The sequence below is a fragment of the Cohnella herbarum genome, from assembly GCF_012849095.1.
GTDB classification, from domain to species: domain Bacteria; phylum Bacillota; class Bacilli; order Paenibacillales; family Paenibacillaceae; genus Cohnella; species Cohnella herbarum.
The window spans coordinates 3771652-3829322 of sequence record NZ_CP051680.1 but is presented as its reverse complement, the minus strand read 5'-3'; the positions used below and the strand labels follow the sequence as shown (position 1 = coordinate 3829322).

40 protein-coding genes (2 of these 40 only partly in view) are annotated in these 57671 nt (G+C 53.6%); 29 read left to right on the top strand and 11 right to left on the bottom strand.

The genetic code is table 11. The annotated features are described in order from the left end of the window. Positions 1–78 carry the 5' portion of a sensor histidine kinase gene (locus HH215_RS16710; RefSeq protein WP_169280942.1) on the bottom strand. It extends 1653 nt beyond the left edge of the window, so 78 of the gene's 1731 nt are visible here — the first part of the coding sequence; it begins with the start codon at positions 76–78; its stop codon lies off the left edge, out of view. Between the two features lie 228 nt (positions 79–306). On the opposite strand from HH215_RS16710, the gene HH215_RS16705 reads away from it, so the two are divergent. The 13 genes from HH215_RS16705 to HH215_RS16645 all read left to right on the top strand — a co-directional run bounded on the left by HH215_RS16705 (position 307) and on the right by HH215_RS16645 (position 22815). Next, on the top strand, positions 307–1818 hold the full coding sequence (locus tag HH215_RS16705; RefSeq protein WP_169280941.1) for an extracellular solute-binding protein: 1512 nt from the start codon (positions 307–309) through the stop codon (positions 1816–1818). A gap of 134 nt (positions 1819–1952) precedes the next feature. Beyond that, entirely contained in the window at positions 1953–3068 is a 1116-nt protein-coding gene (locus HH215_RS16700) for an ABC transporter ATP-binding protein (protein ID WP_169280940.1), read from the top strand. Between the two features lie 23 nt (positions 3069–3091). Then, positions 3092–6085, top strand: coding sequence for an extracellular solute-binding protein (locus tag HH215_RS16695; RefSeq protein ID WP_169280939.1), 2994 nt, complete (start codon positions 3092–3094; stop codon positions 6083–6085). Next, a complete protein-coding gene (locus HH215_RS16690; protein ID WP_169280938.1) occupies positions 6082–6993 on the top strand; it encodes a carbohydrate ABC transporter permease in 912 nt (303 codons plus the stop codon). The genes HH215_RS16695 and HH215_RS16690 overlap by 4 nt, the downstream gene beginning before the upstream one ends. Before the next feature lie 2 nt (positions 6994–6995). Then, positions 6996–7862 carry a carbohydrate ABC transporter permease gene (locus tag HH215_RS16685; RefSeq protein WP_169280937.1) on the top strand — a complete coding sequence of 289 codons (867 nt, stop codon included), beginning with the start codon at positions 6996–6998 and terminating at the stop codon, positions 7860–7862. Positions 7863–7881: 19 nt separating this feature from the next. After that, positions 7882–9945, top strand: a complete 2064-nt coding sequence (locus HH215_RS16680) for a YIP1 family protein (RefSeq protein WP_169280936.1) — start codon at positions 7882–7884, stop codon at positions 9943–9945. A gap of 1 nt (position 9946) precedes the next feature. Beyond that, positions 9947–12121 (top strand): DUF5696 domain-containing protein, encoded by a 2175-nt coding sequence (locus HH215_RS16675; protein ID WP_254450582.1) that lies wholly within the window; start codon positions 9947–9949, stop codon positions 12119–12121. Further along, positions 12118–13017 carry a carbohydrate ABC transporter permease gene (locus HH215_RS16670; protein ID WP_169280934.1) on the top strand — a complete coding sequence of 300 codons (900 nt, stop codon included), beginning with the start codon at positions 12118–12120 and terminating at the stop codon, positions 13015–13017. The genes HH215_RS16675 and HH215_RS16670 overlap by 4 nt, the downstream gene beginning before the upstream one ends. Continuing rightward, positions 13014–13991, top strand: a complete 978-nt coding sequence (locus HH215_RS16665) for a carbohydrate ABC transporter permease (RefSeq protein ID WP_169280933.1) — start codon at positions 13014–13016, stop codon at positions 13989–13991. The genes HH215_RS16670 and HH215_RS16665 overlap by 4 nt, the downstream gene beginning before the upstream one ends. A 121-nt stretch (positions 13992–14112) precedes the next feature. After that, positions 14113–15501, top strand: coding sequence for an ABC transporter substrate-binding protein (locus HH215_RS16660; RefSeq protein WP_169280932.1), 1389 nt, complete (start codon positions 14113–14115; stop codon positions 15499–15501). A gap of 91 nt (positions 15502–15592) precedes the next feature. Next, the gene (locus HH215_RS16655) at positions 15593–16837 is read left to right on the top strand and encodes an alpha-L-fucosidase (protein WP_169280931.1); all 1245 of its coding nucleotides are present in this window, start codon (positions 15593–15595) and stop codon (positions 16835–16837) included. A 72-nt stretch (positions 16838–16909) separates the two neighbouring features. Further along, the gene (locus HH215_RS16650; protein WP_169280930.1) at positions 16910–21439 is read left to right on the top strand and encodes a LamG-like jellyroll fold domain-containing protein; all 4530 of its coding nucleotides are present in this window, start codon (positions 16910–16912) and stop codon (positions 21437–21439) included. Further along, the gene (locus tag HH215_RS16645) at positions 21436–22815 is read left to right on the top strand and encodes an alpha-L-fucosidase (protein WP_169280929.1); all 1380 of its coding nucleotides are present in this window, start codon (positions 21436–21438) and stop codon (positions 22813–22815) included. Before HH215_RS16650 ends, HH215_RS16645 begins: the two co-directional genes overlap by 4 nt. Positions 22816–22917: 102 nt before the next feature. Here the strand turns inward: HH215_RS16645 and HH215_RS16640 are convergent, their stop codons facing one another. Then, a complete protein-coding gene (locus HH215_RS16640; protein ID WP_169280928.1) occupies positions 22918–23256 on the bottom strand; it encodes a hypothetical protein in 339 nt (112 codons plus the stop codon). A gap of 217 nt (positions 23257–23473) precedes the next feature. Between HH215_RS16640 and HH215_RS16635 the strand changes: the two genes are divergently transcribed. Beyond that, positions 23474–24664 (top strand): glycine C-acetyltransferase, encoded by a 1191-nt coding sequence (locus tag HH215_RS16635; protein WP_169280927.1) that lies wholly within the window; start codon positions 23474–23476, stop codon positions 24662–24664. Positions 24665–24686: 22 nt separating this feature from the next. Further along, entirely contained in the window at positions 24687–25631 is a 945-nt protein-coding gene (locus tag HH215_RS16630; RefSeq protein ID WP_169280926.1) for an NAD-dependent epimerase/dehydratase family protein, read from the top strand. Here the strand turns inward: HH215_RS16630 and HH215_RS16625 are convergent. After that, complete coding sequence (locus HH215_RS16625; protein WP_169280925.1) at positions 25615–26166, bottom strand: helix-turn-helix domain-containing protein; 552 nt, start codon at positions 26164–26166, stop codon at positions 25615–25617. The genes HH215_RS16630 and HH215_RS16625 overlap by 17 nt on opposite strands. Before the next feature lie 189 nt (positions 26167–26355). On the opposite strand from HH215_RS16625, the gene HH215_RS16620 reads away from it, so the two are divergent. Next, positions 26356–26667, top strand: coding sequence for a DUF1806 family protein (locus tag HH215_RS16620; RefSeq protein WP_169280924.1), 312 nt, complete (start codon positions 26356–26358; stop codon positions 26665–26667). Further along, positions 26664–27374: a PIG-L family deacetylase gene (locus HH215_RS16615; protein ID WP_169280923.1), complete on the top strand. Its 711-nt coding sequence runs from the start codon at positions 26664–26666 to the stop codon at positions 27372–27374. Before HH215_RS16620 ends, HH215_RS16615 begins: the two co-directional genes overlap by 4 nt. Before the next feature lie 16 nt (positions 27375–27390). On the opposite strand, the gene HH215_RS16610 is transcribed toward HH215_RS16615, so the two are convergent. Then, entirely contained in the window at positions 27391–28548 is a 1158-nt protein-coding gene (locus tag HH215_RS16610; protein ID WP_169280922.1) for an acyl-CoA dehydrogenase family protein, read from the bottom strand. Positions 28549–28765: 217 nt separating this feature from the next. Here HH215_RS16610 and HH215_RS16605 point away from each other — a divergent pair, with 217 nt between their 5' ends. After that, positions 28766–30955, top strand: coding sequence for an RCC1 domain-containing protein (locus tag HH215_RS16605; RefSeq protein WP_169280921.1), 2190 nt, complete (start codon positions 28766–28768; stop codon positions 30953–30955). Positions 30956–31264: 309 nt separating this feature from the next. After that, a complete protein-coding gene (locus tag HH215_RS16600) occupies positions 31265–31972 on the top strand; it encodes a DNA alkylation repair protein (protein WP_169280920.1) in 708 nt (235 codons plus the stop codon). A 116-nt stretch (positions 31973–32088) separates the two neighbouring features. On the opposite strand, the gene HH215_RS16595 is transcribed toward HH215_RS16600, so the two are convergent. The 4 genes from HH215_RS16595 to HH215_RS16580 all read right to left on the bottom strand — a co-directional run bounded on the left by HH215_RS16595 (position 32089) and on the right by HH215_RS16580 (position 35973). Further along, on the bottom strand, positions 32089–32895 hold the full coding sequence (locus HH215_RS16595) for a sugar phosphate isomerase/epimerase family protein (RefSeq protein WP_254450581.1): 807 nt from the start codon (positions 32893–32895) through the stop codon (positions 32089–32091). Positions 32896–32901: 6 nt separating this feature from the next. Beyond that, positions 32902–33975 (bottom strand): Gfo/Idh/MocA family protein, encoded by a 1074-nt coding sequence (locus HH215_RS16590; RefSeq protein WP_169280918.1) that lies wholly within the window; start codon positions 33973–33975, stop codon positions 32902–32904. Next, on the bottom strand, positions 33968–34885 hold the full coding sequence (locus tag HH215_RS16585) for a DMT family transporter (protein ID WP_169280917.1): 918 nt from the start codon (positions 34883–34885) through the stop codon (positions 33968–33970). Before HH215_RS16585 ends, HH215_RS16590 begins: the two co-directional genes overlap by 8 nt. Positions 34886–35091: 206 nt before the next feature. Beyond that, positions 35092–35973: an AraC family transcriptional regulator gene (locus HH215_RS16580; protein WP_169280916.1), complete on the bottom strand. Its 882-nt coding sequence runs from the start codon at positions 35971–35973 to the stop codon at positions 35092–35094. Between the two features lie 315 nt (positions 35974–36288). Here HH215_RS16580 and HH215_RS16575 point away from each other — a divergent pair, with 315 nt between their 5' ends. From HH215_RS16575 to HH215_RS16535, 9 genes are all read left to right on the top strand, one after another. After that, on the top strand, positions 36289–38532 hold the full coding sequence (locus tag HH215_RS16575) for a hypothetical protein (RefSeq protein ID WP_169280915.1): 2244 nt from the start codon (positions 36289–36291) through the stop codon (positions 38530–38532). A gap of 22 nt (positions 38533–38554) precedes the next feature. Next, a complete protein-coding gene (locus HH215_RS16570) occupies positions 38555–39724 on the top strand; it encodes a hypothetical protein (protein WP_169280914.1) in 1170 nt (389 codons plus the stop codon). Between the two features lie 69 nt (positions 39725–39793). Next, positions 39794–41194, top strand: coding sequence for a glycosyltransferase family 2 protein (locus HH215_RS16565; RefSeq protein ID WP_169284431.1), 1401 nt, complete (start codon positions 39794–39796; stop codon positions 41192–41194). 31 nt (positions 41195–41225) lie between these two features. Continuing rightward, positions 41226–42029 carry a response regulator transcription factor gene (locus HH215_RS16560; protein WP_169280913.1) on the top strand — a complete coding sequence of 268 codons (804 nt, stop codon included), beginning with the start codon at positions 41226–41228 and terminating at the stop codon, positions 42027–42029. A gap of 28 nt (positions 42030–42057) precedes the next feature. Further along, positions 42058–43410: a nucleotide sugar dehydrogenase gene (locus HH215_RS16555; RefSeq protein WP_169280912.1), complete on the top strand. Its 1353-nt coding sequence runs from the start codon at positions 42058–42060 to the stop codon at positions 43408–43410. Next, positions 43397–44329 carry a hypothetical protein gene (locus HH215_RS16550; protein ID WP_169280911.1) on the top strand — a complete coding sequence of 311 codons (933 nt, stop codon included), beginning with the start codon at positions 43397–43399 and terminating at the stop codon, positions 44327–44329. The genes HH215_RS16555 and HH215_RS16550 overlap by 14 nt, the downstream gene beginning before the upstream one ends. An 18-nt stretch (positions 44330–44347) precedes the next feature. After that, positions 44348–45700, top strand: a complete 1353-nt coding sequence (gene glmM / locus HH215_RS16545) for a phosphoglucosamine mutase (protein ID WP_169280910.1) — start codon at positions 44348–44350, stop codon at positions 45698–45700. Between the two features lie 6 nt (positions 45701–45706). Further along, positions 45707–46945 carry a copper amine oxidase N-terminal domain-containing protein gene (locus HH215_RS16540; protein ID WP_169280909.1) on the top strand — a complete coding sequence of 413 codons (1239 nt, stop codon included), beginning with the start codon at positions 45707–45709 and terminating at the stop codon, positions 46943–46945. Positions 46946–47124: 179 nt separating this feature from the next. Beyond that, positions 47125–49260, top strand: a complete 2136-nt coding sequence (locus HH215_RS16535; RefSeq protein WP_217362298.1) for a transglycosylase domain-containing protein — start codon at positions 47125–47127, stop codon at positions 49258–49260. 64 nt (positions 49261–49324) lie between these two features. On the opposite strand, the gene HH215_RS16530 is transcribed toward HH215_RS16535, so the two are convergent. The 3 genes from HH215_RS16530 to HH215_RS16520 all read right to left on the bottom strand — a co-directional run bounded on the left by HH215_RS16530 (position 49325) and on the right by HH215_RS16520 (position 52862). Beyond that, positions 49325–51631, bottom strand: a complete 2307-nt coding sequence (locus HH215_RS16530; RefSeq protein WP_169280908.1) for an MMPL family transporter — start codon at positions 51629–51631, stop codon at positions 49325–49327. 39 nt (positions 51632–51670) lie between these two features. After that, entirely contained in the window at positions 51671–52288 is a 618-nt protein-coding gene (locus HH215_RS16525; RefSeq protein WP_254450512.1) for a TetR/AcrR family transcriptional regulator, read from the bottom strand. 205 nt (positions 52289–52493) lie between these two features. Beyond that, a complete protein-coding gene (locus HH215_RS16520; protein ID WP_169280907.1) occupies positions 52494–52862 on the bottom strand; it encodes a hypothetical protein in 369 nt (122 codons plus the stop codon). Positions 52863–53584: 722 nt separating this feature from the next. On the opposite strand from HH215_RS16520, the gene HH215_RS16515 reads away from it, so the two are divergent. Continuing rightward, positions 53585–57671: the 5' portion of a cadherin-like beta sandwich domain-containing protein gene (locus HH215_RS16515; protein WP_169280906.1), read on the top strand. The gene runs 4637 nt beyond the window's last position; only the first 4087 of its 8724 coding nucleotides appear in the window; it begins with the start codon at positions 53585–53587; its stop codon lies off the right edge, out of view.

Here is a 57671-nt window from a genome sequence, read left to right as displayed (position 1 = left end):
ATACAGCCCCAGAATCGGCAGAATGAGCAGAATCAGCATCAGAATCAGTCTGCGGAAAATCGTCATTTTAACCGGCATTCCGGGTCCTCCTAATCGGGGAAAGCGATTTCATGGCTCGTATCCATTATACTATGGAGGAAGGCGGCCGAGGCCGAAATCTCGTCAAGTGGTGTTCAAAACGGCATGAAAGTAAGCAAACCGCCATAGCGCCGTTCGCCTTCGCGATTTACGATACTATCAAGACGAGATCGCCGGAAGCCGCCGTGTCGGACGGACGCGCGGCGGTCGAATCCCGGGAGGTTACCTATGAGACGTGTCCGCGTTTTCCGGAAATCCGTCGTACTGTTGCTTATCTCCGCCACTGCCGTTTTGAGCGCTTGTTCGACTTCGTCCGAATCTTCGGAAGGGAGCAGCGCCAACGCGAGCCCTCCGCTCGAAGTCTCGTGGATGAACATCGCTTACGGCGCTCCCCCGCCGGGAGGAGATGCCGTCGGTCAACGCATCGAGGCGGAGACGAACACGAAGATCAGTTGGCAATGGGTGCCGCTTAACGGGTATAAGGAGCGATTGAACGTGGCGCTCAATACCGGGGACTTAGCGGACATCACCCAAGTGCCGACCAGCAATCCGATCTATGAGACGGCAACGAACGAAGCGATCCAAGCCGGCGTATTCCACGACTTGACCCCTTATCTGACCGGGGACAATCTGAAGAAATACCCGAATCTCGCGGCGTATCCGTCCGCGATCTGGGACAACATGACGTATAACGGGAAGATATGGGGCATACCCCGGCATCCGAATCCGCCGATTTTCACGACGGTGCATATCCGCAAAGATTTGCTGGACCGGGCGGGACTGCCCGCGCCGACGACTTGGGAAGAATTGACGGAAGTGCTCTTGGAGCTAAGCGATCCTCCCGGTTTGTACGGATTGGCGATGAAATCGACGTCGAGCGCCGACGTGATCGCGAACGCGATTACCGGCATCCAGAATTGGGAAGTCGACGGCGAAGGAAATTTCAAGTATCGCGACTTTATGCCGGCCTTCAAAATTTATATGCGATGGCTCAAACAGCTGTACGACGCGGGCGCGATTCACCCCGAGTTCCCGATCGTCGAAGGCAGCGAGACGGATCTGTTCAAAACGGGCAAATACGTGGCGGTGGCTGCCAATACGCACATGTTCACGATTCCGGATTGGCTGGCGAGGCTTAAGGAGAACGCGCCGGGAGCGGACGTGCTGACGCTTAAAGTGCTGAAGGGGCCGCAAGGCTACGCAACCAGCATGGCGACGGGCTCGTGGACGAACCTGATGATCGGCTCGCGCGTGCCGGAATCCGACATTCCGCGCCTGCTGAAGCTCATTGACTTCACCTCGTCGCCCGTCTACCAGCGATTGGCGCTGTACGGCATCGAAGGCGTTCATTACGCGACGAAGAACGGCGCCGTGGAACGTAACGACAAGTATAGAAACGAAGGCATCGAAGCGTACACGTGGAACGACGGTACCTACACGGGGGCGGACAATTACCTGCTCTGGGATGCCGATCCCGACAGGCTGCGATGGTATAAGGAAGTATTCGACGATTCGCAGTTGAAATCGACCTACTCGAATCCGGCATTTAATCTGTATTCGCCTTCGCTGGTCAACAAGTGGGGGGATCTGACCCGGGATCTCGAGCGCAACAAGGTAAAGTTCGTCATGGGCGTGCTGTCCGAAGAGGACTGGGATCAGTACGTGAATCGACTGGTCTCGTCGGCGGACTACGTCCAGATCGCCGAAGAACTGAAGACCGCGCACCTCAAATACAAATAACGGGCGGGATAATCCGCCGGCACCAAGCATCATTCGCCAAGATAAGGAGTAGGTTTGCGGTCTCGCAAGCCTCTTCGGCAAGCCCGATTATAAGGCTGCCCGATATCAAATTCGACCGGGAAGAGGAGATTAGCATGGCGAACGTCTCGTTCCATCACGTCAGCAAGCAGTATCGCGCCGAGAAGAAACCTTCCGTCGTCGACTTTCACCTCGAGATCGCAGACGGAGAGTTCGTCGTGCTGGTCGGCCCTTCCGGCTGCGGCAAAACGACGACGCTGCGCATGCTGTCTGGATTGGAGGACATCACGGAAGGCGAGATCTATATCGGGGACCGGTTCATCAACTATGTGTCGCCGAAGGATCGGGACATCGCCATGGTGTTCCAGAACTATGCGCTGTATCCGAACCTGTCGGTTTACGAGAACATGGCGCTCGGCTTGAAGCTGCGGAAGACGGCCAAACACGAGGTCGAGCTACGGGTGAAAAAAGCGGCCAAAACGCTCGAGATCGCCGGCTTGCTGCACAAGAAGCCGAGTCAACTGTCGGGCGGACAGAAGCAGCGCGTCGCCCTCGGCCGGGCGATCGTTCGCGAGCCCGAGGTGTTCCTGATGGACGAACCGCTGTCCAATCTCGACGCCAAGCTGAGGACGCAGACGCGGGCGGAGCTCATCCGGCTCCACAGGGAGCTTCGCACGACGACCGTCTATGTCACGCACGACCAGACCGAGGCGATGACGATGGGATCTCGTATCGTCGTGATGAAGGACGGCGTCATTCAACAGGCGGATACGCCGGAAAGAATATACGGCTACCCGGCCAATTTGTTCGTAGCCGGTTTCATCGGCTCGCCGGCGATGAATCTGATCGAAGGGGCGATTACGGAAGAGGAGGGCAAGTATTACTTCCGGAACAAGCGTCTGCGCCTGCGGTTGCCCGACCAATATCGGGCGTTCGTCACCTCGGCGAAGTTCGGCAAGATCGTCATGGGAATTCGGCCGGAGCATGTGGAGATGGAGCCTCGTCAAGCGTCGGATAGGACGGACGAGACGGTGGAAGCCCAGATCGACATCATCGAGATGATGGGCGCCGATTCCTACTTATATATGAGCCTTGGCGACATTCGGCTGATCTCCAGGGTCGTGGAGTCGGGTTCCCGATATCACGCGGCGGACAAAATAGACATCGGCTTCCGGATGGAGAAAGCGCACTTCTTCGACGGGGAAACCGGTCGAAATCTCGGAATCTTTTAACTGGCGGAAGGCGGGAAGACGGAATGAGGCTACGTAAATGGATCCTATATACGATTCTGCTCGCCGCCGTCGCGGCCGGATACGCCATCCGGTCCTGGGGGCAAGACGAGTCGTTCTACCCGGCCGTCGCCGCATCGGCGATCGATGCCGTCGCGGGAGACGAGAACGGCGTGCCGTATTATGCCGCCGCGGCTAATCGCCTGGAGGCGGAAGGCCCGCCCTTCTTCGCGGGAGAAGCGATCGAGATCGATCCGTCCGGCTATGCCGCCGCTTCTCCCGATGCGGTCCTTTCTACGGGGCCGGATGCGGAATTGGGTAGCCGCGCGCTCTTCTGGGAGAACGGCTCCGGCTGGACGGAATGGAAGGTGGAGGTGCCGGCGGACGGTGTCTACGAGCTTGAATTCACCTATAAGTCGATGAAACAAGACAGCAGCAGCTCGATCTTCTACGCGCTGGAGATCGACGGACAATCGCCGTTCTCGGAGGCGGGCAACCTGGAATTCGTCAAGCGGTGGCGCGACAAGGACGTCCCTTACCGCAAAGACGCGATCGGCAACGAAATCCGCTCGATGCAAGCGGAGTCCTCCGCATGGCTGACCGCCCGGATGACGAACTACGCCGTCTCGTCGGAGCCCTTGAAGTTCCGGCTGACCGCAGGCGTTCATACGCTGCGTTTCACGGCCCGGAACGAGCCGATGGCATGGGGAGCGATCCGTCTGCGCGCGCCGGATCCGATACCGGATTATGCCGAATATTCGGCTGCCGTGGAAACGGGAAATACCGCGACCGGCGGCGCATCGGAACCTTCGGCGACCGTCGTCTCCGCTTCCGCGGGGGACGAGGCGTGGTTCTCGCTGATCGAAGGGGAGCGGTATTCGCTGAAGTCCCATCCGTCCGTGCAGACGGGCACGCAGAACGAGCCTTACGTGTCCCCGGACGGCGAAGGCCGGTTCGTTTACAACATTTTGGACGGCTTGCGCTGGAAAAGGGCGGGCGAATGGGCGGAGTGGACGTTCGAAGTGCCGTCCGAAGGCTGGTACGAGATCGACGTGAAATATTTCCAGCGTTTCGTCGGGAAAGCGAACGCCTATCGCACCGTGCTGATCGACGGCGGGACGCCGTTCCGCGAGTTGCTGCATTATCCGTTCGCGTACAACGATCGGCTGGAGGTTCATACGTTGGGCGGCTTAGGCGGCGCTCCTTTTAAGTTCCGCCTTGCGGCGGGCGAGCATACGATCCGGTTCGTGGCCGATACTTCGCCTCAATATCCGGCGCTTCTATCGTTGCAAGACACCGTTCGGGAATTGTACGGCCTCGAGCAGAAGCTGCGCAAGCTGACGGGGGACTACGGAGCCAATTCGGGCGACGCTTTCCGTACATGGGACATCGAGGGTTTCATGCCCGATATCGGCGAACGGCTGGAAGCCATTCGCGATAGGCTGCAGACCGCGATGAACTATCTGGACGGCCTGAGCGGAAGCAAGACGGACGCGACCCAATCTCTGCGAATCGGCATCTCGATTCTGGACGATCTGCTCCGGGACGTCGACGCCGTTCCGAACAAGCTGGGACGGTTCCCCGATCTTCAGATGCGGATCGGCACCTGGATGGATACGCTCGCCAACGGCGGCATGTCGATCGACTTTCTCGTCGTTCGCGAGCCCGGTGCCCATCCTTCCCTGAAGGAATCGACGACGTTGAACAAGATCCCGTATACGGCGGTCAATTTCGCGAGGACGTTCTATTTGAATTACAACGCCAGATCCCTGAACGACGACAATGCGCTCGAGGTGTGGGTCGGCAGGGGCCGGGACTACGCTTCCTTGCTGCAGGAAATGATCGATCAGAGCTTTACGCCGGAGACGGGGGTCGCGGTAAACGTCAATTTCATGCCGGATGCCGGCGCGCTCACGCTCAGCAATGCCGGGGGCGATCAACCGGACGTGGCGCTGGGGCTGGCTCAGGATACGCCGGTCGATTACGCGATGAGGGAGGCATCGGCAGATTTGTCGGAATTTTCCGACTTCAAAGACGTCGCATCGCGATTCCACCCGGGCGTTATGCGTTCGTTCGGGTATGGGGAAGGGGTGTACGCGCTGCCGGAAACCCAGTCCTACCCTTTGCTGTTTTATCGCAAGAGCATCCTGAACGAGTTGGGGTTGACCGTGCCCGACACCTGGGAGGATTTGCGGAAGCTGCTGCCGACGCTGCAGGAGAGCGGGATGAAGTTTTATTTCAATGCCAAAGATTTCGTGCCGTTCTTCTATCAGCGGGGCGCGGAGTTTTATACGCCGGACGGCGCCCGTCCCGCGTTCGACACGGATAGAGCTTACGAAGCGTTCGCCCAATGGACGGAGTTGTTCGGCAAATACGACTTGCCTCAGGAGGTGCCGGCTTTTTTCCAGCATTTCAAGCTGGGGACGATGCCGATCGGCGTAGCGGATTTCAACACGTACGTTCAACTGCTCACGTCCGCGCCGGAAATACGCGGCGACTGGGGAATCGCGCCGATGCCGGGTACCCTTCAAGACGGCGGAGAGGTGGCGCGCTGGGCAATGAATACGATGACGGCGGCGATGATTCTGAACAAAAGCGACAAGAAAGAGCAGGCCTGGCGATTCCTTGAATGGTGGACGCGAGACGACGTCCAACTGCAATACGGCAATGCGATGGAATCGTTCTACGGCCCGGAGTACCGCTGGAACACCGCGAATATGAAAGCGATGGCGCTCGCGCCTTGGCCGGCCGACGACATGGCGGCGATCAAAGAACAGAACCGCTGGGTACGCAACGTGCCGTTCCTGCCGGGCGGTTATTTGCTGGCGCGGGAAATGGAATTCGCTTGGAACCGGACGGTCGTTCAGAGAGTTCCGGCGAAAGATTCGCTGGATCGTTCGTTCACGGCGTTGGAACGGGAGATGGCGAGGAAGAGGAAGGACCTCGGGCTTCGCGATGACGATCGGTTGGCTTTTCCCGTCATCGTTCGGCCCTACGATTGGGGGGAGGCGAGGCCATGAAGCTGTCTCTGTTGCGCAGAATGTGGAGCGAGCGGATCGCTTACGCGTTCATGGCGCCGTTCCTGCTCTGCTTCGCGTCGTTCATCCTGCTGCCGGTATTCATGGCGATTCTGATGAGCTTCACGTCTTACGACGCGTTCCGGTCCCCGCACATGATCGGTTTCAAAAACTACGCGGCGCTCCTGACCCAAGACACGATCTTCATGAAATACGCGTTGCCCAACACGTTGAAGTTCGCTTTTTTTGTCGGTCCGATCGGGTATTTGCTCACGTTTTTCCTTGCCTGGCTTATTTACCAGCTGCCCAAAAGCGTGCGGGATATCGTCACGCTCGCGATGTACGCCCCGTCGATGGCAGGGGGCGTCGCGCTCGTCGTCGTGTGGCAGGCCGCCTTCAGCGGCGATTACGTCGGCTATCTCAACAATTTCCTGATGCGAATGGATTGGATTCAGACGCCGGTGCTGTGGCTGCAGGATCCGAAGTATCTGCTGAACGTCATGATCCTGGTCACGATCTGGATGAGCTTCGGCGTCGGGTTTCTGGCGATGCTCGCCGGCTTCGACACGGTCAATCGGGAGCTTTACGAAGCGGGACGCATCGACGGCATCGCGAACCGGCTTCAGGAAGTGTTCTACATTACCGTTCCGTCGATGAAACCGCAAATGCTGTTCAGCGCCGTGATGGCGATCGTCGGAACGCTTAAGGCGGGAGCCATCTCCGTTCAGTTGACGGGGCTGCCGATTACGAAGCAATATGCCGGACATTTAATGCTGAATCATATCGACGATTATGCCTTTATCCGGTTCGAGCTCGGTTACGCGTCGATGCTCTCGGTCGTGCTGCTTCTGTTCTCCTATGCCGCCATGAGGTTTAGCTATCGGCTGTTCGGCCCGAAGGAGGGGGACTGAAGATGGGAACGATCGCGAAGCAACTGCGAAAGATGACGCCGTTCGAAACGCTGCTGCTGATGGGCTTGCTGCTGCTGGCCGCCTTCATGTCGCTGCCGATCGTCTTCATCGCGAACCATGCTTTCAAGCCTTTTCACGAGCTGTTCTTGTTCCCGCCGACGTTCCTCGCGAAGGAGCCGACGCTGACGAATTTTTACGACCTGTTCCTGCGTCCGGGGGCGACGATCGTGCCGTTCTCGCGCTATCTGTACAACAGCGTGCTCGTGTCCGCGCTGGCGATGGCCGCCGTCATCCTGTCCAGTTGCATGGCCGCGTACGTGCTGTCCAAGCTGAAGTTCGGACCGAAGCGGATCGTGATGGGCGCGATCATGCTGGCGCTCATGTACGCGGCCGAGACCGTGGCGATCCCCCGCTATCTGATCATCGGTTGGCTGAACTTGAACAATACTTATTTCGGTCACGTTCTGCCGGTCGTCGCCTCTCCGGTCGCGGTGTTCCTGATCAAGCAGTTCATCGACCAAATTCCGAACGAACTGCTGGAGGCGGCCAAAATCGACGGAGCGTCGGAATTCCGGGTATTCGCCCGCATCATCGTTCCGTTGGCGATGCCCGCCATCGCCACGATCTCGATCATCACGTTCCAGGGCGTGTGGGGCGATACGTCCGCATCGACGCTGTTCATGCAGGACGAGACGATGAAGACGCTGCCGTACTATATGATGACGCTTACGAGCGGCGCGGCGAATACGGTTGCGGGCCAGGGAATGGCGGCGGCCGCCGGGTTGCTGCTGTTTCTGCCGAATCTGATCATCTTCCTGCTGGCGCAAAGAAGGATCATGGAGACGATGGTCCATTCGGGCGTGAAGTAGAACGAAACGAGGCGAATGTATGATGATGCGAACGATGGCGAGATCCGTCCCGGTGCTGCTGGCCGTCCTTCTTTTGTTCCCGATGCAAGCTTCCGCTTGGCAGCCCTACGATACGTTCTACGTCTCCCACGGAACCGGGGGAGCAAGCACGAGAACGTATGGGATGCAGGACGTATACACCGTCGGAATGACGATCGTCGGGAAAGGCGAGCAGGCGATGAAGCAGCCGAGCGACTTGTTCGTCGCGGCGGACGACCGGCTGTTCGTCGCGGACAAAGGCAACGACCGGGTGATCGAATACGACAGCGGGGGAAAGTGGACGAGAAGCATCGGCGATGCCGAAGGAGACGGCGCGCTGAAGGCACCGGAAGGGGTATTCGTTCGGTCGGACGGCACGATCTACGTCGCCGATACGGGTCATCAGCGCATTGCCGTGTTCGACCCGGACGGGACCTTTCTTCGGGCGTTCGGGAAGCCGGCGGAAGGGCTGATGCCGCCGTCCTACTTTTTCATGCCGACGAAGGTGAGCGTGGACGCTAGAGGCGTCATGTATATCGTCTCCAAAGGCTCCTACCAGGGGCTCGTGCGAATGGACGGGAAGGGCGAATTCACCGGCTTCTTCGGCGGCAACCGAACGGCGGGGACGTGGCTGGATCGGCTGAAAAGGACCGTGTTTACGAAGGAGCAACTGGCGAAGGAGGAGATCAAGCGTCCTCCCGAGCTGACCAACGCGACGATAGACGGAAGCGGGTACGTGTACGCGACGACGACCGGAGTGACCGCGGGGGCGGTGAAGAAGCTGACGGCCGGCGGCGTGAACCGGTTTACGAGCCTGAAGACGGCCAAATTCGCCGAATCCGACCAGATCGCGGATGTCGCGACGGACGGGCGGGATTTCTTCTACGTCCTCGACAGGAAGGAGAACAAATGGGACGCGATGATCTCCATCTACAGTCCCGGAGGAACCCAGTTGTTCGCGTTCGGCCGCATTCGCAAGGAGCCGCAGCAGCGGGGCGTGCTTTCCTATCCGGTCGGGATCGGCATCGATACCCGGTATCGCTTGTGGGTGCTCGATTCCGATCAGGGGCTGTTGCAGGCCTTCGACCGAACCGAATTCGGCGATGCGGTGCTGACGGCCGCGGCCGATTACTACGTCGGCGATTACGAGAAAAGCGAACGGAACTGGAACAAGGTGATATCGTACAACGAGATCATCGGCCTGGCCTATTCGGGATTGGGAGAAATCGCGGCCAAGCAGGGGCGGCCGAAGGACGCGATGGAGAATTTCCGTATCTCCTACGACAACGAAAGGTATTCCGATGCCTATTGGACTTATCGGCTGGAGTGGATCCAGAACGATCTTGGCTACATGGCGGGCGCCATCGCGTTTGCCTGGGCGCTCTATAGGTTCGTCCTTCGGCGATTGGCGGGAAGGGCGCGCAAAGTCGTTCCGGCTTCCGTCGGCCGCATCGGCAGGGAACTGCGGGATGCTTGGCGCACGATGTTTCATCCGTTCGACGGCTTTTACCGAATCAAAGGGCGGAAGCTGTCGGCCGTCACCCTGCTGCTGATCGTCCTGCTGCTCGTCGGGGTGAAGATCGCTTCCTTGTACTGGACCGGATTTATATTCCATCCGTACAACCTGGACACAATCAAGCCGGCGTCGGAAATCGCCCGTTTCCTGGCTCCGCTCGCCGCATGGGTCGTCGCCAACTATCTGGTCAGCACGGTCAAGGACGGGGAAGGGAAGTTCCGGGACGTGCTGCAGTCGAGCTTATTCGCGCTGATGCCCTATATCGCCCTCATGCCGCTGTCGATCGCGCTATCGCGCCTTCTGGTGCTGGAAGAAGGCATTCTCGTTTCATCGCTGGCGTCGCTGACGTGGCTGTGGAGCGGTGCCCTGCTTCTCGTCAGCTCTCAGGTCGTCCATAATTTCGAATTCGTGGAAAATTTGAAGAACAGCGCCATCACGGTCGTGGCGATCTGCATTCTGTTCCTGTTCGTCGCGGTTACGACCGGCCTGACTTACAACGTGTCGGACTTTATCTATCAACTGTACAAGGAGGCGACAGTCTTTGGCTAACGTGACCAGACGCAAGAGACTGTGGCTTGCCGCGGCGATCTGCGCGGCCGCGGTCTGCGCGGGACTAGCGGTTCGCGGCCTGCTGACGCCTCCCTCGGCGGAATCGTTCGATACCGCCGCTTACGCGCCAGCGGCGATCGCCATGCCGCAAGGCGCTGCCTGGCAGCCGTCGGACCTCGACGCGCAGGGCTTTGCGGTGGCGGCGCGTACGCAGCGATACGAGCTGCTCGTGCAGCCTGCCACGGGCCAGGTCATCGTCAAGAATGCAAGCAGCGGCGAACGGTGGCGGAGCAATCCCGATCCGGCCGCGCTGGAGAACGAAACGGTCGGCGGCGCCTTGCGAAAGAACCTGGAATCGCCGTTCATTCTGGAATATTACGAGCAATCCAAGGTGCAGCGCCTGGTGACGAACGTCCTGGAGCCAAGCGTAACGCCGACCTTCACCGCCATGGACGACGGCGTGGCCGTGCGGTTCGACATCGGAAAGCTGGATATTGCGTTCAGCATGCTGTATCAGTTGACGGCGGACGGCTTCCGCGTGTCGATCCCCGCCGCGGGCATCGAGGAGAACGGCAAGTTCCGCATCCTGTCGATCGATCCGCTGCCGTTCTTCGGAGCGGCCGACGATGCCGTGCCCGGCTACATTTTCGTGCCGGACGGCCCCGGCGGACTTATCCGTTTTCCCCGGGAACGGGAGATCGTCGGGGACGGCTACGATCAATACGTCTACGGGCCGGAAATGACGAACAAGACGTTCGGACCGGTTACCGCGTCGATGCCGGTATTCGGATTGAAACGCGGGGACCGCGCTTTTGTCGCCGTCATTGCCGCGGGAGAGAAGGCCTCAGCCGTGCGCGGGCTGCCTTCGGGTCTGGTCAGCACGCTGAATTCCGTCAATGCCCGTTTTCTGTACCGCGAAGAATACAACCGGCGGCTCAATCTGAGCGGCCGATCGCTCCGGGTGTTCCAGGAGGAACCCCTGCGGGAGGACCGGGCCATTCTGTACGCGTTTCTGGAGGGGGAGGAAGCCGATTACGCCGGCATGGCCAAGCGCTATCGGCAGCATCTGCTCGACGCCGGGCAGCTCGGTCCGCCGATGGATCCGCAGACGGACGTCCCGCTGCATCTGACTCTCGTCGGAGGCGATACGATTCCCTACGGCAGCCGCCGTTACGAGACGGCGACGACTTTCGGCCAGGCGGAAGAAATGCTGGAGCAGCTCAAGGAGGCGGGTCTGAACAATGTCCGGGTTACCTTGCTGAATTGGCAGCGCGAAGGCAGTCTGGCGCCGACGTTAAAGTTGGAAGCAGAGAAGAAACTGGGCGGAGAAGCGGGATTGAAGACGCTTATCGATACGGCGCACGATCTTGGATACCGGCTATATTTGGCGGCCGATCTCGTGCAGGGCGATTCGCAGGCGCTTAAGCTGTCGCCCAAGACGAATGGCATTCGTTCGGCGGAGGGCGACGTTCTGTTCGCGGACGAATACTTCTTCCTCAATCCGAACGTCACCTACGATCTGGCCCGGGATTTGATCCGCGACGCAGGCAAGCTCGGCGCGGACGGTATTCTTTACGATTGGCTCGGCGACGCGTTATTCCGGGACTACAACCCGAACCGTCGCTATACGAGAAACGATACCGCCGTCGTGTTCGATCGGATTCTGAAGCAGACGAGGCTCGAATTGGGCGGAGCCGGCGCTTATCTGGGCAACGCTTACGCGCTTCGTTCGCTGACGGACATTCAGCGGCTGACGTCCGAATCCCATAAATACTATGCGATCGACGAAACCGTCCCTTTTTATCCCATGGTCCTTCACGGCAGCATCGCTTATTCGATGACCGACGGGAACCTGCGCGACAATAACGAGGAAGAATTTCTGAAAGCGATCGAATACGGGGCGGTTCCCGCCTTCACCTTAACGGCGGAGAGCAGCCGAACGCTAATGGACACGAAAACGTGGGGATTGTTCGCAAGCCGATTCTCGCAGTGGAAGGAAAAGCTTGTCCGGGAATACGAGGAGTTTAACCGCTTGGCCGATATCTCCGACCAGCCGATGATCGGGCACGCCAAGCGCGCGGAAGGCATCTTCGCCACGAAGTATGCGAACGGGATTACGGTCGTCGTCGATTATAACGCCAAATCTTTCCGCGTGGAGAAAGGAGGAGCAGGATGAATCCGGCCCGCTTGCGCCGACAGGCCAAAATTCGGTACCGATGGAGAAGTCGAGGGCAGGCTTATCTGTTCATGCTGCCTTGGATGATCGGGTTCTGCGTCTTCATGGCGTTTCCGATCGGCTGGTCGTTGTACTTGGCTTTCCAGAAAGTGAATCTGACCGGGTCCGGTTCTTTCGCTTATCGCTTCGTCGGCCTGCAGAATTTCAAGGACGCGCTGCTCAAGGACAACGAGTACCCGATCCAGCTCCTGACCTTCTTCCAGCAAATGATCCTGATGCTCCCGATCATCATCGTCTTCTCGCTGCTCGTCTCGCTGATGCTGAATCAGAAATTCAAAGGGAGGTTCGTCTACCGGGCGATTTTTTTCCTGCCGGTCGTCTTCTCGACGGGTCAGGTGCTTACGGAGCTGTTCCAGCAGGGCGCAGGCAATGTGCCTTTCCTGACGCAGTACGGCGTTGACGGTTATATCAAGGATAATTTCAGTCCGTCTACGGCGGCAATGATGACGCAGCTGCTGGGCATGATGATTCTCATTCTGTGGTCCTCCGGCGTGCAGATCCTGATCTTCATCGCCGGATTCCAGACGATTCCCAAGGCCATCTACGAAGCGGTCCGGATCGACGGGGCCTCTCCGTGGGCGAGCTTCTGGAAAATCACGCTCCCCGGCATCAAGCCGTTCATCGGTTTGAACCTGCTGTATACGATGGTGGATTTATTTACTTTCCCGTTCAATCCGGTCATGGAGCAGATCAGACGCAACATGTTTAACGTCTCGACGGGGTATGGCTACGCCAGCGCGCTCGCCTGGTTCTATTTTCTGCTTATCGTCGTTATGATCGCGCTGATTCTGTGGTTTCTGAACCGCACGGGCCGGAACAAGGAGGAGTGGGCATGAAGACGGCGATGATCGTGAAGCAATATTCGCAAAGAGCGCGCCTCGCGCTCGTAAACCGGAAAGCCCAGAAGGTCAAATTGCTGCTTCTCGGTCAGCACATGAACGATGGGCTCGTCGCCAAGCTGATCTTGATTTTCCTGCTATCGATCGTTGCGTACCTGTACCTTCAGCCTCTCTTCTATATGATCTCGACGATGCTGAAATCGCTGGCGGACTTGCTCGACCCGACGGTGCAATGGATTCCGAGGAAGGTCGACTGGGGGAATCTGGACAATGCGTACGCGGGTCTCCATTACGCCAGCTCTCTCGTCCATACGCTGACGCTGGCGGTCGTTCCGTCGCTCATCTCGATTCTCGTCTGCTCGTTGACGGGATACGCGCTCGCGAGACTTCAGTTCCCGGGGAAAACCGTTTTTTTCGCGCTCATTTTCATGACGTTTCTGATTCCTCCCCAGATTATCATCATTCCGCTGTACGTTATTTACAGCAAATTGGGGTGGCTGGATACGCCGCTTGTGTTCATCGTGCCGGCTCTGTTCGGTCAGGGGCTCAAGAGCGCGTTGTTCATCCTTATCTTTCGGCAATTTTTCCTCTCGCTGCCCAAGGCGTTGGAGGAAGCGGCCATGCTCGACGGCGCGAGTCTGTTTCGGCTGTTCTTCCGGATCATCTTGCCTTTGTCGGTTCCCGCTTGCCTGGTCGTCTTTCTGTTCTCGTTCGTCTGGCACTGGAACGAAGGTTACTTGTCGTCCATGTTTTTATCGCATGATTTTATGCCGCTGTCCCTGCGGTTGTCCAATCTGGAGACGGAAATCTTCGGCCAAGCGCCGACGATGGAGATGCTTGCCGTTAATCCGGTAACCGAAGGGACGAAAATGGCCGGCGCTTTCCTGATCGTGTTTCCTCCGCTGCTTGTCTATATGATCGCGCAGAGATGGTTCGTCGAAGGCGTGGAACGCACCGGAATCGTAGATTAAGAGGCGAGATTACGTTCGGGAGGGATGCCATTGCCGTTAACGCAAACGTAATCCGAAGTCGCAAGAGATGAAGTTAGGGGTTAGTTGTACGCAATGCCAATACCAATCGGGAGATGAGAAGATGTTAAAAAAACGCAAGCACGTCATGGCCTTCGTATGGATTCTGCTGGTCGCGATGGTCGCAAGCGGCTGCTCGGGCGGCAACGGTAAAGCGAGTCCGTCGCCGTCGGCGAGCCAGCCGTCCGCAACGGCCTCGGACAGTCCGTCGCCGTCGCCGGAACAGCCGGAGGAGTCGGAGGAGCCGGTTACGATCCGACTGCTCGTCTGGGGTCCGGAGCTGTGGACCAAGACGATTCCGGAGAAATTCAAAGAGAAGTATCCGAACCTCACGTTGCAGGTCGAGAAAATCGACGGAGGCGACAACGCCTCCGTACTCGAGAAGCTGACCGCTCTGAGCGCTGCGGGCACGCCGGCCGATCTGACCTGGGTGCCCGGCATCCCGGGCTTTATGAAGGACGATCTGCTGCTCGATCTCACGCCTTACATGGATAGCGATCCGGTGCTGTCCGCGGCGCAGCTGTCCGACCCGGTCAAAGACGCGCTCTCTTGGAAAGGAAACCTGGTAGCCTTGCCCCGCGCGGTCGACGCGCACGTCCTTTTCGTCAACAAAGACTTGCTTGCCAAGCACGGCATGGATATGCCGACGAAGGATTGGACATGGGACGATTTCCGCGAAATGGCCAAAAAAGCGACGGATGCGAAAGCCGGAGAGTTCGGACTCGCTTCCGGGCCGTTCAACTTTATGACAACGCCGCAGGTGTACGCGGTATCCAACGGACTTGCGCCGAATTTGAATTTCATGAACGCCGATTGGACCCAGAGCCTGATTACCGATCCGAAAGTTCTGCAGGCCGTTCAATGGTACGGCGATCTGGGCTGGGTCGACGGCTCCCGTCCGAGCGAAGCGCAATCGGGGGAGGCCGGTCTCGACGCCAACGGCTGGGGAAGCTGGCTGTCCGGCAAAATCGCCTTCGACGTCATGGGGACGTGGGAAGGCAATGCCCGCAAGCAGGGCGCGCAGTTCGAATGGGACGTCGTGCCGTTCCCGAACGGCTCGAACGGTTCGGTCGGCTACAACTCGATATCGCCGATCGGCATCCTGAAGGGCTCGAAGCATGCGAACGAAGCGGCCAGATTTCTCTCCTGGCTCCTATCCGAGGACGGTCAACGGGTACTCATGTCCGACGGCAATATTCCGCTCACGTCGGATTCGAAGCTGTGGGACGAAGTCGCGCAGACCGGAAGCTGGGAAGGCAAGAACATCCGGGAAGCGGTCCAAGCCGACGGCTGGATGCGGACGGTCGTCGGCGAAGAGAAATATATTCCGTGGTGGGGGGAGGAAACGGGAGCTCTATTCAAGAACGGAGGAGACGTAAGCGTCTTCCAGAAGTGGGGAGAAGAGTTCAATAAAGCGGCGCCCGCGCTCCGTCAGGAGATGGGCTTGGAGTAGGTACGGCGGCAGCCGCCGGATAAACGGGTGAAGCACGGGACGGATCGTTTGCCGTCCCGTCTCCCGAACGGGATTGGGAAGGGGATGAATCATGAAGGCAACGGGGGCAAGACCGACGGTTCAGCAGCTTCGATGGCAGGACTACGAGCTAGGCATGTTCTGCCATTTCGGACTGAATACGTTTTGCGACAGGGAATGGGGGGACGGGACCGACGATCCCGCGCTGTTCGATCCGAAGGCGTTCGACCCGAGACAATGGGTGAACACGGCGCAGGCGGCAGGGTTCCGTTACTTGATTCTGACCGCCAAACATCATGACGGCTTCTGTCTGTGGCCGACGCAGACGACCGATTATTCGGTGCGGTCCAGTCCGTGGCGGGACGGCAAAGGGGACGTCGTGCGGGAGGTGGCAGACGCTTGCGCCGAGGCTGGCTTGCCCTTCGGCCTGTACTTGTCGCCTTGGGACCGTCATGAGCCGCGTTATGCCGATAAGGAGGCTTACGACGATTTCTATTGCCGTCAGTTGACCGAGCTGCTTACCGGTTACGGCCCGCTCGTCGAGGTATGGTTCGACGGCGCCGGATCCGAAGGGCGGGAATACGATTGGCGGCGGATTATGAATGTAGTGGAGAGGCATCAGCCGGATGCCATGATCTTTAACCTCGGGCGTCCGACGATCCGATGGGTCGGCAACGAGGACGGCGTGGCGCCATATCCATGCTGGAATACGGCGGAGACGGCCAAAGCAAGCCTGTTTACCAAAGACATGCTCACCTGGCTGCCGGATACGTCGGCTTGGGTGCCGGCGGAATGCGACGTGCCGATCCGCAAGCTGCAATGGTTCTGGCATCCCGGCGCGGAGGAGCGCTTGTTGTCGCTAGAACGGCTGCTCGATATTTATTATCGTTCCGTCGGCCACGGCGCGAATCTGCTGCTGAATATTGCCCCGGACGATCGCGGATTGCTGCCCGACGCGGACGTGAACCGCGTCGCGGAGTTCGGCGAGGAACTCCGGCGCAGGTTCGACTGCCCGCTCGGGGAGACGGCGGGATCCGGTTATGAACTGACCGTGGAATGGCCGCTCCCGCAGACGTTCGACCATGCGGTCGTTCAGGAGCGGATCGAGGAAGGCGAACGCGTGCGGGCCTACCTGATCGAGGCCAGAGTGGACGGACGATGGCGGACGGTAGCCGAGGGCTCCGCGATCGGGCATAAAAAAATCGATCGGTTCGATCCGGTAACCGCCGACGGCATGCGGCTGACCATCCGGCAAGCCGACGCGGAGCCGCTCATCCGCCGAATGGCGTGCTACCTCGCGGGCGAAGTCCGCGTATAAGGCTTTGTCGAGCTCTCGGCCGTTGGCGGGAAGAGGAGGCCCCGGCCGTGCGAGTCCAATAAGGAGAGGGGTATGAACATGTATCGTTCGGTAACGCCCATGTCCGCTTTATTATCCTTTGTGATGTGTCTTTCATTGCTCTTCGGAGCGACGTCGAGACCGGTGCCCGCCGTCGCGTCCTATTCGAATCCGGCCCAGGCTTTCGCGTTCGACGAAGGGCAGGGCAGCGGCGCCGCGAACAGCGTAAGCGGCGTCCCCCACGCCATCTCGGGCACGCCGGCCTGGGTTCCGGGCAAGGTCGGCCAGGCGCTCGACTTCGACGGACAGACGACGTCCGTCGTGATGGACGCTTTCGACAAGACGGCTTTCACGATGACGGCTTGGATCAAGCCCCGGTCGTACGCGTACAACCATTTTATCGTAGGCCAAGGCGTATCCAGCACGCAGCAAAATATGTTCAACTGGTGGGTCAACGACGGAAAGCTGTTTTTTCTGCCGAGCGACTCTGCGGGCAACGGATTCGGGCTATGGCCGTTCTCCACGGCCGAAGATTCCGTTCCGCTTGACGAATGGACGCATGTGGCCGTGTCGCGCAACGGCAACGTATTCAAGCTATACGTGAACGGAGCTCCGGCGGCGAGCAAGAGCGCCTCGGGCGCGATCGATCTGTCCGGCAATCCCAATCCGCTTCGGATCGGCGCCCAGAATACGTCCGCAGGGGAGCCGATGGGCGTGTTCGACGGAGCGATCGACGAATTAACGATATACTCGGAAGCGCTTACAGACATGCAGATCGCGGCCATCGCAACGGAAGGAGGCGGGACATTGACGGAGACGACCTATTACGTAGATTCGGCCGCCGGAAACGATATCAACGCCGGAACCCTCGAAGACGCTCCCTGGCGTACGCTGGACAAGGTGAACGCCACGACGTTCCAGCCCGGCGATCGAATATTGCTGAAGGCGGGGTCGTCGTGGACCGGGCAGCTCTGGCCCAAGGGCTCCGGCACGGAGGCCAAGCCGATCGTCGTCGACCAGTACGGCCAAGGGGCCAAACCCGCTATTCACGGCGCGGGTCTGTACCAAGAGACGGTGAAGCTGTTCAATCAGCAGTATTGGGAAATCAACAATCTGGAGATCACGAATGTCGGCGAGGCGCGCCAGACGCGCCGGGCGGTATGGATCGAGGCGCAGGACATCGGCACGGCGCGGCACATCCATCTGAAAAATCTGAACATTCACGACGTGAACGGGCAAACGGAGGTTCAGGATCTCGAGTCGGGGGGCATCATCGTCCGGGTGACGGGCAGCGCGACGCCGACCAAGTTCGACGACGTACTCATCGCCGACAACACGTTCACGGACGTCGACAGCACCGGCATCTTCGTGCGCAGCAACTGGCGCAACCGGGACACGCGAACCGACGGGGTCGGGCCTTGGCTCGGGATGACGAACGTCGTCATTCGCGGCAACGATCTGAACCGCACGGGCGGGGACGCGATCGTCGTGTGCGAGGGAGCGGCGCCGCTGATCGAGCATAACGTGGCGGCCCACAGCTATTACGATTCGGTCGGGTACCACGCGGCGATCTGGGCGATCAATTCGGACGACGCGTTGTTCCAGTACAACGAAGCGTACAAGACGCACAACACGCTGGACGGGATGGCCTTCGACATCGACGAGCTGTGCAACAACTGCGTGATGCAGTACAACTACAGCCACGACAACGAAGGCGGATTCATGCTGCTGGTCGGGCAGCGGGGAGAGGGAACCGGGTACGACCGCGGAGGGATCGTGCGGTACAACGTCAGCGAGAACGACGGGACGGCGCTTATCCAAGCGGTCGGTCGGTTGGACGATTACCAGGTGTATAACAACACGTTCTATACGGGCCCGGGATCGAACGCGAGGTTCCTGATGGCGCCGGACGGGAACAACCTGCCGGAGGGGACGCTGAGCTTCCGGAACAACATCGTCTACAATCTGGGGACGAACATGACGTACTATTGCGGGAACGCGACGTGCACGTTCGATTCCAATACGTTCTACGGCAACCACGATCCGAGCGAACCGGCGGACGCGAACAAGCTGACGACGGATCCGGGTCTGGTCGCTCCGGGCTTCGGGGGCATCGGCCGAAAGACGACCGACGGCTACAAGCTGGCGGGGGGTTCGCCGTCGCTTGGCAGCGGTACGTCGATAGCGGGTAACGGAGGCCAGGATTATTGGGGCAACGCCGTGTCCGCATCGGCGACCCCGAATCGCGGCGCTTACAACGGTTCGGGCATGCCGGACGAGAACGTAGGTGGAGGAATTCTCAGCTACGTGATCAACGAGGGCAGGACGGAAACCCGACTCGTTCGGTCGGCTGAACCGACGACGGCCACGGTGAAAGCGAATAAGCCGATCACGGTCTCCGACGCGGAAGGGCTGTCGAAAACCTATTATCCGGGTCAGGGCAACCTGATCTATCTCACGATCTCGCCAGACGCGTTGAAGCTGACCGGTAACGTCAAAGACCTAAAACCGGGCGGAAAATATTCGTTGCTCGGAGGAGACGCGTATCGTAACGACGAGCTGCCGCTCAGGCTTAAAGTCGACAATACGGCCGCTCCGCGCGCCCGTATCGACGCGCAGTTCGTTCTCGGCGACCGAACGGTTCCGGTTCGGGTCGCGCCGGGTCAAACGGTTGAAATCGCCTTATCGGTTCCAGGCTTCGAGACGGCCGGCAACTACCGCGTGATCGGGGAGATCCTCGATGGAGGCAAGCCGGTTGCCCGGCTGACGAAGGACCTTGCCGTGAAGGAGCCGCTATGGATGCAGGCTAGGCATCTAGCGGTCGCGGAGTCGGAGATGTTGCGGGTGACCGTTCGTAATGAATCCGACCGCGCGAGAACGGTAGAGGAGCTCGCGTGGGCGATCGGCGGCGCGGAGGGAACCGAGAGGCCGAATGCCGAGATCGCGGCAGGGGCCGAACTGACGATCGACTTGCCGCTTTCCGGTCTGGAGCCGTCTCAGCGTTATCCGGTTACGCTTGCTCTTCGCGCTGCAGGCGGCTTGACGTTGCAATATGAAGGGAGCATTATCGCCGTCACGTCTTTAGCACGTCAAAGTCTCGTCGTTGATGGAGAACCGGACGACTTGACGCCGATACCGGGCATAGAACTGCCTCGCCAAGGACGAATCGAGATCCCCGGCTACGGAGGCGCACGGGATCTTGGCGGAGACGTTCGGGTCACATGGGATGAGGAGCATCTATATATCGCGGCGGCGATCAGCGATAATCGGTTCTCGCAAAACCAGTCTCAAGGCCAAATCTGGCTCGGGGATTCCATCCAGTTCGCCCTCTCGCCGGGCATGCCCGGGGATAGCGGAGATTGGCATGAATTCGGCATGGCGCTGACGCCCGAGGGGCCGCAGTTGTATCGCTGGACGGGAATCGGCCAACCGGCGGGGCTCGTCGCCAACGCCCCTTTATCGGTCGTCCGGAATGAAGTCCGAAGCGAGACCCGCTACGAGCTTGCGCTTCCTTGGGTGGAGCTGGCTCCGATCGCGCCGACCGACGGCGCGTTTGCGTTCTCGCTGTTGGTCAACGACGATGACGGCGAAGGACGGAGAGGCTGGATCGAATGGGGCGGCGGCATCGGCGGCGGCAAAAACCCCGAGCAGTACTTGCCGGTGCGTCCGAGCGGCCCGATTGAGCGCGAACTGGTCGGCATCGCAATACCGGAGACGCTGGCTTACAGCGCGATTCCGGTCTCATTGACGGCGGTAGCGACTTACGCCGACGGGTTCAAGGCGAGAGCCGCCCATGCGCATTGGTCGACATCCGATCCCGATATCGCAACCGTCGCCGAAGGGGTCGTTACGTTCACGGGTCATACAGGACCGGTATCCATTACCGCTTCCTATTCCGGTTTTGAGGCAACCGTCAGCGCGGTCGTGGAGGAGTTGGGACAATATTATCCGTTCGACGAAGGGCAAGGCACCCGTACGAGAGAAGCGAACGGCGGCTTGAACTACGATATCGAAGGCACGCCGGTCTGGGTGGACGGGAAAGTCGGCAAAGCGCTGCTGTTCTACGGCAATTCGATCCGAATCCCTCCGATCGCCAAGACGGACTTCGCCTTTACGGCCTGGATCAAGCCGGAGTCGGATACGTATAACCATCATATTTTGGGCCAAGGAACGAGCGGTAGCCAGGAAAATATGTTTAACTGGTGGATTTCCAACGGTCGGATGTATTTCCTCGTCAGCGACGCGCAAGGCCAAGGGCACGGGATGTGGCCGTTCAATACGGATGCCGGGTCCATTCCGCCCGGACAATGGACGCATGTCGCCGCGGCCCGGGAAGGAAATGAATTCCGGTTGTACATTAACGGGACTCGCGTTCTCAGCAAGACGGTCGACCCCATCCAGAACCAACTGGACAACCCGAATGCCTTCCGGATCGGAGCGCAGAACGGTCCGGACGGCAATGTTTCTGAGGGCTTCCACGGCGCGATCGACGAACTGAGGCTGTACCCCGAAGCGCTCGGGGACGAACGAATCCGGCAAATCTGGCTGGATACGATAGCAGAGAGCGAAGGAGCGATTCCATGACGGAACGAAAGCAGATCGTGCACGAGGGGGTTCATGGCTACAGCGGCGGCAAGGAATGGATATGGCCGGACGATCCGCTGCTGCTGGAACGGCTCGAGTGGTTTCAGGACCAGAAGCTTGGGCTGATGATGCACTGGGGGCCGTATTCACAGATCGGGGTAGTGGAATCTTGGGCGCTCAGCGACGAAGACGCGGCGTGGTCCAGAAGCGAGATCGAATGGGGCGTTGACGGAGAGGAATTGAAGCGGCACTATTTCGGACTGAACCATTCGTTTAATCCGGTGCGCTTCGAACCTCGAGTATGGGCGGATTTGGCGGCCGAAGGCGGCTTCAAGTATTTCGTTTTTACGACGAAGCACCATGACGGCTTCTGCATGTGGGATACCGACACGACGGACTACCGGATAACGGGGCCGGATTGTCCGTTCCGTTCCCACCGTTACGCCGATGCGTGCAAGCACCTGTTCGACGCTTTCCGGGAGAAAGGAATGGCCATTGCGGCTTATTACTCCAAAGCGGACTGGCATACGCCGGATTATTGGAAGCCGGGGATCGCGGGAGGCAGCCGAAGAGGACCGAATTACGATCCGCAAGAAGATCCCGGCGCATGGGAACGATTTGTGGCTTTCACCCATGCGCAGATCGACGAGCTAATGACCCGTTACGGGCGAATCGATGCGTTATGGCTGGATGCCGGCTGGGTTCGCCGCGAGGAAGGGCAAGACATCCGGCTTGGGGAAGCGGTGGAACGCGCGCGGAAGACTCAGCCGTGGCTTCTGGCGGTCGACCGGACCGTCGGCGGCCTTTACGAGAATTACGTGACCCCCGAACAGACGGTACCCGAAGCTCCGTTATTCGTCCCGTGGGAGAGCTGCATCACGATCGGAGACGCTTTCTCCTATCGCTTCGACGAGCGTTACAAGCCGACGCGCGACATCGTGATGCTGCTGCTTGAAGTCGTGGCGAAGGGCGGTAATCTGGCGCTGAACGTCGCTCCGCAGCCGGACGGAAGGCTGCCGCGCCAGGCGGCGGAACGGATCAGGGAATTGGGCGCATGGCTTGCCGTTCATGCCGAGGGCATCTATCGGACCCGCGTTTGCGAGCCGTATTTCGCGGACGAGTGCGCATTTACGCGGAGGGAGGATCAGGTATACGTCTACCGTCTCTACAGAGACGGGAAGGAACGGGTACCTGAACATATTACGGTGCCGTATCGCGGTCCGGTAAGCCGGGTCGAGTTGATGGGAACGAACGAACCGCTTCCCTTTGATGTCGTGGATCGGGGGCTAACGGTTAGTCTGCCCCCGTCCGAGACCGGACAGGGTAAAATGGCTCCGTATGCGCACGGATTCCGCCTGTTCGTTGAATCTGTTTAATCGGGCTATCGGGACTCCCTCGCGCATAATGAACCGCTCCTTTCATTCGGAAAGGAGCGGTTTTTTCGTCTTATATTCGTACTCCGAATAAGCATGATAAACCTAGCGATTTCTCATAGCATCTACATAATCTTTGGCAGCTTTTAATGAGAGGCCGGTGGCATCCTTTAACTCTTTGACGGCTTCGATTTTCTTGCCGCTCGCCAGCAGATGTTGGAGGCGCTGCTCCAACTCCGGGGCAATTTCCAACGCAAATAGGGGCTTTGCGTTATAGGAAGCAGCTACATCCTGCCGGGGTGATCGATAGGCTTCCGGCCGACCCTCCAAACGTTCGATATCGTATTTCATTTCATTAATGCGCGCTTGCATACTTTTTACCTTAAGAATAAGAAAGATGGATACTACTAAAGCAATAAGCGCCAAAATCTCTGCTCTTTCCATACGGTAACCCCCTCTTTTATTTGATGTATTAACCCGTTAGGCAAATCAACGACCGGTCTTCCTTCATATTCTATTTGAATTCTACTTTGTCATCCATAGCAAAATATGAAATAATAATGTACAATATAAAATACATTCGTATAATATAATATACAACAACAAAGTGTCTTGATGCATAAAATAGTATTCCGGGGTTTACGATCTGAGGAGGATGACCATGTCAAGTTTAGAGCTGGAGCATTTCTTAACGGACAATCTAAACGAACTGAAAAGCAAGGGTTTATACAATACGATCGATCCCCTGCAGGGGGCTAACGATTTTATGATCACGATCGCGGGGAAACGATTGATTAATCTGTCTTCGAATAACTATCTTGGATTGGCGACGGATCCGCGATTGATTCATTCGGCGGTCGAGGCGACCAAAATCTACGGCGTAGGCGCCGGCGCAGTGAGAACCATTAACGGTACGTTGGAACTTCACGAGCAATTAGAGGAAAAGCTGGCCGAATTCAAGAAGACGGAAGCGGCGATCGCCTACCAATCCGGCTTTAACTGCAATATGGCCGCCATATCCGCAGTGATGGACAAGAATGATGCGATATTGTCGGATGAACTGAATCATGCCTCGATCATCGAAGGCTGCAGACTTTCGAAAGCCGCGATTATTCGGTATAACCACTCGGATATGACCGATCTACGAAACAAGGCCATAGCCGCCAAACAATCCGGATTATATAAGAAAATCATGGTCATAACCGACGGGGTATTTTCCATGGATGGAGATATCGCCAAGCTTCCGGAAATCGTTCTTATCGCCGAAGAACTCGATTTGATTACTTATGTGGACGACGCTCATGGTTCGGGCGTTCTAGGCAAAGGAGCGGGCACGGTAAAGCATTTCGGGTTATCGGAGCGAATCGATTTTCAAATCGGTACGCTCTCCAAAGCCATTGGCGTCGTAGGGGGATATGTAGCTGGAAAAAGGAACCTCATCGATTGGCTTAAAGCGAGAAGCAAGCCATTCCTATTCTCGACGGCCCTGCCGCCCGCGGCCTTATCCCCATGTATAACGGCGATCGATATTATTAGGAATACTCCGGAATTAATAGATCGATTGTGGAAGAATGGTCGTTATCTTAAGAAGGGTCTTCAGGAATTAGGCTTTAATACCGGAAATAGCGAAACGCCGATTACGCCCTGCATCATCGGGGATGAGCGGCAAACGCAGCTATTCAGCAAAAGGTTGTACGAGGAAGGCGTGTATGCAAAGGCGGTCGTATTCCCGACAGTGCCTAGAGGGACGGGGAGAATCAGGAACATGCCGACTGCCGGGCACTCCGAAGCTTCTTTGGACCAGGCTTTGAACGCTTACTCGAGGATAGGGGAAGAGTTGAACTTGATTTAGATCACGGGGGAGGGTGCGCGCGATGAAGAAAATAATGGTTACGGGTGCGTTAGGCCAAATCGGATCCGAGCTTGTGGAGAAGCTGCGCGATCTGTACGGTTCGGATAGAGTAATCGCGACGGATATTAAGGCCAGTCCCGAAGGTTCGTCGGGTCCGTATGAAGTTCTGGACGTGACGAACGGATTGCTTATGTATGATATCGCGAACAGATACGAAGCGGATACGATCATTCATCTGGCCGCCTTATTGTCAGCCACCTCGGAAGAAAGGCCATTGCAGGCATGGCAATTGAATATCGGCGGATTGATGAACGCGTTGGAGGTATCCAGATCTCTCGGGTGTCAGCTGTTCACTCCAAGCTCGATTGCCGCTTTCGGTCCGACGACGACGAAGGAGCATACGCCCCAGGATACGATTCAACGGCCTAATTCCCTGTATGGCGTGAGTAAAGTTTCAGGAGAATTGCTGTGCGACTATTATTATCATAAATTCGGCTTGGACACCCGGGGGCTTCGTTTTCCCGGTCTGATTTCTTACGTAACGCCTCCGGGCGGGGGGACAACCGATTATGTCGTCGAGATGTATATCGAATCCGTTGCCAGAGGGGCGTATACAAGTTATCTTTCGCCGGGCACGTTCATGGATATGATGTATATGCCGGATGCGCTGAATGCGATCGTCTCTTTAATGGAAGCGGACGGGTCGAAGCTTAAGCATCGGAATGCGTTTAACGTCTCGGCGATGAGCATCGATCCGGAGATGATCGCCGAAGCGATCAGAAAACATATTCCGGATTTCAAGGTCGATTATAAGCCCGATCCGCTTAGGCAGGCGATCGCCGATAGCTGGCCGGATTCCATTGATAGCGGAGCATCCATAGAAGAATGGGGATTCCAGGTTCATTACGATTTGGATAAAATGACATCGGAGATGCTCGCGCATTTAGCTGTTAAGGGTAATAGATAATCGAATAGAAGCGTACGGCAGACTCCGTAGGATTACGGTAGACATGAGGAAGATCGGCGATAAATCGAAGGGAGTCCGTATTCTCGATCTTATAGTCCGCCCCGTTGATCGTGATTTCCAAGCTTCCTTCGACGAGCATGATGTACTCTTCTACGCCCGCGTTATGCGCTTCGGATTCATGCGTGCAATAGGGGGCCATGTTTACCAGGAAGACTTCGAATTTCTTATAGGGATTAAAAGGAAAGATCGAGAACGACCGGAAAGCCCCGTTTTCTTCGATAAGAGGGTCCAAATCTTTAACAGAGATAATGGATGTCTCCGCCGTTTGTTCTTCGATTAAAGATGTGAAGGATAATCGCAAGCCGTTGGCAATTTTCCAAATAATGGATATGGAAGGGTTGGAATCTCCCCGCTCGATTTGCGCGAGCATCCCTTTGCTTACGCCGGTAAGCTCGGACACCTTGTCCAAGCTAAGACCTCTACTATTGCGAATCGACTTTAAGTTTCTGCCAAGCTTAATTTGGATCTTTTCCATCTTGTATCGACCCTTAACCAATAGATTTTTAGAATTACGAATAGGTTACTTCAGCAACTACGAATAGAGATCATTATAGCATAATAAGCATTCACGCGAGCTTCCTTGCTCTCGGCATCCAATGGAATAGGGAATATATTGTGGTACAATATGGATGAAAAAAATTCTAAATAGAAGAGGGAACAACAGATGATCCCGATCATGAAGCCGCAAGTAGAGGCAGAGCTTCGGAGTTTCGTCGGAGCGGAAGCTTATATTCACAGCGAGGCGACTTCGTTCGTCTTCGTCCGCAATTTCAAGGTCAATGTAACTCATGCTTATGTAGCCGGGGATGGGCCTTTTCGCGTCGCTCTTCGTTTCGATGGGCACGGTTGGCTGCGAATGGAAGCGCTCACTCATTACGAGGCGGACGGGAAAGGTCGTCTTCTGCTCGCGGGCTACGACGATAGAGGACGGATGAATGTAGCTTTGCATTTGGGAAAGGAGTCGTTTCCGGAATGAATAAGGCAGATGAGGCCACACAACGAAAGCTCCTTGCGGTGTTTGCGCATCCGGATGACGAGTCGTTTATTTGCGGGGGCACTCTTGCGAAATACGCGAGCGAAGGGGTCGAGATTACGCTCGTTAGCGCAACGAAAGGCGATATGGGACGCCGAATGGGCAACCCGCCTTACTTGAACCGGGAAACGATGGCGGCCGCTCGTGAACTTGAACTGAGGAACGCGTGCGAATGTTTGGGCATCCGGCACCTTCAGTTCCTTGGTATCCGAGACAAGACGGTTGAGTTTATCGACGTGGATCATTTGGCGGATCGCATAGCGGTTTTGATCCGCGAAACGAATCCTGACGCGGTACTTACTTTTCATGAAACGTGGGGCGGGCACCCGGATCATTGCGCGATCGGCAAGGCGACGACGACAGCCTTTCAACGGGCCGGCAGCAAGGGGAACTTATATTTCATTTCATTCGGGAGCGAGATGGAGCGACCCGAGCGGTTCGGGTATACCCGCAAAGAAGTGATGAAAATCGACGTACAGGCTCATCTCGAGGCCAAGCTTGCGGCTTTCCGGGCTCATCGCTGCCAGTCCGAGATGGACGAGTGGGTATGGATGGCGGACCGAGAGGCGTTAAAGAGATTCGGCCGGTACGAGTATTTTATGAAGGGAAACAGGGAGACGCCTTCGCGGGTTCTTCATGATTTGTTTTAGCGTCTCCCCTGTGTCATTAGGGTTTCTCGTTTAAAGAGGCATTGGCTAGCATTTGAAAAACCGTATTATCCATCGGCGGGTTATGCAATCCTGCGCGAACATCCCGGTAATACCGTTCCAAGGGCAACTCGCGGGACAAACTCGTGCCGCCCACGATTCGCATCGCAAGATCCACGACTTTGATGGCATTATTGGTGACCGTATATTTAGCCAAACCGAGCTCGGGTTTCAACGAGGGTCGGTTATTTTCTTCTCGGTCCCAGCGATCCGCGGCCGAATACAGGAGGGAACGCGCGGTTCGGAGTTCGACTTCCATTTCCCCGATCGATCTCTGGACGGAAGGAAGGGAGGCGATCGGAGCGTCCAGATTGTTCGGCCGGTAGGAACGGGCAAATTCTAGCGCGAAATCCCGCGCGGCCATGGCGATGCCCATATAACATGCCGGAATATGCAGAAGCCAGCCGCCTCCGTCATCCGTGCCTTTTCCGGATAAGCGCATGTCGGAACCGACGAAAACATCGTCTAACGCCACATCGTGGCTCCCGGTCGCTCGCATTCCAAGAACGTCCCATGTTTCCACGACGGTCACCCGATCGGTTCGTTCCACCAGAAAGTCGCTTGCGCAGTCTTCATCCGGGATATATGCCGACACCACGAAGCGGTCGAGAATGGGCGAGAGCGTGCTGTACGTTTTGCGTCCAGTTATCCGCCAACCGCCATCCGCGGCAATCGCCGTTGTTTCCGGTCTGCCGCCCCGGCTGGGACTTCCGGAAGCCGCCTCGCTCGCGAAGGTGTTAATCATCGTTCCATCCTTCACTACGGAACGGCACAAATCGGCAAAAATGTCCTGCGGCCATTTCCGCGTCGTCCGGAGATGAAGGATTTGACCGAGATGCCAACCGACGGCTAGCGCGGTCGAACCGTCCCCATAAGCGAGCCGTTCCTGCAGCAGAACGAGCTCGTAAAGCGAGATCCCGTCCCCGCCGAACTGTTGAGGAACCGTCGACTTTAAGTAACCGGCCTCGCGCAGGTCGGCGAAATTTTCGAATGGGAACGATCCCTCTCGGTCATGCCGCGGCGCTCTCTCCGCGAAACGGGCAGCCAACTCTTCGACTTTGCCGATACGTTCCTTCTGTTCTTCGTTAAGAATATATTGATCAATGAATCGACTCATCCATTTTCCACTCCTTTCCTCCGTATTATAATCAACTGGCGCAGATAGCGCAGTAAGTGTGCGGTAACTTTTTTGTCGCGAGCCGGTTGATCAAGGATTTGAAGTCGTTCATGATCAGGCAGTCGACCGCAAATGAACCAACGAGTTTGAAACGCTTTTGAAGCGCTCCCTTCTATAGAATGAATCTATATTCAATAGAGGGAAGGATTAGATTTGAATGCACACTAGAAGGCGGAAATTAGGAACGACGCTCGTCTTATGGATAGCGGTATCAATAATTGGATTTTCCGCTCCGCTTGCTGCTGCCGATCCGACTATAATCAAACCCGTTGACTTATTCATACCGATCGACATCAAACTAAAGGATAATCTACCGCCAGTCGATTTCAAACCCATATCGAGACCCGCAAGGGTCCCCACTGTCATTGCGGGAGAAGGACATTCCATTGCCTTGAAAAGCGATGGAACCGTGTGGGCATGGGGAGATAACGGCTACGGCCAGCTCGGAGTGGGCACAGTTGACAAGGGGAGCTCTATCCCCGTACAAGTAAGCAACTTGAGCGATATCGTTGCCGTCGCGGCAGAAGGAGGAGCGACTTTTCTCAAAACCGGACATACCGTTGCCCTGAAAAGCGATGGAACGGTGTGGACTTGGGGAAATAACGAATATGGACAGCTCGGAGTGGGCACGGCTGACAAGGGGAGTTCCGTCCCTGTGCAGGTCCCCAATCTAAGCGATGTCGTCGCCATTGCAGCGGGCTCCCTTCATACCATGGCCTTGAAAAGCGACGGAACGGTTTGGTCGTGGGGATACAACTATTATGGACAGCTCGGTAATGGAGGAACGGCCAGCAGTTCCGTCCCTGTGCAGGCCAAACTGAACGGTGTCACTGCCATTTCGGCGCAATATCTGCAATCCGCTGCCTTGAGAAGCGATGGAACGGTGTGGACCTGGGGGGCTAACTTTAATGGTCAGCTTGGTTACGATACTAAGGGGAAAAATAACCCTACGCCCAAGCAGGTGCCAATAGTGAAGGGGATTGTCTCTATTGAGCAAGGACATCTGTTTACTGCTGCCTTAGGCGGCAACGGAACGGTATGGACATGGGGACTGAACATCTTCGCTTCACTCGGCAACGGAACAAGCGGCCAAGAGACTGAATTTTTTAACCCTCAACAAGTTCTCTATAATATGAATCCCAAAAAAGAGCTGAACAGCGTCGTCGCCATTTCTGCAGGACAAGGTCATGCGATTACCCTCTTAAAAGACGGAACAGTATGGGGTTGGGGGGAAAACGACTATGGTCAACTCGGAATAGGCGACTTAACGGATCGCCCGGTTGCGACGAAGGTCGATCTGGATGGGGTATTTGTTGCCATTGGAGCTGGAAAGTTTCATTCAATGGCCTTAAAAAACGATGGAACCGTGTGGACCTGGGGGCTTAATGGTTCTTACCGGCTTGGATACACGACACCGCCGCCAGAGCCTCCCGAAGGATCTTCCAATATCCCCCGTCAAGTTGCAAATTTTACGATAAGCAAATCAACGGTAAGCAAATCAATAGTAAGTATTTCCTTAGATAGAGATGCGTACACGCTAACCGCCGGCGGCAACGATCAAATCAAAGTGACGGCAACTTATTCGGACGGCAGCAGCTTAAATATCACGGATCAAGCGAAATACCAATCTTCCAATCCGGATATCGCTTCAGTAAGCTCCGCTGGCGTAGTGGCCGGCTTACGCGCGGGGCAATCGAGTCTTACCGCAACGTTCTTGGACCAGACCGTAAATGCGAAGGTTACCGTAGTAGAACCAACCGGCAATGCGCCAATGCCCGGCAATACGCCAATGCCGATCGTCACATTGTCTGATATCGACGGACACTGGGCGGAATCCAATATCGTTCAGGCCGTGAATCAAGGCATCGTATTCGGTTATCCCGACGACACCTTCAGACCGGATCGCAGCGTTAGTCGCGCCGAATTTGCCGTACTGCTGATGAATGCGTTGAAGCCCCCCGGCAAAGGAGCAGACTTAGTCTTCAAAGACAAGGATGCGATCGGATCATGGGCAATCAATCAGATCGCTCAATGCGTGGAACTGAGCATTATCAAGGGCTTCTCCAACGGTACTTTTCGCCCGAATAAGACGATTACGCATGCCGAGATGGTCACTATGGTCGTACGGGCATCCCGCTTGCCGCTGGCGGACGATGCAGCAACCGGGTACCTGGATAACGCGGATATTCCCCAGTATGCCCGAAGTCATATCGTCACGGCCGAACGTTACGGCATCGCTGACTACGTCCTCGACAATAAGTTCAAGCCTAACGAGCCTTCGACTCGCGCCGAGTCGGTTACGGCTATCGTGAACATGTTGAAAGTAATCAAGGAAAAGAAAGGGTGATGGTGACAATCGAATTGCTCTCCCTCCATGCTCGAGATAAGGATTATGTATTTTTGGTACTCATCGTGTTATATTAGGGGGAGCAAATGAGTGCAATGCAAGGAGCCGTGCTTTAACACGACTCCCCTGCACACAGCCGGTCTAAAGGGCGATCGGCTTTGGAATTGGGATCATGAAATGACCGTTATCCTAGCTGAGGGGCGGTCATTTTCTTTTGTGGGATACAAGTATAAGTACATTCGGCAAAACTAATTTATGGAATTGTGCTGACTTAAGGGAAAGACATCCCAAATAAGGAAGTGTTAAATAATGAATTTAGAAATGGTCATGCAGGAGCTTGAAGCTCTCGGCAAAGAACGAACCAAGAAAATTTATATGTCCAATGGCGCGCACGAGCCGCTTTTTGGAGTGGCTACAGGCGAAATGAAGCCCATTTTCAGGAAAACAAAAATAAACCAACCGTTGGCCGAAGAGCTTTACGCTACGGGGAACTATGACGCCATGTACTTTGCGGGAATCATAGCAGACCCTAAAGCGATGACCGAAGCGGATTTCGAGCGTTGGATCGATGCGGCATACTTCTATATGCTGTCCGATTTCGTGGTTTCGGTTACCTTGGCGGAAACGGATATTGCACAAGAAGTGGCCGACAAATGGATCGCAAGCGGCGAAGAACTTAAAATGTCGGCGGGCTGGAGCTGTTATTGCTGGCTTCTGGGTAACCGTCCGGATAGTGAATTCGCCGAAAGTAAAATGACCGATCTGCTTAAAATGGCGGAAAAAAAGATTCACGATTCACCCGAACGGGCTAAGTTCGCGATGAATAATTTTATATACACCGTAGCGGTATCCTATTTGCCGCTTCATGATATGGCGGTCAAGACCGCAAAGGCTGTGGGCCCGGTAGAAGTCAATCTGGACAAGCCCAAAAGCAAGTTCATAGATGCATCGGCGAATATTCAAAAGGCAGTAGATAGAGGACAAATCGGATTCAAACGCAAACATGTAAGGTGTTAAAAAATAAAACATATAACAATGCTTTGCCATGAAAAGACCCGTGATTGGCAGTCGTTTCGCAAGAACTACCGATCACGGGTCTTTTCATGGGAATTCCGGCTTCATCATTCTAGAATTTATTCGGTTAGGAGTTCTTTCTCGTAGCCCCGCATAGCTTCGATTTCGCGCGGCAGGTGAAGAGATGCGGGTTCCCAGTCCAGCCATTCCCCGCTGAGGAAACCGGTATATTTATGTTGGATAAGAATCCGTAAGGCTTCTTTATGGTCGATATCTCCTGTTCCGATCGGCAGAAAAACGAGCGTGTCGGGATCCAGCGATCCGTCATGAATATGAACGTGATGGATCCATGGCTGAAGAATGCGGTAAGCCTCTTCCATCGAAGTCTTTCCCGTTCGGTAAGTATGCATGATATCCCAGACGACGCCGATCGAAGGGTGATTTACGGCACTCATGATTGCGGCCATCTCTAGCGGATCTGACCAATCGTCATGCGTTTCGACCGCCAACACGACGCCGGCTTGCGCTGCCGATGCCGCAAGCGATCGGAGCGATTCCACGATTAAAGTACGCGTCTCCTCCCTTCCGGCTCCTTCCGGGATATATCCGCAAAATATTCGGATGAACGGCACTTCCAGTGCCTGGGCAAGCCGGATGTAAGCGATGGTTTCCGTAATATTCGCCTGAACGGTTACGGGGTTGGAATATCGGCAGGAGACGCTAATGCACTGCAACTTAACGCCGCTGGCTTGGAAGGCCGTCTTTATATCAATAATCTGTTCTGGAGTAATGTCCAACTCTATACCATGGCGATGTCCGCAATCGCACCTTGCCTCGAAGCCGGAATAGCCGTATTGCTGGGCCATTCTTAGTACGGTAAGGAGGTCGGCGTCCGGACAAGAGAAGGAGACGAAGGCATAATTCATCAACGCTCAATCCCCCTCGGAGTTAATCATAACTGGCGCACCGCTCCGCGAGGATTGATACGCCGCATCCAAAATCCTTTGCAGAACAAGCGCTTCCCGTAAGCCTGTAGCCGGTTTGCCCCCTTCAATAATAGAGCGGGTAAAGTCGATTACGGGTCCTTTGTCTATCCAAGAAGAATCCTCCGTTCCTTCCCATAACGTGCGGGTTTGCGCACCGGACTCCGCATCCAGCGTCGTACACGAAATGGTTTTCTCGGACGGCCAAGTCATGTGCAGGGTAAGGCTTCCCTTGCTTCCGATAATCTGCCAGGAACGTTCGAGCGGCGCGGCCATAAACTCTCCTCGCTCGAAAGTAATGACGGCATCGTTGTCGCATTGAATGAAAGCGGAGCCGTACGTTTCCGAGTCGGAGTTCGGCGGGAAGTAGTCCGCAATCGGCTCCGGAAGCTGCCACATATGCGATAGTATCCACTTGGGTTGAAGAGTCCAGCCCGTTAAACCAAGCAAATAGTCGAAATCGTATATTCCCCAATTGGCCACGATCCCGCCGCCGTTAATGGCCGTATGAAGTCTCCAGGTCGGGGGCGGAGTGGCCGGACGTTTGCCGGCCGGCTCGTTCACCCGGCAACGCAAAAGCCGCACCTCCCCCAGATTTCCCTCGTCGATCCATTTCCTTGCCGCTTCGGCATGCTCCAGAAAGCGAAAACGGGAGGAGCAGACGGCAACCGTCAGTTCTCCTTGAGCTTCGATTAATTGATGGATTTCGTTCTCGTGCAGAGCAACGGGTTTCTCAAGCAGCACATGTTTCCCGTTGGCCAATGCCTTCAACGCGAGTGCATTTCTAGTACTAGTTGGGATTGCCAACACTACGGCTTCGATACTCGGATCTTCAAGCAGCAGATCGGCATTCGGATACACCCGCTGCGCGCCGAATTGCTCCGCGGCAAGCCGAGCGGTGTCCGGATTGGCATCGGCGATGCCGGCCAATTCGATCCAATCGACTCCCAAGGCCGCTTTTATATGCTGCTTTCCGATGACTCCGCAGCCAATTACGCCAAGTCTTATTTTTTTCTCAACCACGATTCAGCACCTCGTTCTTAATGGTATTAGTTTGAAATTGGTTCCACAGCAAACCTGCGGCGATAAAGCCCATACCGAGCGCCAACGGCAAAGAAAACGGTTCGCCAAGCCAGAGCAACGATAGCAATACCCCAACGACCGGCTGCAAATAAATAAACGGCACGACTTTGTCCACCGCAAGATTGCCGAGTGCCCATGCATAGAGAAAGTAGGCAAGCCCGGTGGAGCCTAAACCCAGATAAGCGATTTGGGTCCATTGATCGATCTCATGAAAACCCGCAGGAAGAAACTTTCGTTCCCCAATTGCCAACACAAGCCATAGGAACGCAAGCCCGGCAGCCATCCCGTGAAGATTGACCTGAAGGGTGGACATGCCGTTCGAATACCTTTTGACCCCGATGGTGTAGAGAGAAAAGGAGAGCATGGCCAGCAGCGCCCAAAAGTCGCCTATCAGGCTTGCGCCTGAGCCAGATAGCGATGGGGCTACCATAATCGCGATTCCGAGGAGCGATATTCCGGCTGAGATGAAGGATTTAGCGCTTCCTCTTCCGCCCAGCAAGCGATCCATGAGCAGCGTACTGATCGGGGCCATGGACAGAATGAGAACGACGTGGCTGGCCAACGTACTGCGGGCGGCGCAGAAGAAGAGCCAGATCATTATGCCGTAACCGAAAATACCGAAAGTCCATATTCGCAAGTATGTTTGGAATGGCATGCCGCCCTTAGGCTGGGAGAACGATTTGGGATGTTTTCTGCTTGTTAGCAGATGAAGAATTAACAATAGTAGAAATCCGATCGCCACCCGCCATATGGAAAGCTCAAGCGCCGACAAGTCTGTCCCCAATCGACGGCCTACCGCGGCCGCGGAGCCCCACAACAATACGACGAGCAACATGGCCGCATAAGGCATTAACCGTCACCTCCTCTCCTTGTTATTCGCGTTCTGGTTCAGAGTAACAAACTCGAATGATCCTCCGTTGTCCAAAAATGTACTTTCGTTGTGCATTCGATGGCTGTAAATAAAGGAGATACGGGATTTGCTCGTTCAGAGGAGAGATGGGGAACTGCGAAGTTGCCGATCGTCGTGGATTTCAAGCGAACGCGCTGAATGTCCTGTTACCGTGAAAGGCTTCTCATTCGATTGCGGTATTGCAGAGGGGTGACGTCGAATTGTTTCTTAAACAGTCTGCCGAAATACGGGCCGCTCAACAGACCGACTTTATGGGCGATCTCTCGAACGGATAACTGGGTAGCGGCCAAGAGCAAGCAAGCTTCGCGCAACCGTCTGGCGGTCACGTAATCCGATATCGTTGCCCCGGTTTCCTTATGGAAGAGTCGGGAAATATGAGAGGGAGAAACGAACAAGTGGTCCGACAGTTTGGACAAGTCGAATTGTTCCTGATAGTGAGACTCGACCCACTGCATCACTTTCTCGGCATAACGGAGCGTTCGAGGTTGGCTTGCGAATGCGGATACATCCTGTTTGGAGAAGAAGGAACGGCGTAACAGTTGCAGCAGCGCGATCATGCATAATCCGATCTCCTCGGTGCGAAGCTCCTGTACATCCGTCTGCAGCGCCATATGGTAAACCTCCAGAAGACGTTCCATTTCGCCGGATTGCTCGCCAAAGGGAAAGTGTTGCATGGGGATCTCATTGTGCCACAGCCACCGGAAAAAAAGCTGCAGAGACTTAAATTGCGCAAGCTGCTTATCGATTAAAGTAGGATCAAAGACGAGTACGGTTCGAATATAGTCCGATCCCGATTCCATATGAATTTGGTGCAACTGAAACGGTTGAAACAGGAGCAGCGTGCCGGGTTCCATCTTCACGAGTTGGTCGTTGACGAGCGCGTGACCGTTGCCCTGGTGAACGTATAGGAATTCAATTCCTTGATGGGCGTGAAAGAAGTAAGAGTTCCCGTGTTTTACTCGATAGTGCAGAAAAAAATTACCTTTCAGCTCAATCCGCTCTATGAGGCTTTTACGTTCTCTGGACATGGCGATTGCCGACTCCTTCATTGACCGCAATATAGGGTTATTTTAACATAGCCGGCTATTTCCTTGAATTTAATCATTATTTGCAGTATCGATAGCCGTAAAAAAGTCTGACCTAATTACAACTTAATGAGACCAGGCCGTATAAGACTGCCGCACATTTTTCAATCATTATTAAAGTTCTAAAAAATTGTTAATGACGGTAATGCTCGGGTTTGGTTGAATGGGTTTGTCGCATTGTGCTACAGTACTTGGAGGCCGAATGAGAGATACCATTGCTGGATAGACAACTAGATTTCACACACGAGGAAGATGGCAATGAAAAAGTTATTCAAGAGCGGTTTAGTCAAATTAGGACTTGTTGTCGTAATCGCGGGCGGAGCAGTCGCTTATTGGTTGATGCCGCCTGTTGCCAAGGTAGAAAGCGCCGAGATCGATAATGGCGTTAAGGTGAAATTCAAAACGAACGGAACTCGAATCGAACAGTTTCAAAACCAATCATGGAAACCTTATTTTGCCAAAGGGGTCAATATGGGAGCGGCGGTTCCCGGACATTTTCCCGGCGAGCTTGAAATTTCGAAAGACGACTATATGAGATGGTTTGAGATGGTTCAAGAGATGGGCGCCAACGTCATTCGCGTGTATACCATTCTAAAACCGGAGTTTTACGAAGCTTTGGTCCGATATAACGCGAAGCATTCGGATAATCCGCTCTTCTTCATTCAAGGGGTATGGAGTCCGGAAGAACAATTAATCGAAGTTCAGAACGCCTTTGATCCGAAAGTCAAACAGAAGTTTGAAAAAGAGATTCGAGAGGCCGTAGAAGCGGTGTACGGAAATATCGATCTCGAAGCCGAAGCGCATTCCGGCAAAGCCAGCGGGAAATACGTCTTTAACGCAGGGCCCTATCTCATGAGTTGGATCGTCGGCACGGAATGGGATCCAGTAATGGTGGATAGAACGAATAAGAGCAATGCCGACGTCGCCGATTATAAAGGAGAACATTTTCAAAGCAAACCCGGGGCTAATCCCTTCGAAAAATGGTTGGCCGAGATGGTCGACATCACGGCCGTAACGGAAGCCGAGCACGGATGGCAGCATCCGATCGCCTTCTCGAATTGGGTGACCACCGATCCGCTTGAACATCCGGGCGAGCCATTGGTTGCCGAAGATATGGTCAGCGTCGATCCGACTCATATCGCAGCCGTAGATTGGGATGCCGGTTATTTTGCTTCCTATCACGTTTACCCTTATTATCCCGACTTCTTTACCTTCGACCAATCGTTTCAAACGATGAAAAACGATAAAGGGGAAATAGATAGCTACAAAACCTATCTGCATAAGCTAAAGAAATACCATAACGATATGCCGATTATGATTACCGAGTTCGGCGTTCCCGCCTCCCAAGGCATTGCCCATACCGGCATGCTGGGGCGCAACCAAGGAGGGCACGACGACAAGACGCAAGGGAACATGGATGCGGATATGTTCCGTCAGATCCATCAGGAGGGATACTCCGGCGCGATCTTGTTTACTTGGCAGGACGAGTGGTTCAAGAAAACCTGGAACACGATGCACTACGACATTCCCGATCGACGGGCTTATTGGTATAACACGCTCACGAACGAATCCCATTTCGGGGTACTCGGCATGTATCCAAGTAAAGACGACGTGATTCGCATTGACGGAGATGCTTCGGATTGGGACAAGCTCGATGATGGAGATAAGACTAAGCTTGATCTACAGATCGAAGGTTTTAATGAAATATGGGCCGCGCACGATGAAGGGTATTTATATCTCTCGATTAATTTATCCGAATCTTTAGAATTTTCTAATCATTCTATCTATTTAGGGTTCGATACGTTAAAGGGCGGCAATCGCCATGCGCCGCAACTCCAAGGAAAGACGTTGGACGAAGGACTGGAAACGTTGATCGAACTCGATAACGAGGATGCCGGGCAGATGATGATTGCCTCCAATTATGATTTCCATACCCGATTCTACGGCAAGCTATCGAAAATACTGGCATATGATCCCCAAGAATTGGAGGATGATAGCGGAATCTTCAATCCATGGAAATTGGTCGTGAATTATTTGCTCGAACATCCGGATGCCCGCGTCGATCATCCATTCGGCGACATCCGAGTAGGAGATTTGCCGAGAGGAACGAGCGATCCGCAAGATCCGAACTACAATTCAAAGGCGATATGGCAGGCCAAAGGCAACGTATTGGAAATTCGGATTCCGTGGATGTTGCTAGGGTTCAGCGATCCCAGCTCGCTAAGCGCCATTAGTTACGAAGATACCGGAACGAAAGAATTTGAATCCGTGAAAGTCGAAGGCGTTCGCCTTGTTCCATGGATCGTTCGCAAGGATTCGAAGGAAGTCGTCGGACTCGAAGGCAACAACCCGTATCCGGTATCGCAACTTCCGCTTTACACGTGGAAAAGGTGGGAAGATATCGACGTCGACTATGTAGAACGCCCAAAACAAAGTTACGATATCATGCAAAAAGCGATGCGGGAAGTCAATCAACCGGTGAATCAACCGATATCCGAGTAGCGGGGAAGGAAGGGTTTTATTTGTGTATATCAACATCGAAGTGGCGATCAAATTTCTGTATGCTCTCATCGTTCTGAATGTCGGATTCGCATTCGCGGTGTATGCCATGAAAATCAAAAAGTTGAGAAAAACCGGAACGGAACGCAGGTTCGAGGTCAAATTCAAAGATTACCTTACCTATGTACTGGTCAATATCGAAGGCCAAGAACCGTTGAACGCACCGCCGTTTTCATTGAACCAAGCGGAACAAGAAGCGATGCAAGAACGGTTGAACGATATGATCGAGAATTTTACCGGAACGACCCGCGACAAATGCATGGAGCTGTGCAAACGCTTGGGACTGGTGCAAGTTCATCTGAACCGTTTGGAAAGAGGTTCTTATTCCGTGAAAATCGATGCGGCGTATCACTTAGGCTGCATGAGAGTCCGGGAAGCCGTTCCGGCTTTGCTCGAGTTTCTCCGAACGCATAAACGGAATTCTTCCCTCTTCGTCATCGCCCGTTCGATCGCCAAATGCGCTCGCGACGAACGGGACGTCAAGGAAATGGTGCAGATTGTTCTAAGGCATAACAAAGGATTTTACGATTTGCTGGTCGACATGATTAAAGAAGCGGATATCGACCATGGGTCGCTGTTTGCCGAATTCATTCAACGGGAGAGACATGAATTCATACACATCGGTTTGTGCGGATTGAAAGACTATACCGAGCCGACGGTGGCATCGGCTGTTTATCGTCTCATCGATTCTCCGGACGGAACCATTCAATATAAAGCCGTGGAAATCTATCTGAAATCCGTTCACTTTATCCCCCGAAACGTCATTCAAAAGCTGCTTAGGAATCCGATGGATGAAGTGCGCGTCCTCGCGCTTCAAGCGATTGCCGATCTGAAGCTGGCGACGTATATCGATGTCATGAGAAACGCCTTATTGGATGAAAGCATGCGAGTATCCGATGCCAGCGCGAGAGGGTTGTTGCTTCTTGGAGAAGGAGGAATCGCCGAATTGTGCGGAGTCGCCGCGGAAGCAAGAGGGTCGGTGCAAGGGGAAAACCTCCGCATACTTATCGAGGAACAGATCCAATCTCTTTCGTTACGGCTCCATGACCTTGACCGACTGACGCGATATAATTCGTTGGTTTACCATTACGAGAAAACGTTCGGCAAGTACAAACGAATCTATCGGGTTGTGTAGCTTACAGGTTTAGGAGGGCAACGAATAATGAGGATGCTGGAATATTATTTACAACAAGCCGCGAACTTCTTGCGCGAATTTCTATTAGGATACGGTTACTTCGCCATGTATTACGCGTTGGCGATTACATTCATTTATTTCCTGATTTTCGGTCTATCGATTCGGCATACGTTTCCTCTTCAAAGAGGGATTCGATATAATCGCGTACGGAAGCTATCCGGATCCGAACACGTACCGCCGGTATCGCTGCTAGTCCCGGCGTATAACGAAGAGTTAATGATTAAAGAAAACGTTCGTTCCTTATTGGCCTTGAATTACCCGGAATACGAGGTCATCGTCGTGAACGACGGCTCTAAAGACGATACGGCCAAAATCATGATCGAAGAGTTTCAACTGAAAGAAATCAAGCCTATCGTTGCCAAACGGATTAAAACCGAACAGGTCAGAGGCTATTATCATAATCCGGAATATCCGAACTTGTATTTCATCGATAAAGAGAACGGAGGGAAGGCGGACTCCTTGAATGCCGGGATCAATCTTTCCCGCCATCCGTTGATCTCTACGATCGATGCGGATTCGCTATTAGAGAAGGATGCGCTGACCAGAATCGCCAGAGTGTATATGGAAAATCCCGAAGAAACGGTGGCGGTCGGGGGCAACGTTCGAATCCTTAACAGTTGCACGGTAGAAGACGGAATCGTTAAAAAGATTAGATTTCCCAGACAATGGTGGCCGGCTCTCCAGAACGTAGAGTATATCAAAGCTTTCTTAGGCGGTCGGATCGGTTGGAGCTCCGTTAACGGATTGATCATCGTATCCGGCGCCTTCGGCGTTTTTCAGAAGGATAAAGTGATTGCCGTAGGCGGTTACCGCGGCGGATACCCCGGGGAAGACATGAACATCGTCATCAAGCTGCACCGTTATTGCCTGGAGAACAAAATCCCTTATCAGGTCGCCTTTTGCCCGGATGCCGTGTGTTGGACGCAAGCGCCGGATACGTACCGGATTCTAAGCAGCCAACGGATGCGTTGGGGCCGCGGCAACTTGAAGAACATGATCGAAGAAGGAATCCATATGGTATTCCGCCCCCGTTACAAAGTGTTCGGACTTTTAACGCTTCCTTATAACATTCTATTCGAAACGTTGAACCCGTACTTCCGTTTGAGCGGCTTACTCGCCATGATCGGGTATTGGCTGCTGAATATGGCGGATTGGAAAACGGTCGCCGTCTTTATGCTGGTGAACTTCTTCTCCTGCTTCATTCTTAGTCTCGGAGCTTTGTATATCGAAGAAAAAGCTTTTAGTCGTTATCCTAAGCTGAGCGATCTCAACAAAATGATGATTTACTCTTTCCTCATGTTTCTCGGTTATCGTCAAGTCGGCGTTCTGTGGAGGTTCTTGGGACACATCGACTTCTTCCGCAACAATAATTCGTGGGGAACGATGGTTAGAACCAATTTCAATAAATAAGTTCCCGGATATCTATTAGAGGAGTGGAAATATGGCCATTGTGATTCGCAACGGAATTCAGGAAATCACGCTGCAGCTTTTACAATACATTCACGTGGCGACCGCGAAGAGCGCTACGTGCGGAGTCATTCTGGCTCCATGCGCGAATATGAACCCCAAAACGCTTGATCAGGCAAAAGGGCTAATGAGGAAGAACGATGCCTCTCTTTCCGTCCAATTGATCTATGACGACGCGAATCAGGTTTTGTGCGCCGTATTGGACGGCGGGACCTTGGGCACTACTCATTATGCGTCTCTCGTCTTAAAAGATTTTCTTCAAACTCAGCATCTGCTGTTAGGGCAATTGATCGTATCCAGCTTTCCGGAGAGCGCAAAACCGACCGAGACCGCGATCGCGGATTTCATTCAACGGGCGATTCGGAGCAAGGGGAACGATGATGACATTCATTTCTTCACGGCGGCCAATGCCGAGACGTCCGTTCTGATAGCCGATCCCGACGATCTCGTTCGCGAATTCATCAAGATCCGACTGGAGCTGAAGGGGTATCTCGTATACGAAGCCAAAGACGGGCAAGAGGCTTACGATCTATTCGTTCAAATCATGCCGGACATCGTCATTACCGAATTGAATTTGCCTATCCTGGATGGGTACCAACTCATCCGCACCATCCAGCGCCAGGATTCGCATGAAGGCAAGGTGATCGTTCTGACGGACAGGCAGCTCTCGGAAAACAGGAATCGGGCTTACGAGTCGGGGGCTGCCGACTATGTGACTAAACCTCTGTCGATCTCCGAATTGGAATGGAAAATCAAAAGACTGACCGAGAACCATTAATCTTGCGAATTCGAGGAGCGGATAGAACATGACATACAACATATTAAAAGAAAATTTGCAAAATAAAACGGCGAAGGTAGGCGTCGTTGGCCTCGGGTATGTCGGCTTGCCGCTATCGATGGAAATGGTGAAAGGCGGTTTTACCGTCTATGGCATTGATTTGGATGAGCGTAAAGTAGAGTCTCTTCTGGGCGGAGAATCCTATATTCAAGACGTGCCAAGCTCCGTGGTGGCAGATGCCGTGGGCAGCGGAAAGTTTGTGCCGACGAACCGCTTCGAAACGATTCGGGAATTGGATACGATCAGCATCTGCGTACCGACTCCACTCAGCGAAAACCAAGATCCGGACACTTCTTTTATCGTGAGCGTCGTGAACGAGATCAAAAACTATATCAAAAAAGGAACCTTGATCGTCCTGGAAAGCACGACGTATCCCGGAACGACGGAAGAATTGATTGAATACGAGCTTGAGGCTCTGGGCTTAAGGGTAGGCCGGGATTTCTTCCTCTGCTTCTCGCCGGAACGAGTGGATCCGGGTAATCCGAACTTCAATACGTACAATACGCCTAAAGTCATTGGCGGAACGACCGAGAAATGCAAAGAACTCGGGGTAACGCTGTACAACAATGTGGTCAAAACCGTCGTCCCGGTGTCTTCTCCTAAAGTGGCAGAGATGTCCAAGCTGCTTGAAAATACGTTTCGCAGCATCAATATCGCTTTCGTCAACGAATTGGCCATGATGTGCGATCGAATGGTCATTGACGTGTGGGAAGTCATTCGAGCGGCTTCAACGAAACCGTTCGGATTCATGTCCTTCTATCCGGGACCGGGAATCGGCGGTCACTGTATTCCTCTGGATCCGATGTATTTGTCCTGGAAAGCCAAAGAATTCCGTTTCTATAGCAAGTTTATCGAATTGGCCCAATCGATTAACGATAATATGCCGGAATACGTATTGAACAAAACGGCTCATGTCCTAAATGTGTACGCGAAATCGATCCGCAACTCGAAAGTGCTGATCTTAGGCATGTCCTATAAGCCGGATATCGACGATCTGCGCGAATCTCCCGGCTTGGAAATCTATGAATTGTTCAAAAAAAGCGGAGCGAAAGTCGACTATTACGATCCGTATGCGACTTCGTTCCAAGACGAGCAGGGTCACAGCGTCCATACGGTAAAATACGATACGGATGCCTTCTCCCAATACGATTGCATGGTGTTGGTTACCAATCACCGAAGCTTCAGCTATCATGAGCTGGCGGAGATGGGCGTTCCGATCATCGATACGCGCAATGCTTTTGCGGATATCAAGTCGGATAACATTCACAAACTGGGAACCGGAATTCATCAAAAAGACGTGAAAGTTCTTGTTGGCGCTTAAGCTCCAATCTTCAAAAAAGTTGTCATTTCTAAAAATCATCCTGATCGCCTTGCTAATCTGCATGGCGATCGCAACGGTTCTTATGCTGAAATGGAAATCCGAAAAGCCGCCCGTTATGGCAACCTGGGTATGGGATACGACGACGTTGACGAAAGACAAAGGCAAAATGCTCGCTTTTGCCGAAGAGCAAGGAGTGAACGCGATCTTCCTGCACGTCGACCGGAAATCCAAAGACTTCGAACCGTATCGAGCCTTCGTCGAGGAAGCGCACGGATTAGGGATTGAAGTCGAGGCGTTGGGAGGGGATCCGACGTGGGGATTAACCGATTATCGACAGGAAATCGACTCCTTTATTGAATGGTTGGAAGACTATCACGGCGCCGTGGGCGAACAAGCCGCATTTGACGGCATCCACATGGACATTGAACCCTATTTGCTCAAGGAATGGGAACAGGATCGCGACGATACCGTTCGCCAATGGATGGAGAATGTGACGTATTTGGTCGGAAGGGTGAAGCAGGACGAATCCTTGCGAGTATCGGCCGATCTTCCTTTCTGGATTCATAAGATTCCTGCTCGCGATGACGTAAGTTTGGGCGCATGGATGATCGAGCAACTCGACCGCGTGGTGCTCATGAATTACCGGAATTTCGCCATCGGAGAGAACGGAATTATCGACAATGCTCTGCCGATGATCAGAGAAGGAACCAGAGCAGGCAAACCAGTTATCGTAGGACTGGAAACGGGGCCTACGGACGAAGGGGAGCACGTCACTTTTTACGGAAAGGGAACCTCCAGCTTGCGCCGACAAATGCAGTTGAGCCATATTTTCATGCGGTGGCATAACGGATATGAAGGCTTCTCCATCCATGACTACGAAAATTGGAAAGAAGCCTCGGAATCCGACCTGCAAAAATGAAAGGGAAGGACGATACGTATGGGTAAATATTTCGGAACGGATGGGGTACGAGGCGTAGCAAACAGGGACTTGACTCCTGAACTGGTGTTTCGTTTAGGCCGGTCGGGAGGATCCGTGTTGACTCGGAATAAGCAAGGAAAACGCCCTACCCTATTAATAGGAAGAGATACCCGCATATCGGGAGAAATGCTGGAAGCGGCTCTTGTTGCAGGTTTATTATCGATGGGCGCGGATGTTATCCGCGTAGGAATCATCTCTACGCCAGGCGTGGCGTACTTGACGAAATCAAGAGGAGCGGATGCAGGGGTGATGATTTCGGCTTCTCATAACCCTGTGGAGGATAACGGGATTAAATTTTTTGGCGGCGACGGATTTAAGCTGTCGGATGAAATGGAATCGGAGATTGAATCGCTACTGGATGCGGATGAGGATCGGATTCCTCGTCCGATCGGCGCCGATGTGGGTGCGGTTCAGGATGATCCCGAAGGCGGTCAGGCTTATCTCTCTTACTTAAAGTCCACGGTCAATCAGCGATTCGAAGGGCTCAAAGTGGTCTTGGATTGCGCCAATGGAGCGGTATCGGCGCTCGCGCCCCGGCTTTTCCGCGATTTGGGTGCCGACACGATTGTACTGGCCCATCAACCGGACGGGTTGAATATTAACGAAGATTGCGGCTCTACGCACCCTGAAGCGGTTCAACGGGCGGTTGTGGAACATCGGGCCGATCTGGGCCTTTCCTTCGACGGGGATGCGGATCGGCTCATTGCCGTCGACGAGAAGGGAACGATCGTGGACGGGGACCATATCCTCTATATCCTTGCTGAATTCATGAAGAAAAAGCATCGGTTGAAGAATAATACGGTGGTCTCTACCGTGATGAGCAACCTAGGCTTCTATAAGGCGCTGGAGAAACAGGGAGTGGAGGCGAAACAAACCAAAGTCGGAGATCGCTATGTCTTGGAGGAAATGGTACAAGGCGGATATAACCTGGGTGGAGAACAGTCGGGTCATATCGTAATGCTGGACTATAGTACGACTGGAGACGGCATGCTGTGCGCGATCCAACTGATGAACGTGATGAAGTCCCAATCCGAGCCGCTAAGCGGGCTTGCCCAATGCATGACCAAGTACCCGCAGCTTCTGGTGAATGTTCAAGTGGAGGACAAGTCGAAGCTGGCGGGGAATCCCAAAATCGAAGAAGCAGTCCGGTCGGTAGAGAATAAGATGGGCGGAAGCGGAAGAGTGCTGGTTCGCCCTTCAGGCACGGAATCGATCGTGCGAGTCATGGCAGAGGGCCCGAGCGAGCAAGAGCTAGCAAGCTTTGTAGATCATATCGTCGATGTCATTAAAGAAGAATTGGAATTTAGGTAGTCGGATATGAAGAGAGGGCTAATCTGTCTTCTGGTTATAGTCTTAGGCGCGGCCATTTTCGTACCCGCCGTTCTTGCCGGCTCTCAAGTTAAAGTCTTCGTGAATGGGCAGAATGTGATTTTCCCGGATGAACCTCCGTATGTCGATCGCCAATCCAACCGTACGATGGTACCGGCAAGATTCGTATCCGAAAAACTGGGCGCAAAGATGAAATGGATCGGAAAATCAAACCAGGTGTCTTTTTCGCTGAAAGATCAAACGATCCTCTTAACGATAGGCCAAAACGATGCGCTAGTGAATGGGAAGACGGTAACCGTCGAAACGCCGGCGACGATCAAAAATAACCGTACGATGATTCCGCTTCGGCTGATCGGCGAAATCTTTCAAGCTGAGGTGGAGTGGGATGCGGAACGCAATCTTGCCGTCGTGACAACTTCACCGAAAATTCCTAAAGGAACTTGGATTTGGGATAGCCGCATCATCGAAAAGGATCAAGATCAAATCCTAGGCTTTGCGAGCGATCATGACGTGACGGCCATCTACCTTCAGATGAATAGGGATGTTGCGCTTAGCGCGTATGCGGACTTTATTCGAAGCGCCAAAGAAAAACAAATCAGAGTGGAGGCTCTGGCGGGCCGTCCCGATTGGGCTCTTAAGTCGAATCAGGATCAAATAAAATCATTTATTTCCTGGACGATGCGATACAATGCGTCCGTGGGATCGGAAGAACGTTTTGATGGTCTGCATTTCGATATTGAACCTTATCTTTTGGCCGAATGGGAAACAAAAAATAAGACGATTCTTGAACAATGGATACATAATTTAAGATTTATCGATCAGGAAACCAGAGGGAGCGGCTTGAAGATCGCGTTGGATGTCCCTTATTGGCTTAATAATGTGAAAGTACCCGACACCGAATATAGCTTTAGCGCGTGGTTATTGGAGAAGTTCGACTGCCTTGCGATCATGGATTATCGCAATCATGCGTTGGGAAAGAACGGCATCGTCGACAATGCCCATGCCATGTTGAGAGAAGCCTCCGCTCTTGACAAGCAAGCGATCGTTGCCGTGGAAACCGCCAAAAGTTCTGAAGGCGATCGCGTTACGTTTTATTCCAAAAGCGTGGATTTCATGGAGCAAGAGCTGCAAACCGCTCATCATGAGCTTTCCCGATATGCCGGTTATGCCGGAATGGCTATTCACGACTACAAAAGCTGGGCCGCAATGGTTGGGGAAGCAAAGTGATCATAACAAAAATAAGAAGCTGTCCAAAGAGTTCTCTCTTCTGGGCGGCTTTTTTAAAATCGCGAAAACACTTGGTAGAATATTCATTTGACTCCAAGATGAACTTTTCCCATTATTAAAATAGACTTAAGCCATCAGTTTCGGGTTAATAATACGATTTTCCACAGTAGGAGACAGCTATGAGAGAGCAGAATGTACATAAGGAACAAGGAAATACCCGCACCGACTCCAGAATGACACGCTTTTCCGGCTTCTATAGATTTATGAAAAGATTTCGTGTTCTGATCATCGCATTCCTCCTCGCGTTTACGACGCTTGTCGCGATCGGAGCCTATTGGATCAATTCTCTTGATATTAAGAAGCTGGTTGTTCCCATACTAGCTCCGACTCAATTGATAGATAGGAACGGCGAGCCAAGCTCCCAGATGATTTCCGTCAAAATAGAGCACGTATCGCTCGACCAAATTCCGCTACATATGCAGCAAGCGATCGTCGCGGTCGAGGATAAGCGATATTACGATCATACCGGCGTGGACGCCTTTGGCATTATTAGAGCCGTTTTCCGCAATGCGAAGGAAGGCGGGGTAGCGCAGGGGGGAAGCACGATTACCCAGCAACTCGCCAAAAACGTTTTTTTAACCGGTGAAAAAACGTTCTCGCGCAAGCTGACGGAAGCAGCCTATGCCCTCAAAATAGAATCTTCGTATAATAAAGACGAGATACTCGAAATGTATTTGAATCAAATTTACTTCGGTGAAGGCCAGTGGGGGATACAGAGAGCGGCTAAGCGGTATTTTGGCAAAGATACGAAGGATTTGTCGTTGGCGGAATCCGCCTTGTTGGCCGCGCTGCCGAAAGCCCCCAGTCGTTATTCCCCCCTTAAGAATAAGGAACTCGCGTTGGAGCGAAGAAATCTTGTGCTCGGCTTAATGCGGGATGAAGCTTTTATTTCGAAAGCCGAGTACAACCAAGCCATTGTCGAGCCGATTCATGTACTCAACAAGGTTCCGTCGGAACAGCAAAACCATTTGCTAGGTCAATATGCTTCGTATACCGATGAAGTGATCGATGAGGCTATCGAATTATATGGATTTACCGAGCGCCAGCTGTTAGCGGGAAATCTTCTCATCTACACGGAACTGGACCCAGTCGTTCAAAGCGCGATGGAACAAACGTACCGTAATGATTCTCTGTTTCCGCAAAGCGCAACCGATCAACTTGTACAGAGTGGAGCGGTTATCATGGACCCGTCTACCGGAGGCGTTCGCGGAATCGTGGGGCAACGGGGTGAACATGTATTTCGCGGGTTCAACCACGCAACGCAGCTAGTTAGACAACCCGGATCGGCATTCAAACCGCTGATGGTCTACGCGCCTGCCCTGGAAAACGGGTATGATGCTAAATCGATGCTGTATGACGGTCCGCTAGATATAAATGGTTATAGGCCGGAAAATTCAGATCATCGAACTTTGGGGCAAGTATCGCTTCGAGATGCAGTTATTCAATCGAGGAATATTCCGGCGGTATGGTTATTGAACGAGATTGGACTGCAAACCGGGAAAGCGTTTGTGGAGAAGCTCGGACTTCCGCTCAGTGAAGAAGATAACAATCTAAGCTTGGCGTTGGGCGGACTGTCCCAAGGGCTATCCCCGCTTCAGATGGCGCAGGGCTACAGTGTTTTTCCTAATCTGGGGACAGAGGTTCAAGCTCATACGATTACTAAAATTACTACAACGGATGGACGAATATTAGCTGAGGCCGAGCTTCAATCGGTTGCAGCTATGTTACCGGAGAATGCTTACGCGATGACAGAGTTGCTGCGTGACGTAGTCCGGGAAGGAACGGGAAAAAATGCAGCCATGGACCGTCCGGTAGCGGGAAAGACGGGGACGACGCAGCTTCCGCGGAACAAACAATTCGCAGGGATTACCGGCGGTGCCAAAGACGCTTGGTTTGTCGGTTATACGCCGGAATTGGTAGGGGCGGTTTGGCTTGGCTACGACAATACGGATAGCAAGCATTATTTAACGACTTCAGGCGGACAATATCCGGCATTAATTTTCAAAGAGATGATGTCATTGGCTTTAAAGGGGGTTCCGGTATCCGAGTTCAAGCGTCCCGTAACCGGGAAAATAGATAAAGGGAATGGCAAGAAAGAAGATAAGAAAGGGAATATGGATAAGAAAGATAAAAATAAAGATAAAAATAAAGACAAAAATGAAAAGGATGACAAGAAAGATAAGAAGGATAAGAAAGATAAGAAAGATAAGAAAGATAAGGAAAAGAAGGAAGGGAAAGGGGGAAAAGAGGAGTAGTTAGAGAAGACCGTCAGGATGCTTTCAAATCATCCTGACGGTCTTTCATCTATGAAGAGCTAAGTCATCCGGCCTTTATTTCGGCGGAGTTCTCCTGTTTCTTCAGTTCGGCAAGAAGCTTATCGCCTTCGACATCCAGATTCGGAAGCATCCGATCCATCCATTTCGGCAGCCACCAGGCTTTGTCGCCGAAGATCGCCATGACGGCAGGGACGAGTGCCATGCGGACGATGAAGGCGTCAATCAAGATACCGATCGCCAACGCAAAACCGATCTGTTTGATCATGATATCATGGGCGAAAATAAAGCCCGCGAATACGGATACCATGATGACGGCTGCGGCCACGACGACGCGGCTGGCCTGATTGTAGCCGTGAACGACGCTCTCCGTTCCATGATGTCCATGAACGTAAGATTCCCGCATGGAGCTGACTAGGAACACCTGGTAATCCATCGCTAATCCATATAGAATGCCGGTAACCATGATCGGCATAAAGCTGAGCAGCGGGCCTCCGGTGTCGAAGCCGAAGAGGGAATGAAGCCATCCCCATTGGAATACGGCGGTAGTGATCCCGAACGTGGCGAGAACGCTGAGAAGGAAGCCGACCGTCGCTTTGACCGGCACGATGATCGAGCGAAATACGAGCAGCAGAATAATCAGCGAAAGAACGACGATGATGCTGACATAGAGCGGGAATACCTCGGCCAGCTTCGAGGACATATCGATATTGATTGCCGTAAATCCGGTAACGCCAATCGACATTCCATACGTCTGCGCAAAGCTCGAATCGGGAGCCCGAAGTTCTTGCACGAGTTCTTTGGTCTCGGTATCCGTAGGTCCTGTTGTCGGAATGAGACTAATAATGGCCATATTTCCGGTTTTGTTCACGCCCATCGGCGTTACGAGCGTAACCTGCTTATGCTGTTGGAGCTCTTGAACGAGCCCGCCCAGCGCTTCTGGCGTGATGGTGTCCGAAGCGCCTTTAGGCTCGGCGACAAGAAGGAGCGGACCATTAAAGCCTTCGCCGAAACCGTCGGAGATCGCATCGTAGCTCTGTCTCGAAGCCGTGTCCAGATTCGCGGTAGCGCCGGAAGGGATGCCCATCTCCATTTTGGCGACGGGGAGAGCCGCTGCGCCCAGAATGACAATGACGCCAACGATAATAACCCAGCGTCTTTTCGCTACTCCGGTTGCCCAGCGATGCGCGAGACCTTGAGACGTTTTGTTCGTTTGGGCACCGTTCTTCTCGCGGGCTTTAGCCGAACAGATGCGCTCGCCTACCAGACCGAGCAAAGCAGGCAATAGGGTTAGGGCAACGAGAACATTGACGAGAACGGCCACGGCGGCAACAAGCGCCATCGCGGACAAGAAGCCGATTCCGATCACGAGCATGCCGCATAACGCAATAATAACGGTCAAACCGGCGAAAAATACGGCGCTCCCGGCGGTGCCGACCGCTCTGCTTGCGGCTTCCCTAGCGCTCAGTCGTTGATCGAGAATCATGCGGCGCTGCCGGTTAACGATGAAGAGCGAGTAATCGATTCCGACGGCAAGCCCGACCATAAGCGCAAGAACGGGCGTGAGTTCGGTCATATGGAACATTTTCGAGAAGGCATACGCTCCTCCGACGCTGATTCCTACTCCCATAAATGCAGTCAGAAGAGGCAACCCTGCCGCGACGACCGAACCCAGCGTCATGAACAGAACAACGGCGGCAACAAGGATGCCGATCGCTTCGGTCGAACCGATAGCGGGCTTGCCCGATAACGAGTCGCTAGGCAATGCGGAAATGCCCGTCTGTTCGACAGACATAGCCGCTTCGATTACGGAATCCGGAACCGATTTGGGCAGCGACATTTGCTGAACGGTGAATTGGAATTGGAACAAGGCAACGCTGCCATCGGATGCAAGCATGACCCCGGGTAATGGAACACCATTCACGATCAGAGGGCCATAGGGCGGAACTTCGCTTGAGCTTGCTTGCGCGGATGCGTTCTCTTGCGCGCCGCCGGACATCGAGGCTCCGGCTTCCGCGGCTAGTTCTATCGCATTTATGACATAGTCAAGATTGTATATCTCGTTAACGGCTTCGTTAATGGAGGCCAAACGCTCCGGCGTGTCAAGGCGTTCGCCCTTCGGCGCGTTAAAAACGATGCTGGCTTGTCCTCCCGAAGCCTCCGGCAGTTGTTCCGTAAGCTGATCCAACACCTTCTGCGATTCCGTTCCTTCGATTTTCATATCCGAACTGACATGTATTCCGTTCGATCCAAGTATGGCAAGCACAACGCCCAAGATCACGATCCAGCTAATAATGAAATACCATGGTTTGGAATAGGCAGACTTGCCTAACCTGTACAGGAAAGTTGACATACGTTAATGTTTCTCCTTTGCATATGGAAATTACTCTTGTTAGAATCCGTTGCGCAAGTAGCCGAACATAGTGTCCAAATAATGATCGAACGTATCGGCTTTCGAATCTTCCGCTGAGGATTGAACCGGCAACGGGACGTTCAGGCTGCCGTCGAGCAAAGGGAGCACCGCGCCGTAAACCGCGCCAACGAGAAGATGGGTGTACCCTGCTGGATATCGGCCTTGGGACAACTCGCTTAGCGTCTCTTGGGCCGTTATTTGTAAACGGCGCAGCGCGCTAAGGATATAAGGTTTAAGCGTCGGATACTGCTTCGACATAGACATAAGCTGTTGCAATTTACCGAGATGTTCCGCGGTGAGTTGCATCTTCATTAAATGGTAAAGAAAATCTAGAGGGGTCACATGCTCGTCTAGATTTGCAATCCAATCCTCTACTTCTTCGGCACCGTGAAAGACGATAGCCGCAGCAGCTACCGCTTCCTCCTTGCAGGAGTAATGGTTCGCGAACGTTCTTCTGGAATAGCCAGCGCGCTGGACGACGTCCTCGACAACGAAGCCGTCCATCCCTTTCTCCAGCGCAAGAGCATATGCTGCATCGGCAAGCGCGGTCGCGGTTGCTTCCCTCTTCATATGGCGTAGGCTTTGATTGTTTATCATATAACCGCTTAAGCGCTCACCTCATTTCATAATTATATTATTGCCCAATGGGCAATTATGCACAATGGGCAAGTTGTTACGGATTTGTGGCGAGCCCCATTCAAATCTATTGATACCCTTACGACAAATACAACCAACTGCAGCCTCCAGTAAAGGTAGGCGCAGCTGGCTGTATTTGAAGGGGATGTCAATGGTCCATCGTTCATTAATCTAAACGACTACGCATGAATTGATCCAGTTTTTCCGGGTCTTTTCTATACTGCCACATATCATAAATGTCCACCGAATCATTTTCGAATCCGGCTGCTACGCCCGCCCGGACGTACTGTTTCATCTTCGGATCCCCAAAGCTTGAGGGGAAGTTGGGGAGCATGCTGTTGAACATGTTGCTGAACCAACCGCCGGAGTTGCCGCCCTGGCCGCCGTCTTGCATCATCTGGATAGTAGCTTGATTGCCGGCTTCGGTTTGCAGTTGATGGACGGGATCGGACCGGGTCGGCATCCAGGGCGCTTGCTTACCGGTATAAGTGGCTTTTTTGAGGCTCTCTTTATTCAGTTTTCCTGGTGGTGGCATATGAAATCTCCTCTCAATCATGACCTCATCATGGTAATGAACATTTGACTCACTATAGCATGATTGATTTCTATTATCTAACCATTAATATCCATATTGTTGGATTTATTGTTGATCATTGTCATCCGTCAGCCCCTGGCGAACGGTAAGAGGGAGTAAGTTTGATAGTTTCAATTTAACGGAACACACAGACGTTATTCTGCCGATAAAGGCACTTTTCAAAATCTAACGGAAGCTAGCGCTCCTATTTTAGTATTTTCCAATGAAAGCATGCCATTTGAGCATAATTAGAGGCGCCCAATTCCGTTAAAATTCTGAAACAGTTGTTTTCGTCCAAATAGCGATCGTGGTTTCCGTTAGAAAATAACTCTTGCTTACTGTTTGCTACAAAAGTCCGAAAAACGGGGAATCCGTGGATGTAAGATTCGCGACATGGAGCTGACCGGAGGAATACCTGGTAATCCACCGATAATTCAAACAGAATGCCGGAAACGATGATCGGCATAAAGCCGACTAGCTGCCGCCGGTATCAATATCCCCCACTGAATGGGAAGTATTCCTATGGATATAGAAGTCTTGTTTATTCTGTGTTTATCGCAGGTCTGTATAATGTTGTTGATTACTGTCGAATTGTACCGGAAGGTCTGGAAGACGCTGAAAAAAAAGGTCAACAGGGTCCAAAAATGACGGTTGGAACAGTCAAACGAATGGAGGAATCATCAGTGCGCAAGGGTTGGAATTCAGGATTGATCAAGCTCTTGATCGTCGCGTTACTGCTTCAAGGCATGCCTCTTAAGTATGGAGGCGGAAATACGGCTTATGCAGAGGGATCTGAACAAGGTTCAGACGATCCAATGATCTCGGTTACATCCAGTACATACGGGAATGACAAGTTAACGGACTATACGTGGAAGAGGGCAGAGAACGGTACGTTTAAACCGGCTGCCAGACAAGCTGCAAGCATGGCTTACGATGAGGCTGCCGGGAATGTCGTATTGTTCGGCGGCGAGGGCGGCGGCTTGCTTAGGGACACTTGGGTTTGGGATGGCAGCGAGCAAACCTGGCAGCAAGAGACAGGTTCGCTCTCTAATCCGGTCGAACGCAAATTGGCGGTAATGGCATTCGATCCATCAACCCAAAAAGTGTTGATGTTCGGAGGCCAAGGCTCCTCCGGCCTTCTCAACGATACTTGGTTATGGGATGGACATACGGCCAACTGGACGAAACTGACTCCTAGCGTATCTCCCTCGGCACGAGCAGGTGCGCAGCTCGCTTTCGACGGGGAGCAACTGGTTCTGTTCGGCGGATATAAACTTAACGGAGCTACGAAAGTTCCGCTCGGCGATACTTGGCTGTGGGATGGGACGAATTGGACGGAAGTCACGCCTTCGGATCCCGCTGACTCCCCTCCGGCCGCATACAATGGGCAGATGGCTTTCGACGGGCAAGCGGCTGTGTTGTATGGGGGGATTACCGGGAATACAACGGAAAACGGCCAAACCATTAAAGACAGCTCGCCGTATCTATGGCACTGGCATGCCGATACTTTGAAATGGACTTCGACGACCGGTCCGGAGGCATTCGGTCGTTGGGATCACGCGATGGCTTATGATGGTCGTCGGGTGGTAATCCTCAGTGGAGCTCGAGACTATGTTCATTTGTACAATAGCAATAGTACGCTTTTTACGGATCTGAAAATGCCTTCATCCCATTATCCGTACCCAAGAACCAGCATGGCTTACGGCTGGAAAAACGGTGCTTGGGAGAGATTTCCGCAGCTCGGATCGTCGGATTTCGCGGTTCTGGACGATGTTGGCTATCCGGGTGAGCTTCAGCTATACCCTAATCAGCAGCCGTTCCCGATTACGAATGCCAGTATGGCGTTCGACGGCACCAATTTCATCGTTTTCGGCGGGCATCGCGATGCGGTGGACGTATGGGACAAACATCAAATCAAAGGCGGACATTATATCGAAACAAAGCCCGCCGGGGTTATGGGGGAAACATGGGTGTTCGGCTATACGCCGCCATCCCCTCCGGGGATCAAGATGATCGATGATCCGTTGATTAATCTTGATCCGGCTCATCTCAATGATACGGTCAGCGTGATTTACAGCGTTTATTCGCTAGGCGGCAAACCGGTTAGTTCACGCGGGGTCGAGTATCGTCCGTATACGGAAGAGGGTAGCGAGGCTTGGATCGCGGTTCCCTATACGGCCAATCCGCAAGAAACAGGCTCGTTCACCGTTACATTGAGCGGTTTGACCTGGCAACGGGAGTATGAGGTTCGAGGTTATGCAGTTAACGAACTCGGCACGAGTATTACTCCGATCGCGCGGTTTGTGCTGGATAACGATCCATCAATGGAAGAGCCGGATGTCCGGATTGATCGGATAGGTCCTTCAGTGCTGCACGTGAAAGACAAGAAGCGAATCGTAGCCGTCGGCGAAGGCATAACCAACTTGCATCGCAAGCCGCTGGGCGAAATCCACTATTTTCTGAAAAACGGTGACAGCACGATTCCTCTAAAACACACCATTCTGAATAAAAGTCAGTTGGAATTGACTTGGGATGGCGAATTGCCGCCAGGCACCTATGAGGTGCATCTCGAGCATGACACTTACCAGGATTACGAGTTTATCGACGATCCCTCGACAACCGAGCATAACGAGGGATTGGGAATATTTAACACCGACTTCTACAAGCCGCGCAATTTCGACCGGGTGGACGTGCCCGGCACGGGTTCGGGCAACGAACCGACCAGTATGTGGTTGCAAGGACCGTTCACGGAATCTCACTTAAAGCCGAAGGAGTATGTCCTTAATGACACCTCCGAGGTCGTGACGATAAACGGAAACGTCCAGTTCAAGGGCAGCAGCCTCGTGGTTGACAAGACGGATCCGACGAAATCCGTAATTACCGGAGATGGGCGATTTTACGTCAACAGCAGTAGAACGCCAGGCGCTAACGTGTCCTATACGTTGTACGACGGACCGTTCACGATAGATTCGAACGATTTCTCTCTCAATCTATCGGGTAACAGCGCCGCCGATTATTTGAGCATAGAAATGCCTTTTACGGCTAATAAGCTTACATTCGTCAAAGGCGGATTGGATATGTCCGGTACGCTGGACATCGGGTTTATGGTCGGGAATCAGAAGGTATTCAGCTCCGTAGCCGTAGAGAAAATCGAATATCGCAATAATCGATTCGATATCAACGGTACTTATTCGATGAACAAGAGCTTTAAGGTGGGGCCGCTTGACGTGAGCGATACCCAATTCGTCATAGACAGCCGAATCCCTTATGTTAGCGTGAAGGCAAAAGGCAAATTACCTAATAATAGCATCGGCTTCGATCTGCTTATGAAGCTCAAGCAGGGACGTCTAGACGAGATCGGCTTCGGCATGTACGACAAGACGAAGCTTGCTTCGACGGGACTCCAAGTCAATTATTTGTTCGGCAACGTGAATAACCTGGCAGGGAAGTCGCAAATCCCTCAGAGGTTCAGCGTGACAGGCTCGGTAGCGGATGTTATCGTACCGATGCTTAAGCACCCGACGGTTGATTACAAATTCAATCTGCTCGGAACGGATTCTATCGCGGTCGATCTAACCAATTACGGCTTCGACGCCAGCGGAATCGAATATTATTACTGGTTCCCGGTGAACGACATGAGCATGCAGGTCGTTACAGATCCGAAGATCGCCGCACTACCGGGCTTCGCTTCGCAAGGCTTCTTGGCCAAAGGAAATATTAGCGTGTTCGATTACGTCAAAGGGGTCATCGGCGCGTATTCTTTTAACAAGAAAGGTTACAGCGGCGTGCTCAAAGGAACCGTGTACGTGCCTAAGGGCATTCCGCGCATCGGCGGAGCGACGGTGCGTAATGTCGTGCTGAGCGTGAACGAAAAAGGGATGTCGGGTTTGATGAAGCATAACGGCATCAACGCGAGAGTGACGTATACGTTCCAAAACAATACGATTCTGTTCGAAGTAGAGGCGGAACCGCCGAAGAAATCGTGGTGGGAGAAAGGTCTCGATCTCTACAACAGCGTCAACGATTTTTTCGAGCAGACCGCACCATTGGGAGATATATTAGAGGAATTAATTCTTTACAATAAGCCGAACAACTCTTCGCCGTTCTTGATTGCGGCCGCCGACGATTGGAAGAAATCTTTTGATTTTGCCCGATTCAACGCTGCCAACGGTCTTGCTTCGACGACAGGCGCAATGGAAAAAGTGTACGAGCTGACGCCGATGCGCTTGGCGATTCAGCCGGAAGATACGACGGAGACGAACGTTAACGCGCGAATTGCGGACGGGCAATTGACGGCGGTTGACCGGATGCCGCGCATGACGATGAATGCGGACGCATCGAGCAGTCAGATCAGCTCCGAGTTCACGGTCAACCGTTCTTATGAGGCACTGATCGTCATGACCGGCGACCAACGGTCGGCCGTATTGAAGGCATCTTCCGCAGCAAATCCGAGTGTCGAAAATACGATAAAAACGGAAGCGGTATATAACGACGGCCAAAATACAACCTATATGCGGGCATCGTTATATGAAGGAAACTGGAAGCTCATTACCGGGAACGGCAGCCGAATCGGCGTGAACGAATTATTGTTCGCAAACCAATCGTTGACGCTGGACCAACTGGCCGCTGTATGGGAGGGTACGCCTGATCGATCGGTGACATCCCTGATTATAGAAGAAGCGGGCGCCTACGCTTTGAACATCGAAGCAGCGCAGGGAGAGGTTATCCTCTATAAACCGGATGGACGACCGTATAACGTGCAAATGTCGC

Excerpts from the sequence above, each read along its gene's own strand:
- HH215_RS16690 (WP_169280938.1), top strand. The coding sequence starts at position 6,082 with ATGAAGCTGTCTCTGTTGCGCAGAATGTGGAGCGAGCGGATCGCTTAC.
- glmM (WP_169280910.1), top strand. The coding sequence starts at position 44,348 with ATGGGTAAATATTTCGGAACGGATGGGGTACGAGGCGTAGCAAACAGG.
- HH215_RS16680 (WP_169280936.1), top strand. The coding sequence starts at position 7,882 with ATGATGATGCGAACGATGGCGAGATCCGTCCCGGTGCTGCTGGCCGTC.
- HH215_RS16600 (WP_169280920.1), top strand. The coding sequence starts at position 31,265 with ATGAATTTAGAAATGGTCATGCAGGAGCTTGAAGCTCTCGGCAAAGAA.
- HH215_RS16630 (WP_169280926.1), top strand. The coding sequence starts at position 24,687 with ATGAAGAAAATAATGGTTACGGGTGCGTTAGGCCAAATCGGATCCGAG.
- HH215_RS16520 (WP_169280907.1), bottom strand. The coding sequence starts at position 52,862 with ATGCCACCACCAGGAAAACTGAATAAAGAGAGCCTCAAAAAAGCCACT.
- HH215_RS16585 (WP_169280917.1), bottom strand. The coding sequence starts at position 34,885 with ATGCCTTATGCGGCCATGTTGCTCGTCGTATTGTTGTGGGGCTCCGCG.
- HH215_RS16650 (WP_169280930.1), top strand. The coding sequence starts at position 16,910 with ATGAACATGTATCGTTCGGTAACGCCCATGTCCGCTTTATTATCCTTT.
- HH215_RS16640 (WP_169280928.1), bottom strand. The coding sequence starts at position 23,256 with ATGGAAAGAGCAGAGATTTTGGCGCTTATTGCTTTAGTAGTATCCATC.
- HH215_RS16695 (WP_169280939.1), top strand. The coding sequence starts at position 3,092 with ATGAGGCTACGTAAATGGATCCTATATACGATTCTGCTCGCCGCCGTC.
- HH215_RS16530 (WP_169280908.1), bottom strand. The coding sequence starts at position 51,631 with ATGTCAACTTTCCTGTACAGGTTAGGCAAGTCTGCCTATTCCAAACCA.
- HH215_RS16665 (WP_169280933.1), top strand. The coding sequence starts at position 13,014 with ATGAAGACGGCGATGATCGTGAAGCAATATTCGCAAAGAGCGCGCCTC.
- HH215_RS16535 (WP_217362298.1), top strand. The coding sequence starts at position 47,125 with ATGAGAGAGCAGAATGTACATAAGGAACAAGGAAATACCCGCACCGAC.
- HH215_RS16555 (WP_169280912.1), top strand. The coding sequence starts at position 42,058 with ATGACATACAACATATTAAAAGAAAATTTGCAAAATAAAACGGCGAAG.
- HH215_RS16670 (WP_169280934.1), top strand. The coding sequence starts at position 12,118 with ATGAATCCGGCCCGCTTGCGCCGACAGGCCAAAATTCGGTACCGATGG.
- HH215_RS16645 (WP_169280929.1), top strand. The coding sequence starts at position 21,436 with ATGACGGAACGAAAGCAGATCGTGCACGAGGGGGTTCATGGCTACAGC.
- HH215_RS16560 (WP_169280913.1), top strand. The coding sequence starts at position 41,226 with ATGGCCATTGTGATTCGCAACGGAATTCAGGAAATCACGCTGCAGCTT.
- HH215_RS16610 (WP_169280922.1), bottom strand. The coding sequence starts at position 28,548 with ATGAGTCGATTCATTGATCAATATATTCTTAACGAAGAACAGAAGGAA.
- HH215_RS16620 (WP_169280924.1), top strand. The coding sequence starts at position 26,356 with ATGATCCCGATCATGAAGCCGCAAGTAGAGGCAGAGCTTCGGAGTTTC.
- HH215_RS16700 (WP_169280940.1), top strand. The coding sequence starts at position 1,953 with ATGGCGAACGTCTCGTTCCATCACGTCAGCAAGCAGTATCGCGCCGAG.
- HH215_RS16615 (WP_169280923.1), top strand. The coding sequence starts at position 26,664 with ATGAATAAGGCAGATGAGGCCACACAACGAAAGCTCCTTGCGGTGTTT.
- HH215_RS16705 (WP_169280941.1), top strand. The coding sequence starts at position 307 with ATGAGACGTGTCCGCGTTTTCCGGAAATCCGTCGTACTGTTGCTTATC.
- HH215_RS16655 (WP_169280931.1), top strand. The coding sequence starts at position 15,593 with ATGAAGGCAACGGGGGCAAGACCGACGGTTCAGCAGCTTCGATGGCAG.
- HH215_RS16580 (WP_169280916.1), bottom strand. The coding sequence starts at position 35,973 with ATGTCCAGAGAACGTAAAAGCCTCATAGAGCGGATTGAGCTGAAAGGT.
- HH215_RS16660 (WP_169280932.1), top strand. The coding sequence starts at position 14,113 with ATGTTAAAAAAACGCAAGCACGTCATGGCCTTCGTATGGATTCTGCTG.
- HH215_RS16685 (WP_169280937.1), top strand. The coding sequence starts at position 6,996 with ATGGGAACGATCGCGAAGCAACTGCGAAAGATGACGCCGTTCGAAACG.
- HH215_RS16525 (WP_254450512.1), bottom strand. The coding sequence starts at position 52,288 with ATGATAAACAATCAAAGCCTACGCCATATGAAGAGGGAAGCAACCGCG.
- HH215_RS16595 (WP_254450581.1), bottom strand. The coding sequence starts at position 32,895 with ATGAATTATGCCTTCGTCTCCTTCTCTTGTCCGGACGCCGACCTCCTT.
- HH215_RS16575 (WP_169280915.1), top strand. The coding sequence starts at position 36,289 with ATGAAAAAGTTATTCAAGAGCGGTTTAGTCAAATTAGGACTTGTTGTC.
- HH215_RS16540 (WP_169280909.1), top strand. The coding sequence starts at position 45,707 with ATGAAGAGAGGGCTAATCTGTCTTCTGGTTATAGTCTTAGGCGCGGCC.
- HH215_RS16625 (WP_169280925.1), bottom strand. The coding sequence starts at position 26,166 with ATGGAAAAGATCCAAATTAAGCTTGGCAGAAACTTAAAGTCGATTCGC.
- HH215_RS16635 (WP_169280927.1), top strand. The coding sequence starts at position 23,474 with ATGTCAAGTTTAGAGCTGGAGCATTTCTTAACGGACAATCTAAACGAA.
- HH215_RS16605 (WP_169280921.1), top strand. The coding sequence starts at position 28,766 with ATGCACACTAGAAGGCGGAAATTAGGAACGACGCTCGTCTTATGGATA.